This is a genomic window from Curtobacterium sp. ME12 (genome assembly GCF_903970855.1).
GTDB classification, from domain to species: domain Bacteria; phylum Actinomycetota; class Actinomycetes; order Actinomycetales; family Microbacteriaceae; genus Curtobacterium; species Curtobacterium poinsettiae_A.
This window is the reverse complement of record NZ_CAJCKD010000026.1, coordinates 1-52773: the sequence shown is the minus strand read 5'-3', so window position 1 is coordinate 52773 and position 52773 is coordinate 1. Positions and strand designations below refer to the sequence as shown.

Genomic DNA, 52773 nt, shown 5'->3' with positions numbered 1-52773 from the left:
TTTTTTTTCAAGCAGAAGCAGGCATACGAGGTCGAGTAATGTGACTGGAGTTCAGAGGTGTGATTTTCCGATCTATGATCGGCGACCACGGCGTCTACGTGTTCCGCGAGAGCCCCGAGTTCGCCGTCGCCGTTGCCCCGACCCCGGCACCGGTGCCCGAGGACCAGCGCCGCATGCTCCTGGAGGGCACCCGGATCACGGTGCCGACCGCCGAGGTCGACGAGTTCCTGGCCGACTGGTCGCCACGGCTGCGCGGAGCCCTCGGCCTGGTCAGCTCCGACGGCTCGGTGGAGCTGCCCGAGCGCACCCCGCCCGAGCTCGTGCTCACCGCGACGTTCGAACCGGCCCGCGCGCCGCGCACCGACGACCGCGTGCACCTGCACTGGCGCTGGCACGTCGACGGCCGGAAGGACCCGGTGTCCCTGCACGGCCCGCTCCCCGACCTCTCCAGGCTCCGTGCGGCCGACGACCCGGCCGGCGGTCCCGTCGCGGACCCGGCCGCGGCGGTGGAACCGACCACGGCGACGACGCAGGCCGACGACCCGACGCGGGCCGGGCCTCCCGTCCGCCCTGCCGGACCGGGTGCCGGACTGGACTGGTTCCAGGACGGCACCATCGACGGAGCTGACGTCGCGGTCTTCGCGAACGAGTTCCTGCCCGAGCTGCCGTCGCTCGGCGTCCGCACCGTCGTGCAGGGCGAGCGGCTCGACTACGAGCGGTTGAGCGGGCGGCCGCACATCCGCGTGACGACGATGCCGTCGGACAAGCACGACTGGTTCGACCTCGGCATCATCGTCAGCGTCAACGGCAAGCAGATCCCGTTCACGCCGCTGCTCACCGCGCTCGCGAGTCGGCAGCGACGGCTCAAGCTCGTCGACAACTCGTACCTGTCGCTGGCCGACCCCGCGTTCGACCGGCTCAAGGAGCTCATCGACGAGGCCCGTGACCTGGACGAGTGGGAGCCCGACCAGCCGATCGCCGTCACGCCCCTGCACGCCGGGCTGTGGTCGGAGTTCGACCTGCTGGCCGACGAGACCTCGCACGACGAACGGTGGCAGGCGATCGCCTCGGGGCTGCTCGGGGCGACTCTCCCGGGGGACGTCCCCGTGCCGGACACCGTGCACGCCGACCTGCGGCCGTACCAGCACGCCGGGTACGCGTGGCTGTCGTTCCTGGTGACGCACGGCATCGGCGGGGTGCTCGCCGACGACATGGGGCTCGGCAAGACGCTGCAGGTGCTCGCGATGGTCGCCGCCCGTCGTGCCGCGGAGCCCGACGCTCCCCCGTTCCTCGTCGTCGCGCCGACCTCGGTCGTCGGCAACTGGGCGGCCGAGGCGGCGAAGTTCGTGCCGTCGCTGCGGGTCGCGACGGTGACCTCGACGTCGCTGAAGGACCCGGGGCTCGTCGCCCGGACCGCCGCTGCGTCGGACGTCGTCGTCACCTCGTACGCGCTGCTCCGGCTCGACGCCCGCGCCTGGACCGATCTGCCGTGGTCGGCGCTGGTGCTCGACGAGGCCCAGTTCGTGAAGAACCCGCAATCCCAGACCCACCGTGTGGCCTCAGAGCTGCAGGCACCGGTGAAGTTCGCGATCACCGGCACGCCGCTCGAGAACGGCCTGACGGACCTGTGGGCACTGTTCCACATCGTCGCGCCCGGGCTGCTGTCCACCTGGACCCGGTTCGGCGACGACTACGTCAAGCCCCTCGCCTCCCCAGACCTGCGCGGCGAGGCCCGGCAGGAGCTCACGGGGCGACTGCGTCGACGGATCCGGCCGCTCATGCTCCGCCGCACGAAGGAAGCCGTCGCGGCCGACCTGCCGCCGAAGCAGGAGCAGGTGGTCCGGGTCACGCTCGACCCCGCGCACCGGGAGCTGTACGAGCGCACGCTCAACCGGGAGCGCCTGAAGGTCCTCGACCTGATCGACGACCTGTCGAAGAACCGGATGATCGTGTTCCGATCGCTGACGCTGCTGCGGATGCTCGCGCTGTCGCCGGCGCTGGTGTCGTCCGGGGTGTCCGGGTCGGCGTCATCGGACTCGCCCCTGTCGCCGGCGACGCCGATCCCCTCCGCCAAGCTCGACCTGCTGCTCGACGAACTCGAACAGCTCGCGGCAGAGGGCCGTCGCGCCCTGGTGTTCAGCCAGTTCACCTCGTTCCTGCGGATGGTGTCCGACGCCCTCGACGCCCGTGGCATCGGCTACGAGTACCTCGACGGCTCCACGCGCAAGCGCCCCGAGGTCATCGAGCGCTTCCGGCAGGGCACCGCCCCGGCATTCCTCATCTCGTTGAAGGCCGGCGGGTTCGGGCTCACCCTGACCGAGGCGGACACCGTGTTCGTGCTCGACCCGTGGTGGAACCCCGCCGCCGAGTCCCAGGCCGTCGACCGCACGCACCGCATCGGGCAGACCCGGTCGGTCAGCGTCCAACGGTTCATCGCCGAGGACACCATCGAGGAGAAGGTCCTCGCCCTCGCCGCGCGCAAGGCCGAGCTGTTCGCCACGATGATCGACGACGACGCCCTGTTCGCCGACGACCTGACCGCCGACGACATCCGCTCCCTGCTGACCTGAGCCACTGCCCCCCCCCGTTCGACCCGCACACCACGTTCCGCCCCGCACCACCGTTCCGCCCGCACCACCTGGAGTCCCACCGCATGACGTCCCGCCGACGCCGCAGCCGCATCACCCTGACCTCCGTCCTCGTCGTCCTGGCTCTCGCCGTCGGTGGCTACGCCCTCGACGCCACCGGGGCCCTCGGCCCGGACGCCGACGCCGCGGGCACGACCGCGGCGGGCGGCCCCACGGCCGTGGAGACGACCACGATCGGACCGCAGCAGGCGTCGTCGGGGGCGAGCCCCGCCTCCAGTCCGACCGTCAGCCGCGGAACCGACGCCGACGCGGTCCGTGCACGCACCCAGCTCGCCGATCTGCCCGTCAAGGGCAAGGCGGCCGGCACCGGCTACGACCGCACCGGCGACTTCGGCAGCGCCTGGCTCGACGTCGACCACAACGGGTGCGACACCCGGAACGACGTCCTCGCCCGCGACCTCGCCGACATCACCCGCGAGGGCCGCTGCAAGGTCCTCACGGGCACCCTCGTCTCGCCGTACACCGGGGCGACTGTCGACTTCGTCCGCGGCAACACGACCTCGACGCTCGTGCAGATCGACCACGTCGTCGCGCTCGAGAACGCCTGGCGCACCGGAGCCCAGCGGCTCACCGAAGCCGAACGGCAGGCGCTGGCGAACGACCCGGTGAACCTGTTCGCCGTCGACGGCCGGTCCAACTCGCAGAAGGGCTCCGGCGACGCGGCGACCTGGCTCCCCGCGAACAAGGCGTTCCGCTGCACCTACATCGAGCACCAGGTCACGGTGAAGGCGAAGTACCGCCTGTGGGTGGCTCCGGCGGAGCGGGACGCGATGGTGCGGGTGCTCGACGCCTGCTGACGCTGGCACCCCCTGGAGGCACGGCTCGGCCCGCCGTGTCCGACGACCGTGACAGCATGGCTGGTGTGCGTAGCGATCAGGCCAACGGATCAGCCTTCGGCCGCGGCGTCGACAAGGCCCCGCCGACCGCGGCCGTCGAACTGCGACGGCGGATGGCGGCTTCGCCCGCGGGCTTCCTGCGCAGCGCGGCGTGGGTCCCCTGGAAGCCGGCGGGCACCCCGGAGGCCGGCAGTGTCGCCCACGTCATGATCCGGGACAAGCCGTTCGTGCCCGTCTTCACCGACCCGGCCGAACTCGCCGCCGGTCTGCCCGAGGCCGAGGGGCGTCCCGTGCCGATGTCCGAGCTCGTGTCCGCGCTGCCCGAGGAGTTCGGCATCGTGGTCGACCCGACGAGTGCTGCCGACGCGAACTTCCTGCACGCGGACGTCCTCGCCCAGATGCGGGCGCAGATGCAGGGCGGCGTCCCGACCGACGACGACTGACCCGGACTGTCTGCGGCTCGAAGCCTTCGTCGTCAGGCAGCCGCCATCGCCGTCGCGGCGACCGCCCACCAGTACCCGAGCAGACCGCCCGCCGGAACGGCCAGCACCGCGAGGACCCGAGCGCGGCGCATGAGGCTCCGACGGGAGCGCGCGTCGGCGATCTCGTGTTCGAGCCGTTCGAAGCGCTGCACGTGGCGGAGGGTGTCGTCGATGACCACGGCATCCACGTGCCAGGTGCCCCGTTCCTCAGCCAGCATCGACAGGAAGCGCACGGCTTCGTCGGAGTGCACGCGGGGAAGCCCGCAGATCCAGCTGCCCACACGCTCGGGCTCGAGGATCACGGCCGCCGGCGGCTTCTTGCCGAACCGGATTTCGGCGGCCTGGACCACCAGGATCGGCTGCACGAGGATCGGACCGCCCGCTGCAGCCGACAGCAGTGCGGTCGCACGCTCTCCCTCGGCCAGCGCGCGGTGCAGGTGCGGCGTCCGCTGGCCGTTCACCATCAGCGTGCGTCCGCCCGCCCAGACCGCGTGACCGGAGTGGTTCTTCGTGTTGATCGAGAAGACACCGGTCGGACCGACGACGACGTGATCGATGTCCGTGCTGCCCTTCCCGACCGGGACAGCGTGCAGGACCGTGCAGTCCGGGCCGAGTGCCTCGAGCTGGGCCGCGACCTGCCGCTCGCCGATCGCTCCCTTGAACCACGAACGGGCTTCCGGCCGGAGCGGGTCGTGCCCCCAGAACCGCTGCCAGGTCGTCAGCGCGGGGCCCTCGGCTTGGATCGCGAGACACTGCTGCATCACGGCGTACCCGGGCTTGCGGGCGCGGAGTGTCAGCGGCGCCGTTCCCTTCGGGCTCGGACGGTCCGCGGTGATCGTGTGTTCCCCCATGCCTCCACCGTTCCAGGACGACGTCTGGTCCGGCCAGCCCTCGTTCTGGCGTCACGGCGCGGCGGGTGGCCCCATGGTTCCGTGCGGTTGACGGTTCTGGTTCATGATCCCCGGGGTTCGCGAACCAGAACCGTCACGCAGCGCTGACTCACCCGGTGTGCTCCGCGACGACCACCCAGGTCACGGAGACCACGATCGCCATGACGGTCGCGGTGCTGACGGCGACCGCCCATCCCTGCGACCTCGTCCGTCGAACCCGTGCGGCCAGGACCGCGCCCCCGACGAAGACAACGACGAGCACGATGCTCTCGACCAGGCTGGGGAGCCACGCGACCCACGGCGAGCACGGACGCGTCGACGTCTCCCAGTCACAGCTGTACTGCGACAGTCCGGCGAACACCCACCCGATGAGCACAGCGGCGATCCCAGCCAGCGCCGTCGCGACGAACAGCGAGACGGTCACGACGAGATCAGCCGTGGATGCCCGAGAGCGCCACGGCGACGGGCGGCTCGCCCAGTCCTCCAGCATGTCCCTTGCCTTCGCGGTCAGGCTCGGACGGCCTGCGGGCGGGGCTCGACGAGCTCGATGAAGCGGGACAGCAGCGAGAGTCCCGCGATCGACGGGGGCAGCCCCGTGGTCAGCGCGGGCGAGTGCACGAGGTACGCCGCCCACTTCGCCCGCGAGATCGCCACGTTCAACCGGTTTGGCATGAGCAGGAAGTCGAGGCCGCGCGGGATGTCCGCCGCACTCGACGCCGCCAGGGACACGATCGACACGACGGCTTCGCGGCCTTGGAACAAGTCCACCGTGCCGACCTGGGTGCCGGTGAAGCCAGCGCGATCGAGCTCCTGCCGGATCAGTGCACCCTGCGCGTTGTACGGCGCGACCACGATGACGTCCTCGTCGGTCAGGGCGCGGGTGTCGGAGCCGTCCGTCCACGTGCGGCCGACGACGTCACCGACGAGCGCGACGACCCGGGCGGCCTCCTCGGTAGAGGACGTCGTGTTGCCCGTGTGGACGACCGGCACGGGGTGCACCCCGGCGTCGATGCCGTCGAGGTACCTGCCGGAGACCATCGAGGCCAGTTGCCCGTCGTAGGACAGGGCCGAGACGGACTCGGTCAGTGCGGGCTCCATGCGGCGGGTGCGAGCGAGGAAGTACCCGAACTCGGGCGGCAGGACGTGCTGGCCGTCGGCGAGCCAGCCGAGCGCTGACTCGTCGACGGGCTCGGGGTGCGAGCCCTGCGACACCTGGGGCAGCTGCTGGGGATCCCCGAGCAGCAGGAGCCGGGTCGCGGCGACGGACGAGGCGATGGTCGGCGCGAGGGAGAACTGTCCGGCCTCGTCGACCACGAGCAGGTCGAGGGACCGGCGCTCGATCGTCGACTCGTTCGCGAACGTCCACGCCGTGCCACCGACGACACCGCCCGTGCCCGAGGCCTCGCACGAGGACAGGAACGCGGCGACCGCGGCACCGTTCTTCACGGGCGTCCACGCGGCGGCGTCGAGCTCGTCCTCGGTCGCACCGGACTTCGGCACCTTCACGACCCGGTCCGCGGGGACGCCGGCCTTGACCACCGAAGCCAGGAAGTTCTCCGACGTCGCGTGGGACTGCCCGACGACCCCGACGCGCCAGCCGTACTCGCGGACGAGCCGGGCGACGACGTTCGAGCCGACGTAGGTCTTGCCCGTGCCGGGAGGCCCCTGGATCGCCAGGTACGAGTGGTCGAGGTCGAGCAGGGTCGACACGACGGCCGACACCGTGTCGTCGCCATGCACCGGGACGATCCGGCCACGAGGAGGCACACGGCGCAGCAGGTCGAGCGCGGGGTCGGGCAGCATCTCGGGCAGCTCGTCGAGGACGGCCTGGCCCCACCACGCGATCGCCTCGGGCTGGGGCTTCGCACGGGGCGGCGCCGACGGGGCGAGCGCCACGGGGAACTCGTGATGCGGCTCGCCACCGACGGGCAGTCCTTCTTTCACGAGCACCTCGACGGCATCGCCGTTGTCTCGGACGTCCACGATGACGGCGCGCGACGACGCGCCCTTCGACCCCGGACCCGGAGACACGACCGATGGCGGAAGTGGGTCGTCGTAGACGAGGTGGGGCGTGCCTCCAGGCCGGAGCCGCGAGCCGGGCGCGAGCGTCCCCGACAACCGGAGTTCCCGCGACTGCGAGCGGGCACGCGGCAGCGTGTCCCAGTCGCGCTCGACGGACGCACGCTCCACGACCAGGACGTCACGCGTGTCGGCCCAGTCGTCGACCGGGTTCCGCAGGCGGTCGAAGTGGTCCTGCCAGAAGGTCTTGGCCTCGCGGCGGTGGTAGTCGATCGCGGCTGCAGCGAGCGCCAACGCGGTCTGGTCGGGAGTGCGGTCGAGGGCGTCGAAGTCCTCGAGTTGCGCGGCCAGGGCGACGTACACCGGGTTCGGCTCGCGCTCGACGGGGATCGGCGGGACCTCGAGCTCGAGCGCCGGGTCGGCCGCGTCGGGGTCGACGGTACGCAGCGAGCGGAGCCAGTCGCGCAGGCGCAGGGTCGAGCGGCAGTCGTAGGCGTTGTAGTCGGCGACCTGGTCGAGCATCCGCTGCCCCTCGACGGCGTCACCGTTCCGGAGTTCCTCGATCGCGTCGACGTAGGCGGTGATGCTGTCCGCGGCGTTCGTGACGTCGCTCTCGCGCAGGTCCGACCCCATGTACAGCGGCTCGAGCTTCTTGATCGAGTAGCTGTGGCTGCCGACGACCAGGGCCTTGCGGACGATCGGGTACAGGTCGACCAGGACGCCGGCGCGCAGCAGGTCGTCGACGGCCTCTTCACCCACCCCGTGCCGGGCGGCGAGCGACAGCAGGTGCGTCCGCTCGTAGGCCGCGTAGTGGTAGATGTGCATGCCGGGGTACTGCTCGCGCCGCGCCTGGATGAACGCGAGGAAGTCGACCAGCGCCTGCCGCTCATCGCGGATGGTGTGCGCCCAGAACGCCGTGAACTCGGCCTGGTCGTCGACCAGGCCGAACAGGTAGTCGAGGCCCCAGTGCACGCCGTCCTCGGTGTGCAGCGGGTCGCCCTCGAAGTCGAAGAACACGTCGCCCGGGTCGGGCGCCGGGATCGCGTCGAGCGCGCGGGCGTCGAGGACCTCGAAGCGCGGCATGACGGGCTGGTCCGGCAGATCGGCGCCCTTCCGTCGGGCGTCTTCCGACTCGATCTGGAGGCTCGCCTGCCGTACCAGCCGATCCTGCGTCGCGCGGGACAAGCCCGGTACTGCCCGGGTGCGGACCGCCAGGTCGTCGATCGTCCGCACCTCGTGCTTGATCAGCTTGGCCCGTTGGTCGAGGCGCATGCCGGCGACGAGGACAAGGTCACGGTGCTCGGCGACCTGCGTCGAGCAGACGGCGCATCGGCCACAGCTCGAGTAGCGCGGGTCGCCCCATCGCAGCGGTTCGTCTGCCGCGATGCGCTCGGCGATGACCCGCTGCAGCTCGGCGCGCTGCGTGCGGTACACCGGCGCGATGTCGGCGAGGTCGTGCGTGGTCGTCGTCCGGTCGCCGAGCACCAGGTGCACCTGCCCACCGGTGGGGATGCCGTGCGCCTGCATCTGCTCGGCGTACGCGGCGAGCTGCAGCAGGGCGCTGATCTTGGCGTGGCGGGCGAGCTTGGTGTCGTACACCTCGTACTCGCCGCGGTCGTTGCGGATGATGAAGTCCGCGAAGCCGATGAAGCCGGGCGCGTCGGCCGAGGGTGCTGCGTGGAACGTCGGCTGGTACAGCACGTCCGCGCCCTCGGCGAAGGCCTGTCGCGCTTCGGCTGCGGCGCGCGCGTAGTCCGGCGGGGCGGGGCGGTCGAACTCAACGACGTCGCGGGTCTGCTTGAGGATCTCGAGGTAGTCGAGCTCGTGCTGGTCCCCCAGCCGAGCCGTGCGCTCGAGCATGTCGTCGTGCGCCTCCGGCAGCGGTTCCCCGCGACCGAGCTTGGCGTCGAGGCGGCGGAGGAACGCCCACTCGCAGGCCGACCACGTGCTCAGGTCACTCGGGCTGAGGATGGGCTGCCCGTCCGACGTGATCTGCACGAAGACAACCGTATGGGCATCCGCCGACGAACGAATCAGTCGTCGAAAGCGAGGTCTCCGGGTCGGGTCGCATCGGCGGCGCCCTTCAGGCCTGTCTCCTGCAGCCGTGCATGCAGTTCATCGCGCAGTTCGATGGCGAGGATCCAGTACCGAGGAGGGTCACCTGCACTTCGCTCGAGGTAGCGATTACACGCTTGGATCATGGCGGTCAACGCTCTTTGCGCTTGCTCGTGCCGAACAAGCTTCGAACGGGTCTCCCGGATTCGCTCACGCACCGACAGAACGCTCACGTTCAGCTGCGGAAAATCTTGCCCGTTCTCTGCGTCGGGGATCAGCCGCGGTCCGTCGATCGCGAATGCGCGTCGCTCACCCAGCTCTCGGATCAACTCGTTGATCGCGGCTTTCTCCACCCTGCTGCGCTCTCGTCGGTACGCGACATAGCCCAGGCCAGCGGTGAAAGCCGCCCCGACCACTGCGCCAAGCAGCGCTCCCATCCAGTCGAAATCCATGATTCCCCCTTGCTCGATGGAGCCTCAACTTTATCCCGGTGCCTTCAGAAGGCGAATGGAACGAACCGCGGGCCGTCGTACCCGTCACGCGTGACGTGCGCGGTGAAGTCGGCGAGCGAGCGGACCCAGTGGCCGTGCTCGCCGTACAGGGCCTGGTAAACGACGACCGGCTCCTCGGTCTCGACGTCGCGGGCGACCAGCAGCACCTCGTAGTCGTTGCCCTTGAAGTGGCGGTACCGGCCGGGCGTGACATCGCTGTTCATGCGCATGATCGTACGGTCAGGAAACCCGGCGCCCCGTACTGTGGACCGCGTGAGGGAACTGGACGACACCGTCCGTCGAGCGCGGCGCCGGACCATCGTGATCGCGCCCGTCGGGTTCGTGATCGGTGCACTCGCCGGCGTGCTCCTGACCGCCGGCGATCCAGGGTCCACGCGATTCCTCGCCAGCCTCGGCATGGGCTTGAGCATCGGCGGACTGGGCGGCGCCTTCTCCCTGCTGCCCACGACCCTTCGGCTCGGGCGTGAGATGCAGACCCCAGGGCGGACGTTCAGCCAGCGCGAACGTCGCACGATCCTCCGCGCCGTCTACTCGGGGCGCCCGATCGAACCGCGGAACTCCGATCTCGCGCTCCGAGCCCGCGAGTCGGCCCGAGTCGCGTCCACGACGCTGCCGGTCACCCTCGCTCAAACCCTGTTGCTGTTCGCCGGGATCGCGGGCCCGCAACTCCCGAACCTGCTCCGCGACGATGCTTGGAGCGCCGGCTTCAGCCGCATCTTCGTCGCCGCCATCATCGTGGCGAGCGTCGGCTTCAGCATGTCGTTCCGGCGGAACATCCGAGGCGCCCGCCGGTACCTCGCGGCATCCCGCGAGCCCTGACTCTGACTCTGAACCGCGCCCCACTCGACGCCTCCACCGTCCTGGCCGAGGAAGGACAATGTCCGTTCGGTACGGTGTCCGACGGAGGGGGAACGATGAGCGACAGCATCAACACATGGGGCGGGACCGGTACGAAAGAACACGAGACACCGCTGTTCGTGGTGCGGCGGCCGAGGTTCCCGGGAGTGATCTTCACCGTCCTCGGCGGGGCTGGAGTCGTCATCGGCGTTCCCGGCATCGTCCTGCAGCAGGTGTTCGCACCGGGCGCCGACAGCACCGCCTTCGGCTTCCTCGCCGGCCTCGGCGCGGCGCTGTGGCTGCTCGGACAGGCACTCGCCGCAGGCCGGATCGACGTGTACGACCGGCACTACGACGTGAAGTCCGGATTCGGCCGTCTCCGTCGTCGCGAGGTGGACGACATCCACACGCTGCGGTACGGGTCCCAATCGAACGGCGGACCGACGTTCATCAGCCTCACCGCGTGGAACGACCGGAGGAAGAAGCAGTTCATGGTCTTCACGATCTACCGCGGGTACGAGGAGTTCACCAAGTGGATCGCTGAGCGCCGACCCGAACAGTGGGCGGAGTGCGAGCGGCTCGGCATTCCCGATTAGGCCGGTCCCGCCGCGGCTCGCGACGTGACAGTCTGACGAGCGGCAGGCGAGCGCGAGCACCACCGCAGGATCTTCCTCCACAGGCGACGACCGAGCCGACGGAGTCCACCACCCCCGAGCCACCCGGCCGTCATCGACCGGTGTCTCGGCATGGTCGTGACATGGAGACCTGGGTTGCAGACGACGCGCGTCGACTGCACATGGCACGGTTCGGCCGACGTGACACCGCACCGGAACTCGCCGTGCGGCGCGAGCTGCACCGCCGTGGCCGCCGGTTCTTCGTCGACCGACAGGTGAGTCCCCGCTGCCGCGTCCGTCCGGACCTCGTCTTTCCCCGAGCCCGGATCGCGGTCTTCATCGACGGTTGCTTCTGGCACCTCTGTGAGGAGCACACGCACCTGCCGAAGGCGAATGCCGAGCTGTGGCGACGGAAGCTCCTCGCCAACTGCCAGCGTGACGTCCGCAACCAGGCGATCCTCATCGCGGAGGGCTGGCGCGTCATCCGCTCGTGGGAACACGACGACGCCGTCTCCGTCGCCGACCGCGTCGAACACGAGCTCGATCGCTGGGCTTCCATCGCCCACCAGCACCGCAACAGCCCCTGATGCGCTCGCGTCACATCCGGTCACGTTCGCCGGCTCGTCACCCGCCGGGCGTACCGTCACCGCATGACCGTCGGAACCGCCGTCGCCGTGCTCGTGGGGATCCTCGCACTCGCGACGGTCCTCGGGCTGCTCCTGCGCCGACGCACCGGCCGTGCCGTACCCGCTGGCAGCAGGACCGGCTCGGACGGCCCACGTGCCGACGACCTCGCACCGGAGAGCGACTACGGCTCCGCCGCCACCCTCGTCCAGTTCTCCACCCCGACCTGCGCCCGCTGCCCGGCCACCCGCCGCCACCTCGACGCCCTCGCCGCCCGACACGACGGCGTCGCTCGACTCGAGATCGACCTCGCCGAACGCCCCGATCTCGCGACCCGCTTCAACGTCATGCAGACCCCGACGGTCTTGCTCCTCGACGCCGACCGCTCCGTCCACACGCGGTTCGGCGGGCCACCCCGCCCACCCGAACTCGCCGCAGCCCTCGACACCGTCCTCGCCACAAGCGCCACCGGCCCCCAGGAGTCCCGATGACCACCACGAACGACCCTGCCCGCGGCATCGACCCGCGCTCCCCACGCTTCGGCGCAGCCATCACCACGGTGCTCCTCGCCGCGACGATCGTCCTCACGCTGATCCCCGAGACGTGGGTCGCCGGCATCGTGCTGCTCGCGGTCATCGTCGTGCTGTTCGCCGTCGGAGGCATCGCCGGCATCCGCCGACACCCCTACGGCGCGCTCTTCCGACGGGTCGTCCGCCCGCGCCTCGCCCCGCCCGCCGAACTCGAGGCCCCGGAACCGCCGACCTTCGCCCAGCAGGTCGGCCTCTTCGTGACCGCCGTCGCCCTGCTCCTCGCCCTGCTCGGCGTGCCGTACGCGGCCCCGATCGGAGCCGCGGTCGCCCTGGTCGCCGCGTTCCTCAACGCCGTCTTCGACGTCTGCATCGGCTGCCTGCTCTACGTGTGGCTGGTGCGCGCGGGCGTCTTCCGTCCGCGGCGCGGCGTCGCCTGACGGCGTCCGGCCTGGAGGCCCGCCGCACCTCGACAACACCGCCAGCGTCCGACGGGTGCTCGGCTCCAGAACACGGCTCTGCCCCGCCCCGTAGGGTGAGCGGGTGGGGGAAGACGAACGAATCATCCGGCGCGCGTGGCGTCGTACCGCCCTGGTCGTGTCGATCGCCGCGGTCGCAGGGGCAGTGGCAGGTTGGGCAACCTCGCGGGACGAGGACCCCTGGACCGTCGCCCTGGCGATCTTCACGTGCGTCGCGGTGCTGGTCGGCATGGCCGGGATGCTCTCGTTGCTCCCCGCCAGTGCACGCGCGTCGTCGATCATCACGCAGGCGACCGAGGACCTGACGAGAGACCGTCGCAAGATCATCACGAGAGCCATCCGCTCGGGCGTTCCGCTCGCTGAGGACGCAGGCCCGGAACTGCAACACCGCGCGCTCACCCTCGCCCGCGGGACCACCGTGTTCAACGGACTGATCCTCGTCCAGAACCTCCTGCTGTTCGCAGGAGCCGCCGCTCCCCAGTTCGCCCGGGTCGTCACCGGCGATGGTAACGCGATCATCAGCCGGATCTTCCTCGCGCTCTTCGTCATCGAAGTGGTGTTCGTCGCGCCGTTGCTGGTCGTCCGAGGCCGCCGAGCTCGGCGCTACGCGGACGCCGCCACCGCCGACAACGATCGCCGCACCGACACTCCGGTCTCCGTCGCATGACCACTGCGACGGAGGCACCAGAGACACCCGAGGCGATCGCCCGCCGAGCCTGGCGCCGGACGGCTTGGATCATCCTGGCCGGAGCCGTGGCCGGCGCGATCATCGGGGTTCTGCTCGAGCGCGTGAGCCCAGGACCGGGATGGCCCCTCGTGATCGTCGGGTGCACCGCGGCTGTCGGCGGACTCTCCGGAGCGTTCTCGTTGCTCGCCACCAGCCTTCGCCTCTCTCCGCAGATGCAGGCGCCCCTCGCAGGGCTGTCGCGCTTCGGCCGCAAGACCCTCTCGCAGGCGATCGCCAAGCAAGCCCCGATCGAACCGGCTGACTCCGACCTCGCTCGACGGGCGTTCGACCTCGCTCGTCTCCGCGCCGTCTCCCAACCGATCGCGCTCGGCCAGTTCTTGCTGCTCTACCTCGGCATCGCCGGACCGCAGCTCCCGAACCTCGTCGACGACGACCCCTTCTCTGCCGTCTTCAGTCGAATTCTCTGTAGTGCTCTCCTCGTCGTGGCTGTCGCTCTGTCCCCCGTCGTCCTCCGCCGGATCCGGGCTGCCCGACGCTACGTGCAGGCGGCCACCGAAGCAGCCGCCCGCCAGCGCTGACTCAGTAGGCCTGCCGCACCCGAGACACCGACAGCCGCAGAGCGGGCTCGTACGAGGAGCCGTTGAGCGCCGTGATCGTCCAGTGGTACCGGTCAGGACGGGTCATCACACCCCAGTCGCTCCGGCCGCACTTGTTCACCTTCGACCCCATGCTCTTGTCCGGCAACAGGCCGCGCTCGTCGTAGAGCCGGACGGTGGCGGATCGGAATCCGCTGGCGTTCCCCGAGATCCGGCAGCTCGCGAACGTCGTGGCAGTCCGCACATTGTCCTTGTGCGAGTCCTGCCAGCTCCTCGAGTTCTTGCCGATCGCGACACCGGTCAGCTTCGACGACCAGGAACCCTCGGCGAACGCCGGCGCCCCCGCGATCACCGTGGCGGCCACGACTCCCCCTGCGACGGCTGCCGCGAGACGACGACTGAAATTGAACATTGCGCTTCCCCCTTGAGGTTACAGCCCGGGCTGTCCGGGCCGAGAGCACGCTACTGTACGGTGAAACACCAGTACAAGGTTTCAAGGGGGCGCAGTGGGCATAAAGATCGACGAACTCACCTTCGGGTACCGGCGAGACCACGCGGTGCTCTCGGGGCTGTCGACGGTCTTTCCGACAGGAGCGAGCGTGCTGCTCGGGCCGAACGGCGCCGGCAAGTCGACCCTGCTCGGACTTGTCGCCGACACGCTTCGACCACGCACCGGGACGATCAGCATCGAGGGGCTGGGGGAACCGGGCACACACGGAAACCGACGACAGTACCGCCGCGGCGTCGCATGGCTTCCCCAGTGGAGCGGCGCCTTCCCCGGCCTGACCGCCCGGGAGCACGTCGCGTACTGCGGCTGGCTGAAGGGCCTGTCGCGCGCCGACGCCTGGGATCGCTCGGCGGCTGCCCTGGCCGCCGTCGATCTCGCCACCCGAGCCGACACACGAGCTACCTCGTTGTCGGGCGGCCAGATCCGGCGGCTCGGCGTCGCTGGCGCGCTGGTGTCCGGCGCACAGTGGATCCTGCTCGACGAACCGACGGCCGGACTCGATCCGGCACAGCGCGCGCGGTTCGCTCGGATGATCCAGAACCTGCCGACGGAAGTGTCCGTCGTCGTCTCGACGCACCAGACCGAGGACGTCGCCGCGACCTACGACCACGTGACCGTCCTCGTGGACGGCCGGGTGCCGTTCGCTGGTTCGGTCGGGGCGTTCACCGAGCCGTTCGCAAACCTCTCACCCGCCGAGGCGATCACCGCTTCGTACGCGCGGTTCACGAGCGAGGACGGCTGATGCGCCCGATCATCCCGTGGCGCAGCCGAGCGGCAGTGTGGCTCCTCATTCCCGGGTTGCTCGGCATCGTCGCCTACAGCGCGCAGTTCGCAGATGAGACGACCGTCGCCGGCTACTGGCCCGCCGCGATGGCTGGCTCCGCGATCTACTTGGTCTTCTCGTGCGGCGTCGCGGCCACGGCTGGCGCTTGGGAAGGAAGACGCTTCCGGGCGGCTGCGCCCGTGATCGAGTCCAGCAGCCGATCCAGCGCAGCAGTCGTCGCCGATCACCTGTGGACGCCATTGGCCGCCGGCCTGTTGCTCCAGGTCGTTGCGATCGCGCTCATGAGTCGGGACACGTGGGGCGCTCCCGGCGGCCCATCGCCCCTCGTCGGCGTGGCCTTCGTAGGGATCCTGTTCTTCCACAGCTGCATCGGGTTCGCACTGGGGCGATGGCTCCCGCCGGTGGCGTCCATCCCGTTGAGCCTGCTCGTCTCGTACAGCTGGCTCGGCTTCACCTGGTCCGTGGACTACTTCCCAGTCCGGTACCTCGCCGGCCTCGTGATCGCGGACTGCTGCTCGGTCGAGACCTCGCTCGACGTCCGGGCACCGATCATCGCAACGGCGTTCAGTCTGCTCGCCGGGTGCAGTCTGCTCGTCATCGCGGTCGCTCGCCGCTCGAGTGGTGACCGTGCGCACCGATTCGGCGTCCAGATCGGCGCGAGCTCGCTCGCCGTGGTCACCCTCGTCGCCCTGGCCTCCGGGTCCGGCCTCGGCGCAGCACCGATCCTTGGTCGCCCGCAAGCGCAGGCGACCTGCAGCGGCGCGGCACCGACGATCTGCCTCTTCCCGGAGCAACGCGACACCGGCAACTCGGAATCCGTCATCCGGAAGGCCGTGGAGAACCTCAGTCGCGCTGGCATCACGGTGCCGCCGACCATCCGAGCGAGCAACGCACCGGCGACGGTCGACGTCCTGGACATGATCGTCCAGGTCCGGATGACCGACTCCGACCTGCTGCACAGCATCACCACCTCGATGCTCGGCGACGCCGAGGTGGCGTACTGCGGCACCGAGGAGGACGACACCGAACGCCGCAACGATGCCGCCGTCGCCAACCAGTGGCTCATCGACGTCGCCGCCGAGGGCATCGTGAACGCCGACCACGTGGAACCCGCCCTCGAGCTGGACAATCCCGACGTTCTGCGAGCCCTCCGTCGAGCTCCGGTCCCCGCTCAGGCCGCGTGGGTCACCGCGACGGTCGACCGGCTGACGGATTGCTCGATCGGCCACATCGCGGTGCCGTCCTCGTGATCTGGTGGCTGCGCGTCCACCGCACCCTGCCGTTGCTCGGACTCACGACCGCCCTGACGGTGCTCTCGATCGCGCTCGGCCCGATCGGCATGTTCTTCCCCTCGTTCGGTGGCGGCGCACCGTTCGCGCTGATCCCCGTCGCGGCCGTACTCCCGCTGGTGATCGCCATCGCGACGAGTGCTTCGATCACCCGTGCACCCTTCCCCGCTCCGACACGGCGGACGGACCTGCTCGAGCTGACCACCGTCATCGCGGTGGTCGCGGTGGTGACGGCCACCGCGAGCATCGGCCTCGCGATCGGCGCCGAACCCGAGGCCGCGGTCGCGACCGCCCGGAACACGATCGCGTTCTGCGCACTCGCACTGGTCAGCCGAGCGGTACTCGGCGACCGGTACCAGTCCGTGCCAGGCGTGCTCTACCTGTTCGTCGCAGCGCTGTTCGGCCGCGGGACCCCGGACCGATCAGCCGGATGGGCCGGAGTCGTGTCGACGAACACCGACCCGGCGTCATGGGCGTTCGTCCTCCCCATGGTGATCGCCGCCATCGTCAGTCCGCTGGCACACAGGCTGGGCACAACGACGTAACACGCAATTTACTTTCAGAGCTGGCGCGTGCTTGCGAAAGACGCTTTCATGGCGGGATGACGATCACCGAGCGGCCCGAGCGATCCGAGCGCGCCGACGCCTTCGCCCTCGTCCGCACCCAGTCAGCGAGCATGCCGTCGAGCATGCGCGCCATCGCCGACGCCGTCCTGGACGACCCGGCTACCGCGGCCACCACGAACGCCACCGACCTCGCCAGCCGCGCAGGTGTCTCCCCCGCCACCGTCTCCCGCTTCGCCCAGCACCTCGGCTTCGCGAACTTCGCCGCCCTGCAGCGCAGCATGACCCGGGCCGTCGAACGCGGCATCCACGAGCGCGAGCACACCGAGATCCACGCCGGGGTCGCCGTCGACGACGACGTCGCCACGGTCATCGCGAAGGTCACCGAGGACGTCCGAGCGGTGATGGCCGACACCCGCGCCGCACTCGACCCGAACGCCCTCGAAGCAGCGGCAGCAGCCGTGAGCGATGCCCGCCGAGTCGTCCTGTACGGCGTGGGAGCGAGCGGCATCGTCGCGCGTGACCTGCACCTCAAGCTCGAACGCATCGGCATCGTGAGCTCGATCGCCGACGACCCGCACAACGCTCTGACCCTGGCGAGCGTGATCGGCGAGCACGACGTCCTGGTGCTCGTCAGCCACTCGGGCTCCACCGTCGAGACGCTCGAGGTCGCCCACGCCGCCCGAGCCCAACAGGCCACCATCGTCGCGATCACCGGCCACGCCGCCGCCCCGCTCGCCACCACCGCCGACCTCGTCCTGCTCGGTGTCGCCGGTGCCGAGAGCGCCCTGCGCCCCGCGGCCATGGGCAGCCGCATGAGCCAGCTCGCCATCGTCGACACCCTGTTCATCGTCGTCGCGCAGCGCACCGACGAGCGCTCCCAGCCGCTCCTCGCCCGCAGCCGCGACGCCGTCCGCACCCACCACCGGAACTGAGCACCACCATGACCCACACCCACGACGCCCTCCGCGACGAACTCGCCGCCCTCACCACCGAGGCAACCGACCACTCGCTGGACGACATCGACACGATCTCCACGCTGGAAGCTGCCCAGCGCATGAACGCCGGCGACCGCAGCGTGCCTGCGGCACTGGAGCCGTGCCTCCCGGCCATCGCCCTGGCGGCAGACGCGATCGCCGCAGCGTTCGCGCGTGGTGGCCGACTCGTCTACGTCGGCGCCGGCACGCCGGGCCGGCTCGGCGTCCTCGACGCCAGCGAGTGCCCGCCCACCTTCGGCACCGATCCCTCGCAGGTGGTCGGCGTGATCGCCGGCGGCGACGTCGCCCTGACCACCGCCGTCGAGGGCGCGGAGGACGACGAAGCAGCGGCCGTCCGCGACCTCGACGCGCTCGGCCTGACGGCCGACGACGTGGTCGTCGGGATCAGCGCGTCCGGCAGGACGCCCTACGTGATTGCAGCCATCCTGGAGGCCCGGCGCCGCTGCGCCCTGTCGGTCTCCGTCGCGTGCAACCCCGACTCGGCCGCGGGGCGGGAGGCCGACATCGCCATCGACGTCGTCGTCGGCCCCGAGTTCATCGCCGGGTCGACCCGCCTGAAGGCGGGCACCGCGCAGAAGCTCGTGCTGAACATGCTCACCACGCTCGCGATGGTGCGCAGCCACAAGACGTACGGCAACCGGATGGTCGACGTGCGGGCGACGAACGCGAAGCTCGTCGCGCGGGCGTTCTCGCTCGTGCAGGACGTCACCGGCGCCCCTTCCGCCGACGTCCAGGCGGCGCTTGATGCCTCGGACGGCGAGGTGAAGACCGCCATCGCCGTGATCCTGACCGGCGCCTCGGCTGCTTCGGCCCGTGAGCGCCTCGTCGCTGCCGACGGTTCCCTGCGCGCCGTGCTGTAGACCTCTTCCCCTTTCCCCGCTTTCCTTCCGCTCGATTCCTTCCCCCGAGGAGCACAGCAATGCCCGATGCACAGCAACTCGCCCAGCAGATCCTCGACTCCGTCGGAGGCTCCGCGAACATCGCCGACGTCGAGAACTGCATGACCCGGCTCCGGGTCGAGGTGGTGTCCGAAGAGTCCGTCGCGCTCGACGAGCTCAAGGCCACCGACGGCGTCATGGCCGCCATCGCGGCCGGCTCGAACCTGCAGATCGTGCTCGGCCCGGGTCTCGTCGACCGCGTGGCCGACGGCCTGGAGGCCCTACGCTCGGCCGCCCCTTCGGCTGCGGTTGGCGGGTCTGGTGCGTCGCCGGAGGAGCTCGCTGCTCGCGGTGCGTCCATCAAGGCGACCACGCGGGCTCGTTCCGATGGCCGCACCATGCGCGCGATCCGGAAGATCTCCGCGATCTTCATCCCGCTCATCCCGGCACTGATCGCCTGCGGGCTGATCGCCGGGATCAACGGCATCCTGACGAACCTGGGGTGGGTGCCCGGAGTGACGCCGTTCCTCGGGGTGCTGTCCTCCGGCTTCCTGTCCCTCCTCGCCGTGTTCGTCGGCATGAACGCAGCGAAAGAGTTCGGCGGGACGCCCATCCTCGGTGGTGCAGTCGGCGGCATCATCGTCGCGGCCGGTGTCGCGAACGTCACGGTGTTCGGCGAGACCCTGGCTCCCGGGCAGGGCGGCGTGCTCGGGGCGTTGGCCGGCGGCATCCTCGCCGCCTACGTCGAGCGTTTCATGCGGCGCGTGACTCCGGACGTGATCGCGCTCATCGTCGTGCCGACCGTGACCGTCCTCGTTGCCGGGTCGATCACGCTCGGTGTGCTCATGTCCGTCGCCGGAGTCGTCTCTGTCGCGATCGGGACGGCTGCTACCTGGCTGCTCGCCAACGGTGGGGCCTTCGCCGGCTTCGTGCTCGGAGGCCTCTTCCTGCCGCTCGTCATGACCGGTATGCACCAGGGGCTCATCCCGATCCACGCCACACTGATCGAGCAGACCGGGTGGACCGTGCTGCTGCCCGTGCTGGCGATGGGCGGTGCCGGGCAGATCGGTGCGTGCATCGCGCTGTGGGTGCGGTTCCGTTCGAACGCTTCGCTGGTGCGGACCATCCGGGGCGCGCTGCCGGCCGGGTTCCTCGGCGTCGGTGAGCCCCTGATCTACGGTGTGACCCTCCCCCTCGGGCGGCCGTTCATCACCGCGTGCATCGGAGGGGCGTTCGGCGGCGGTGTCGTTGGACTGTTCGACCAGCTCGGGCACTCGGTCGGGGCGATCGCCATCGGCGCCTCGGACCTGTCCCTGATCCCGCTGCTGAACGGTTCGTCCGGCTACGGCTGGGCGCTGCTCGGGTACGGGTCGGGGCTCGCGGTCGCGTACGTCGTGGGGTTCGTGGCAACGTTGCTGTTCGGGGTCTCCGCGTCAGTGCGGGCTGACCTCGAGGCGCAGTCATCAAAGCCGTCCGGCGACACTGTCGCTCCGGATGCACCGCTCGACGTGCACGTCATGCCGGCCGACTCCCTACGAGCTGGGCGCTGATGTGGTTAGTCGCGAGCGAGCACCTGGCACAGGTGCGCTAGCTGGTCCCACGACGATCCTGCCGCCGCAGCGTGCACCACGTTCGCGTTCACCTCTCTGCACAGGTCAGAAGACTCTGCCGGCGCACGTGGCCCAGCGACCGCGATTGTCTCCGCTGCTGCGCGCGTGGAGGTACTGGTGGTGGCTGACGTCTCCACGAACATCGCCTAGCTGCTCCGCGATCTGGCTTTCAAGTTCCTGCGGTCGATCGGAAGCGTCCGTGCCCATGGCACAGCAACTCCAAAAAGCTCACCTAGACGACCGTGCTGGCATACGACATGACCCAGCTTGCCTCGCGGAATACAGGCGGCAGAGCCTCTACGAACGAGCAAATAACAGGCGCGTGATGCATTGCCCGTCCCCGATGTCGATCCAACCGCTATCGGCGCGATAGAACCCAGATAGCGCTAAGCACCTGTTGCCTGAACCATCAGGGAACCCGAAACACAAAGGCCATCGGGGACGTTCAACGAGACAAAGGCGCGGTGCGGAGCCAAATCCACTCCGATCAAGCCCTCCGCGTCGACGAACATCGTTGTGGATCCAGCACATCGGAAGTTCTTCGATGCACCTACTGCATAGGGCGTACCGGGCGCTCGCATGGGCGGATCGCTCGGCAAACACTTCATAGACAACTGCGAGCACGCAATATGCGCACGCGGGATTACCGACCTAACCGCTCGGATGACGTCTGGTCGAGGATTATCGTAGGCTCCACCGCGCCCGTTTGAAACAAACACCCGTTCCGGCGAAACCGCCAAGCACAGCGCCTCGACACATCTAGCAGTCGCCGACACCGTGCCCATCAATCCCCCGTGATGCGAAAGAACCAAGCACTTAGCTGCGAGGGAAGCACCTGTCGCTACGAGCTGATCGAAACCAACGTCGTCCAGATCCCCCGGTAACAACATTATTGGTTCCCCGGCGACATCGATCCGCAGAACCACACTCATCGAATTCGAGGTGATGCGCCTTCCGGCCGAATCACGTGACCCCGGCCCGTGCAGACGAAGACTGGTCCGTGGTGCGAGTGCACGAATATCGACCGATTCGGAGAATGGGACATCATGTCCAGCACCGAGCTGGCTCTGCAGCATCTGACCAAAGCGCGACTCAGCGTCCTCGATTGCGAAGACGAGCTCATCCCATTGCTTTGACATCTTGAGGGCATCGGGGTTAACGAAGATGTGATTCACACGAATACTGTTATTCAACATAGCCAGCAAGCCCGCGGTATGATCTTTGTCCGCATGCGAAACTACCACTCCGTCAACGACACTGATTCCCTGCTCTTGAAGGTAAGCAAGGATTCCGACGCCAGGACCAGTGTCTATCAAGACGACTCGGTCGTCGTCACGGAGAACAACTGCACTACCATGACCTACATCGAGGACATCTATACGCAACGCTGCGCGAGAGATCATTCGCGAACCTCCCATTCAGTCAAATACAGCGCAAGTCCCGCCTCGGCGCCCAGATTTGCCTGGGCAAATGTCCTGTATCCGGGCCGGACAAGTTTCTGCAACGGGGCCGGGAGGTCGCTCCGCGAAACCCAAATGCGGTCGCTACCCTGCCAGCTGGGCAGCTCAACAAGCATCAGTTCGGGATTCGTGTTATCCGAATCGAGGAAGTGGACTTGGGCCCTCCACGGCTTCCGGTCTTCCACAAAACGGCCGGCAATCTCTTGCAAACCTCTTTCAAAGGCTCGCTCAATCATTTCAGGTTTGAGTTCATCGGGCTGGAGGATAGCGGGGATATACCGCAGATGCGGACGAATATGAATAATCTCCGCGGATTCAAACCGAGTACACAGAATTGCCGGTACTTTGCGTCGCATCCACCTACTTGCAAGCTCGGCGCCATTGAACTGTGCATAACCTGAAGTCTGAAGCTTGAAGTCCGTGATTCCTGCGTCGAACCCTCCAGACCGTTCCAGAAACCCTTCGATGGCACCTAACCGATCTTCCGAAAAGACAACTGGTTGGCGATCCCAGAGCTCCACCTGGATCTCGAATAAATCACGCACATCCGCATCATCGTCGATGACGGCTATCTTGAAGAGTTCATTGACCGTTGTCATCACTTAGTCCCTATTGAGAATCGGGAGCCGTACGGTGAACGCTGCCCCACCCATTGGACCCGATGCGTCGACACTTATTTTCCCTCCGAGGTCCGCAACTGCATCGCGCACGATCGTTAGCCCTAAACCGGTCCCACCGGGTCGCCGCGATTCTCCCGGCAACCAGATGTCTCTGGTGCTAATTCCGACGATACCTGGCCCACTGTCACAGACCTCCAAGTACCAGGACGACTCTTCCCGATAGGTGGAAATTCGAACTCGGCGGTCCTCAGTTGCCGATTGTTCGAATATCGACAAGCTGTTATTGATCAGATTTGCCACTATGGACTCTAACGCGGCTTCGCTCCCTTGGACAAAGGCTTCATCAGCCGCGATAGTAGTCTCAACCGTTACTTTCCTCCCCTCGAGGAACGGTGAGTAAGTATCCAGCACCTCTTGAATGCTCGAATTCAGATCAACTCTCCCGACGCGACGTTTTTCGCCGTCGATCAGCCGAAGAGTGGCCTGCGCAAGGACGCCGATCGATCTCGTCGCCCGCCGTATCGCGGTGATCGACTTCTCGATCACGCCTGAGTACGCGGCTTCTCCCAGCTCACGCTTCGTCTTGACTTCAATCGCATTGGTAGCAATCTCAATCAGTTTGACCGTGTTGCCACTGGCCTCGTGTGCGAACGTTGCAGTTGTTATGCCAGCGGTGCTGAGGGTTCGGTACAACTGGACCTCCTTACGGAGCGCACGGACCTCGCTTTCCCGTGCTGAGTCGTATCGTTTGAAAACCCGCTCGAGTTCTCCCCTTCGCTCCGACGATGGAACACGAGCAATCTCGCGGTTCACCGCGGTTTTTTCGCCCGCGCTTCTCGTCGATGTCTTGACTCGAGTTGCTCGACGGCGCTCTTCAGCTATCGCCAGTCTTCGACGAGCCATCCAATCTAGTGCGTCCCTGCCGAACTCTTTCAGCGTTTCGAAAGCATCGTTCTCCACGAATCCGCTGCGGTCAGTCTTTTCAGTTAATCGCGTCCCTGAGTAATTAAGTTTTACGCGGCCGATAGATGTATTGGTACTAGGGCGCTCTTCGGGATTTCGTGCACGCGCAAGGTTCATGTCCAGCCAATCATTGCCGGGGTTTCCGTATGGGTTCACCCGAAGCCCATTCAGGTATACGTGCACGCCGCCGAATGTGTTAAGCCATTCCCGCACCTCCCCAACACTTGTCGTCCTTGAGACGAAAGTCGCCGCGCTCAGCGAAAACGTCCAAAGCTCGAAGGTCGCGTCCGGAATGTCATAAGTTCTCGTACCCCCGAATTCCGTGCTAATCCCACTGGTCTCAAACAGTACCAGCCCGCGCCAGTCCAGCACTCGGGCTCGCGCAACGCCATCGATAACCTCAGCAATCAAATGGTAATTAGCGTCCTCGAAGTATCGAGCGTCTACGAGCCGCTCAAGGTCTTCAAATTCGGGAGCTCGCAAGCGCGGCTTGAAGGCCGTTTCGCTCTCCACAAATGGGTCTGCGAGAAGAATAAGCGATCGAGCAACTCGCTTCACGTCCATTCGACCGATTCTCCGACGAAGATCAGAAACAACGATTTCGGATCCATGCGCGATGTCGACGTCGGCTTCACCGATTGGGATGATTACCTCATCAACCGTGTCTACCGCATCAAACTCCCGCCAGTCCAAAGTTACGGTCGACGCATTTCTATCGCCCTTTTTTCGTGAGCGCAAAACCGCCGTTTCTCCTAGCCGAAGTGCGGCCAGCCGTCCAAGCCCCTTGTTGCCGGCGGGCGCTCGCCCCTTCCCGGTCCGTGAAGAACTTGTCTTCGAGGAGCTACCGAGGACGAGCCATCCATTCAAAATCTGATCCACACTCATGCCGATGCCGTCATCGGTTACAGAGACGCGGCCTCGACCGGTGGATTGAATTTCGACTACGACATTCTCTGCGTCAGCATCATAGGCATTCTTGACCAATTCTAGTATACCCTGGTCTATGCTCGGGTTCAGCTCTTCGCCGAGGCGACGCAAAATTTCCGGCGCGAACTTGAACGAACCGTTCACGGGCATCTCAAGCGTCGATTCTTTGAAGAGGAGTATTCGCCACAGCCCCTACGGTGAGGTGCCTTAATCTAATCTCCCGATTCAGATGAGCATCAATTTGACGCCCTTCTAGTGCAACTAGGTGCTTCTCGCACGTGGCCAACAGGCCGTCTCGCGGCCGCAAGACAATCAAGTGATTCTCTACTGCAACCATTTGGTTCGACGCAACCAGGGTTGCCTTCATTCTGGGTGCTTGCTCCGGTCTCGATGTCCGACGCACGACGATGAACGGCGCTTGGTGTAATCGACCGGAGAAGCCCCTGACTTCTATCACTTCAGCGAGTCGCCTTTTGCCCCTGATATGCGTCGAGTCCAGGTAGGGATGCTTTGAGCCGACGTCTTCGTGCCGATGTGGCACCACCGATCCGACAGACACCTGGAAAGTGTCCCCGATAACGCGTTCAGGGGCGGCGAGTGTCCTATCGAGATTGCATGCGGCACTCCAACCCACTCCAGGCGCCGTCGGCCTGGGTGAACTTGTGCGTCGGAGTCGCAAAATGAAGATGTGGACATCCGTAAATGCATCAAAAGTGTCCGCTACCTCGATGCTCTCGATGACGCCATGCCTGAGGATCTCCTCGCGCCACCGCCGATACCGACTCCCACTGCGCAAAACGTCGGGCAGTATAGCTAAGAGCATCGCGTTCTCGGACATTTTCCGCAGTGCATGCAGGACAAACACCGCCGCTGAGTTGACCGAGCCGCTCGACCAACCGGTCGAGCGCTCCTCTACCATAGGGTTGAAGGGCGGGTTCATCACCACGTGAGTGGCCGATTTCAAATCGATTGGATCGCGGAGGAAATCGGCGACGACGAAGTTCTCTTCAAGCAGGCCCGGCCCGGCACAGGCAGCCATCATCCGATTGCGTGAGATTGTTATAAAGCTGGGTTCAATGTCGTATCCTCGTACCTGATACTCGGGGCTAGCATTTTTACCAGCTCGACGCAGCTCGCGAACGGCTGGGAGGAGAAGGCTCGCTGCACCACAAGCGGGGTCAATCACCACGGAGGATTCATTGAGCTGTTGAAGTATCGGTTCCCAGAGACTGGTAGCCAGTTCATCCCCCGTGAAGTAGATCCCATTAGTGTGACGCCAGGAAGCGTCGGTTGTGAACCGAAGAGATCGTGCGACCTCGTCCGAGCTGTCGCTGTCAGCAGATCTGTCGTCACTGCGCGCAGCCGTCCGGTCCACGTCTCGGCGGTCCTCCAGGTCAACAGCCAGGCAATCAGTCATCACAGCAGGAGCGTAGCGCGGGATGCCTTCGGTCGGCACGCACCTCCATCCGGAACACATAGGACTGTCGTTCGGCGGGATTGAAGAGTTTGGAACGTCTCGCCATCGAGTGTCTGTTGATCGCTTCGGGTAGTTCTGTCGGGAACTGGCGCCTGAGGATGCAGAACCGTGTCGGTGCCGGCATCTGGTCAGAAGAGGCCCCCGCGACGTGCGCCCCTGGCAGACCTTCCAGCCGATCAGGAGGAGTGCGGCGCTTCTCGCTAAACCCGTGTCGAGCCTCTAGTAGCCGTCAGACAGTCTGATAGCGGGCCTAAGTTGTCTAGCGACCAGCTCAGCACAAACCGCCCCCGCGTCCCGCCCGCCTCCAACCGCTCATGCGCCTCCACAGCCCGCGCAGGCGCCAGTACCTCCGCGACCCGCGGCGTCAACGTCCCACTCTCCACCGCGTGCCGCAGCTGCTCGAGCTTGTCGAACGACCGGTACTCCGAGAACACCATCACCTGCACGAACTCGATCCCCCGGTCCCCGTTGCCCTGCCACCCCCGCACGTCGAAAAAGACTCCCCCGTCCCGAACGGCGTCCACCACCTCGTCGCGCTGCACTGCAGCATCGGCGAGCGCGTCGACCCCGTCCGGCACGAGCTCGCGCACCGCGGCAGCGAACCCATCACCGCGCGGCACGATGTGGTCCGGCCCGAGCGACCGGACGAGTGCTTCGTCCGCCGGAGCAGCATCCGCGATCACGGTCAGCCCGGCGGCCTTCGCCAGCTGCACCACGTAGTTCCCGAGCAGCCCCGCGGCCCCGGTCACGGCGAGCGTCTGCCCCGGCGCGAGCGAGGCGTGCGACAGGATCTGCAACGCCGTCAGCCCGTTCATCGGCACTGTGGAGGCGAGCGGGAGAGACGTCCCACGAGGGATCCGCGTGAACGACCCCACCGGCGCGACGAGCTCCTGCACGTAAGCGCCACCGTGGGCGGTGAGCGGCAGCGCCACCGCCATGACCTCGTCGCCGACCTGCCAGCCGGTGACGTCGGGCCCGACCTCGTCGATGACACCGGCGGCGTCCATCCCGGGCACGTACGGCGGTGAGGCCTGCGAGCTGTCCCGCTGCCCGGCACGCACGCCCGTGTCGGTCGGGTTCACCGCGAACGCCTGCACCCGGATCCGCACGGATCCAGCCCCGGCGTGCGGCTCCGGCACCTCGTGGACGGCGAGGGCCTCGGGCCCTCCGAACGCTTCGACTCCGATGACCTGCATCCTCCCGGTCTACGCGCCGGTTGCTTGACGCAACCTGACGCGACCAGCACACGGCCTGGAGGCCCGGCACCACCCCGCCCCGCGCCTCCCGCCCGTCAGGGGGTGCGGTCCACAGCACGTGGTGCGCCATGCTGGCACCGTGCGTTTCGACGAACTCCTCACCCGGTCCGACGGTCCCGCGATCGCCGAGGAGCTCGCCGCCCTCCGCCGACCCGCACGGTACGTCCTCGAGGGCATCCACCAGGAGTCCCGGCAGCAGTTCTGGCAGTTCCGTGTCGACATCGACGAGCCCGCGCAGACCTGGACGCTCGTCCGTCAGCGCGCCAAGCCGGTCTCCTACCGCGAGGGCGTGCTGTACGACCCCGACGACGGTCCGCACGAGGTGTCGTTCGCCCGGAGCATGGTCTCCGATCCCGTCGTCCGGATGGCCGTGCCCGACCTGATGCTCCGTTGGGGTCGCGGCCCAGAGAGCTTTCACCCGATCCTGGTCCAGCACATCGGCGAGCACTCGATCCTGCTGACGTTCGAGCACCACGAGGACCCGGCGTTCCGCACGACGCTGGTGATCGACGAGCGCGACGGCATCGCCCGCCGTTCGTACGAGCACGGCGAGGCCACGATCGTCACGAGCGTGCGGACCGCCGAGCCGGACGAGGTCCTGCCCCTCGTCCGCTTCGTGCCACCGACGGACTGGATCCGCCCGCAGCACTGAGGTCGTGGCGGTTCCGGTTCGCGATCCCCGACGATCCCGAGCCAGAACCGTCAGACCTCAATCGTCATCAGGGCCGTCACCGGTAGTCGTCCGGGTCACCGAGCACGCAGCGCGAGTCCACATTGACGTGCGCGCGGATCTTCGTGGCTGCGATCGACGCACGAGGCTTGCCGTCGGCGCGTGCGACCACAGCGGAAACGTCACCCGTCGCTGCATCCATCTCGGTCCGCGTCGTTGCGAGCTCGTACCCTTGCTTTCTCCAGTGTTCACTGGCCTGTTCGACGAGCACCCGCGGGTCATCCGGTCTGTCCACCTCAACGTAGTAGCTGAACTGCACCGCCCTCTGCCCGTCGACCTGGCAGTCGTTCGCGACCGGCTTCGGGACTTCCTGCGGCCATGTGTCGGGAGCGAGTTCCAGGACCGACCGGAGTTCCGTCACGGCCTGCGAGCGCGCTTCGTCCATGGTCATGGTCTCGCTCGGCTCTGCCATCCCGCACCCCGAGAGCACGAGGGCAATCGTGCCGGCCAGAGCGGCAGCGGTCATCGGCTTGTCCACTCGCCTCGTCATCACAGCCGACCCCGTTGCGTGCCGAGTCGTCTGGACCACACCAATCCGTCCTCGTAGTCGTCCGGCGAACCCTCGGCGCACTGGGAGTCGACGTAGAGGCTGATACCGCGCTCACTGAATTGGAACGAACCCCAAGGCTTCCCGTCCGCACGCGCGGTCGCCGAGTACGCGACGCCGTACTTCCCGAAGTCCTCTTGCGAGGGTTGCACGTCCAACCCCTTCGAGCTCCAGAACTCCTCGAACGACGTGGAGAGTTCCTTGGGATCGGTCGTCTGGTCGATCGTCACGAGGTACTGGAACCGGACTCCGTCGCCCCCGTCGGCACATCGCGTGGCGACCGGGTCTGGGACCTCGGGCCAAGCCAGCGGTTCGTGGTCCATCGTCTCTCGCAAGAACGCCACGGCGTTCTGCTTCGCCTCGTCTGGTTGCATCTCGTCTTCCCCGTTCGAACCACAGGCCGTCGCCGTCGCGAGGAGCCCGACCACGGCGACGAACCCGAGGAGCGACTTCGACAGGCTGTTCACGGCATGGTCACTTTCGCTGTTCCCAACATCGTCTTCGTGCCGCTGTCGAGGTATCCGACGTTCCGAGACTCCCTGCCATCCCGCACCCCGCCAGCGCGAGGACGATCGTGCCGGCCAGAGCGGCAGCGGTCATCGGCTTGCCCACTCGCCTCGTCATCGCAGCCGCCCCCACCTCGACACCGCCACTCGTCGTGATCCTGCACCGACCCCGTTGCTTCGCGGTCGCCTTCGCGTCGTTGTCGACCGACACCGGGACCAAGTAGGCGAAGCGGACGCCGTCATCGCACTGCTCAGCGGTCGGTTCCGGGGTGTCGGGCCATGACACGTCCACGGCCTTCTCGGTCTTGCGGAGCAGTTGCAAGGCTTCAGCCTTCGCGTCGCTTCGCCACGGCTGTTATTCATCGTCCGGAGAGCCAGCAACACACTGGGAGTTGACGTAGACGAGTGCATTTCCGTTCGTGATCTCGAAGGCTGCGCCCGCCTTCCCGTCAGCCTTCGCCGTGGCTGCGTACACGGTCCCGTACTTCGACCCGAAGTCCTGCTTGCTCCGCTCGACCTGGAGTCCTTTCGAGCGCCAGAACTCGGCCAGGGAGTCAGCGAGTTCGGTCTGCTTCGAGTTGACCGGAGCATGCACCATGTACTGGTACCGGACACCCTCCGAGCACTTCTTGCTGACGGGGTCCCCGGGCGACGACCAATCGATATCCGTTGACGTCGTGGTCTGGTCGAGCAGCGCCAGGGCGTCCTTCTGCGTTTCTTCCGGGGTCATGGTCTTCCCTTCGGCCGCGCATCCGGCGACCACGATCGTGGCGGACAGCAGGGCTGCCAGCACGGCGAGCCTCTTGCGGTTCGGCGCATGACGCGCAGTCCTCACGGCGTACATGTGCTCGGCGTGGGTCGCAGCGGCGTTCGGGACCGAGGACGGGATACCTGCTGATCCGAGGGTCACGAAGGAGTGCACCCAAAGGTCGGGTGAGGCCGCGAGCGCCACTGCCGCGGTGGTCGATCCGCACGGGTGCGCAACGACGTCGAGCTGGGCGTCCGGACGAGCCGCCCCCGCCTCGAAACCGTCACTCGTCGTAATCGTGCACCGACCCCGTCGCGCACGGAGAGGTCACCTGCACCGCGACCGACGTCGAACTGATCTGGTACGCCGCTCCTGCCGCACCATCCCGGTCGGCAGTCGCCGAGTAGAGCGTGCCCCTCGCACCGAAATCCGTCTCGGACGGCGATACTCGAAGACCTTCCGACTCCCAGAGCTGCCGGAGTGACTTCGCGGTCGCCTTCGCGTCGTTGTCGACCGACACCGGGACCAAGTAGGCGAAGCGGACACCGTCATCGCACTGCTCGGCGGTCGGTTCCGGGGTGTCGGGCCACGACACGTCCACGGCCTTCTCGGTCTTGCGGAGCAGTTGCAAGGCTTCAGCCTTCGCGTCGTCAGGGGTGTGCATTGATTGGCTCCCTCCTGCACAGGCCGTGAGGCCCCCGGTCAGCAGACTCACCGTCAACACGACGAGCCCGATGCGTTGCTTCGCCATCACGGCAGGGTCACCTTCGCCACGGCTGCCAGCGTAGGGGTACCGAAGTCGAGGTAGCCGTGATCGTGCGAATCGTTCGGCGCCGTGAGGTCATGGATGTTCACGCCGTTCTCTCCGAATGTCTTGATCCTCGTCGCGCCCTCGAAGCCGTCAGTTGGGTCGAGTCGCATGCTGTACTTCCGGCCGATGAACGCGATGTCGCCCTTTTCGACTCCCTGCGCCGCGTACATGTGCTCGACGTTGGTCGCCGCTGCGTTCGGGATGGAAGTCGGAATGCCCGCTGAACCGAGCGTGACGAGCGAGTGCACGCCCAGGTCGGGGTTCTCGTGGAGCGCGATCGACGCCATCGTCGAACCGTAGGAATGTGCCACGACATCGAGCTGAGCGCCTGGCCGCGTCGCACGGAATCCACCGAGGTCGGCGGCCAGCTTGGGCGCTCCTCGTTCAGCGTACGAATCGCCGAAGACACCGAGGTTCCCGGTGGTGGCGGCATTCGGCGGAGCTTCGTACCCCAACCATGTGATCATGGCCGTGTTCGCTCCGCGATCCATCTGACGCTGCGAGAACATGATGTTCGAGGAAGCACGCATGTACTGCGTCGTGTCCGCCAGCGACGACCCCATCCCCGGGACAACGAAGCTGACGCCGTCGGCGGTGTCGAGATCGCCGAGGGAGAACGCGCCGAGGGGTGGTTCCCCATCGTGGAACGACACCATCTGCCGGGGGACCGAGTCATCGACTGCGAGTTGGGTGCGGGCTCCGGCCGTGAAGTTCTCGAGCCGGTCGCGACGAGTTTCGGCGGCGTTCAGCTTCTGCTGCGCCGCGAGCTGCGCGGTCCGACCGATCGCCGTCTTGAGGTCCTTCTTCGCGGCCTTCACCGCTTCCTTCGCTTGCTCGTACGCCCGCTGCGCACTCAGCCGGTTCGCCTGATCACGTGCCCAGTACGGCACACCGTTCAGGTTGCCGATCACCGCGGGCAACGCCGTGATCAGCGCGTCCTGCGCCGCCGAATGCTCCCCCGCGGTGCCGCGTCCACCGAGCCCGTCCCACCACGCCTGCACGACCTCGGGCGGCATCCCGGCGATCCTGTCGGCGACGGCCTTGTCCTGCGCCGCGAGTACTTCCGGCGGCATCCCGGCCACCGCCCGCAGGAAGTCGGCGTCGCTCATCGCGGCGAGCGTCCCCGCGTACCCGACGGCGACCCCGAGCACCTCACTGTCAATGAGGCCCGCCGCTGCCGCACGGTCCGCAGCAGCCCGCCGCTCCACGAGGGCGTCCCACTCCGCGTCGAGTCGCTTCGCCGCGGCGGCGAGGTCGTCAGCGTCGGTCTGCAGACGATCGACTCGACGGTCGTCGGCTTCAGTGGCATCGCTGCCCGCGGCCGACGACCGAGCGCTGCCCATCGAGACGGCGTTGGCGACCGAGTCGACGGCGTTGGTCAGCTGAGCGGCTTGGATGCGTTCGGCCTCGTCCTGGATCTGTCGGACGGCTTCGGCGTAGGTGTCGAGCACGTCGATCGCTGCGTCGAGTCGACTGATGATGCGCTGCGCGGCGGGCGCGATCGTCCCGACGGTGGTGGTGAAGCGGTCCTTCGATGCACCGTTCCACCCGTCGGCGTCGTGTTGCGCGCTGGCGACGTGATGCGCGCCCGTACGGATGTCGTCCTGGTGATCGGCGAGCGCGCTCGAGAGCCTGGTGATCGCGCCCGGGTCGCCGGCGAGTGGGTCCGCCGCCATCACTTGCCCTCGGCTCTGCCGGCCAGGTCGTCGTCGGCGTCGGCGAAGAGCGACTTCGTGTCCCTCGCGTACTGCCCGAGCGTCCGGCTCGTGTCCGCGAGCCACGAGTCCGACCGCTGCTGCGCGGTCCGGAACGTCGCGAACGCCTGCGCGACGTCGTCCGCACCGAACGCGCCGCCCTCTGACGGCACCGAGGCACCCGCGAACGTTGCGGTCGCTTTCTCGAGCGCGCCGTGGACGGCTTCGAGCGTGCTCCACGACACTGTCAGATCGGCCATCGTCTCCCCCGTCTCGCCGTAGCGGCCCGCACCGCTTCCCCGTCGGCAACATATCAGAACAGTTGCGGGACGCAACCGCCGCGAGCGCGGCCTGTGGACGACCAACCCGCACCGCCCCTCCGATGCGGCCCGAGCCGTTGACGGTTCCGGTTCACGATCCCCGACGATCGCGAACCAGAACCGTCATCGGCCGGAAACCGAACCGCTTCCCCCGCCTGCACCATCCCCCGATCGGACGATGCCGAGACCACGGCCTCAGCCGATCCCGCAAAGCGAGCCGGCGGCGAAGCTTGACCCATGCCCGAGTCCCCCGCCATCGAGGTCCAGCACCTCGGCAAGCAGTACGCCACCGGCAAACGCGCCGTGGACGACGTCTCCTTCACGATCGAACGGGGCGAGACCTTCGCGCTCCTCGGCCCGAACGGTGCCGGCAAGTCCACGACGGTCGAGATCCTCGAGGGGTACCGCTCCCGCACCGCCGGCGAGGTCCGCGTCCTCGGTCACGACCCGGCACGGACGAGCCGCAGCCACAACGCACGCATCGGCATCGTCCTGCAGACCAGCGCGGAGTCCCCGAACGTCACCGTCGCCGAGCAGCTGAACCACTTCGCGACGCTCTACCCGAAGCACCGCAGGGTCGAGGAGCTCCTCACCGCGACGGGGCTCGAGACGCAGCGCAACACCCGCATCAGCCGACTGTCGGGAGGCCAGCGCCGCCGTGTCGACGTCGCCCTCGGCATCATCGGCCGCCCGGAGGTCCTGTTCCTCGACGAACCGACGACGGGCTTCGACCCCGAGGCCCGTCGGCAGTTCTGGGACCTCCTGCGCCAGGTGCAGCACGAGGGCACGACGATCCTGCTCACCACGCACTACCTCGACGAAGCCGCCCAGCTCGCCGACCGTGCCGCGGTCATCGCCGACGGGAAGCTCCTCGACCTCGCACCCATCGACGAGATCGGCGGCGCCGAGGCCCGCACGCCCCGGGTCCGCTGGCGTGACGACGACGACGGACACCACGACGAGCGCACCACCGACCCCACAGCGCTCATCCGCAGCAGCACCACGGCCATGCACGACCTCGAAGTCACCCGCCCGTCCCTCGAGGACGTCTACCTCGACATGGTGGGACAGCAGTGAAGACAGCGACCAGCCGCATCTCGTACGAGATCCGCACCTACTTCCGCGCTCCCGACGCGGTCTTCTTCACCTTCCTGTTCCCGATCATCATGCTGGCGCTGTTCTCGGTGGCGTTCTCCGGTGCCGCCGACATCCAGGCCGGCCCCGACGTCAGCGTCGACTACGCCACCTACTACCTGCCCGGTCTGGTCGCGACGGGCATCCTGCTCTCCGGCACGCAGTCCCTCGGCGTCGACATCGCCACCGAGCGCAGCGACGGCACGCTGAAGCGCCTCGGCGGCACACCCCTGCCGGTCCTGTCGTACTTCGTCGGCAAGATCGGCATGGTCCTCGTCACCACGCTCGTCCAGACCGCACTGCTGCTGGCGATCGCGAGCCTGGTGTTCGGCGTCGACCTGCCGACCGACGCGAGCAACTGGGGTGTCTTCGCCGGCGTGATGGTCCTCGGCATCGCCACCAGCTGCGTCCTCGGCATCGCGGTCTCGGCGCTCCCCCGCGAGGGCCGGCGCGCCACCGCCACCATCGTCCCGATCGTGCTGGTGCTGCAGTTCATCTCCGGCGTCTACCTGCCCTTCACGCAGCTCCCCACCTGGTTGCAGGACGTCGCCTCCGTCTTCCCCCTGCGCTGGATGGCGTCCGGCATGCGGTCCGTCTTCCTGCCCGGTGCGTTCGAGTCGGGTGAGCCGGGAGGCGCGTGGCACCTCGGCCTCGGAGCCCTCGTGTTGGCAGCATGGCTGGTCCTGGGCACGGTGGCCTGCCTGCTGACGTTCCGGTGGAACCGCAAGGACGCCTGATGCCCCCTGTGGAGAACCGCTCCGCGGTCCTGCATCGATGGGATGCTGTCGTCATGAACGGCGAGACGTGGATGCGCAACCGGTGGTTGCACGTCTTCTTCGCGGGCACGATGCTCCTCACCGCCGTGATCACCGTGTTCGGGTGGTCGCCGTGGGACACCCGCTGGCCGGCGTACACGGCGGTCGTGGTGCTCGTCGTCGCCTACGCCGTGTTCGGGCACCGCGGCTACGACAGTCCCCGTGCCGCCGCGGCCTTCCTGCCGCTGGTCCTCATCGCCGCCCTGGTGTTGCCCGCCGTCGTGCCGAGCACCGCGTTCGTGCAGTGCATCGCGTTCCCGCTCGTCTGGGTGCAGTCCGAACGGGTCCGCACCGCCGTCGTGCTCTCGATCGCGGTCGGCGTCGCGAGTGGCATCGGCCTGCAGGTCTCCGAGGGCCCGGACGCCCTCGTCAGCACCCTGCTCATCGAGGGCATCAGCGTGATCGGCGCCTGTGCGATGGGCGTGTGGATCTCGAGCGTCGCCGGCCTGTCCGAGGAGCGCCGTCAACTCCTCGACGAACTCCGCGCGACCCAGCAGTCGCTCGCCGATGCCCACCGCAGCGCGGGCGTCGCGAGCGAACGGGAGCGCCTGGCCCGCGAGATCCACGACACCGTCGCGCAGAACCTGGCCGGCATCGTCATGCTCACCGAACGCGCCCGGAAGGACCTGGCGAACGACCGCGGTGCCGCGCTCGACGAACGGCTGGCGGTCCTCGAGGAGTCGGCACGAGCGGCCCTCGAGGACTCCCGCGCCCTCATCGCCGCCGGGGCCGCCGGTGCCACGAGCGGCAGCCTGGCCGGGGCCCTGCACCGCCTGGCCGAGCGCTACACCCGCGAGACCGGCATGCCCGTCGCCGTCGACGCGACCGACGGCCCGCTCGACCGCGACGCCCAGGTCGTGCTGCTCCGGGTCGTCCAGGAGTCCCTCGCGAACATCCGTGCACACGCCGATGCCAGCTCCGTCCGGATCGTCCTGCGGCCCGCGCCCGAACAGGTCGGCATCCGCGTGACCGACGACGGCGTCGGGTTCGACACGAGCGCGCCGACCGTCGGGCACGGCATCCGCGGGCTCCACGAGCGGTTGGCGCTCTCCGGCGGCACCTGCTCGATCACGAGCACCCCGGGCGGCGGTACCGTCGTCGACGCGAGCCTGCCCACCGGACCCGAGCCGAGCCTCCCGGCCACCGATCGTCACCCCGTGGCGGAGGTGACCCGGTGATCCGCGTCGTGGTCGCCGACGACCACCCGATCGTCCGGTCGGGCATCGTGGCCCTGCTGCAGGACGCCGACGACGTCGAGGTCGTCGGCCAGGCCAGCGACGGCCGCGCCGCGGTGACGGTGGCACTGGCCGAACGCCCCGACGTCGTGCTGATGGACCTCCGGATGCCCGTGCTCGACGGCGATGCGGCGACGGCGGAGATCCTCGCCGTCGACCCCGGCGTCCGCGTCCTCATCCTGACCACGTACGAGTCCGACGACCAGATCCTCGCCGCCATCGAGGCCGGCGCCACCGGCTACCTGCTCAAGGCCGCCCCGGAGTCCGAGATCCTCGCCGGCGTCCGGGCGACCGCACGGGGCGAGACGGCGCTCGCACCCTCGGCAGCCGCAGCACTCGTCCGCCGAGCGACAGGCTCGCTCCCCGCCGCGGCCGGCCCGTCGCTGACCCCGCGCGAACTCGACGTCCTGCGCCTCGTCGCCCAGGGCAACAGCAACCCGGCGATCGGCCGCGCGCTGTTCCTCAGCGAGGCCACGGTGAAGACGCACCTCGGCCACGTCTTCGAGAAGCTCGGCGTCAACGACCGCACCCGCGCCGTGACCCGCGCGATGGAGCTCCAGCTCCTGCCGTGACTCCCGGTCCGCCGCTGCCGCGGGCCGAGGCCCGTCCTGCGGCGCTCCTGACGGTTCGGGTTCACGATCCCCGAGGATCCCGAACCAGAACCGTCACCGCGCGGACCCGAACCCGCGTCTCCCGCGCCGTGGACGCGACCACCGACGGAACGGGAGGCACGGTGCCTGCCCGCACCGTGCCTCCCGTCCGCTCCAGCGCGCGCCCTGCCATCACGACGCGCGCCCGCTCAGGCCCCCGCGTCCGCCTCCTGCGACCGGACGCGGAGCACCCGCGCTGTGGGGGTCGACCCGCCGTTCGTGACCTCGAGCGAGCCCGAGGCGGCATCCCACGCCACGGACCACGACCCGAATGCCGTCGGGAACAGCGGCTCGACGACCACCGCCTGCCCGGCGAACGCCGGCAGCGGCAACGACACCGTCGCCGACGCACCGGGCAGCGACCACACCGACAGGTACAGGTCGCCACCCGGCACGGCCAGCCCGAGCGCGACCCACGAGTCCTCCCAGGCCGGCAGCCCGAGCGGCCACACCGGCACCGTGGACTCGACGACCTGCAGGACCTGCCGGTGCGCCGCGATGGCGTGACCGACCACCGCACGCTGCGACGACGACATCTCGTTGAGGTACCCGGACAGGTACATCCGCCCGAGTACCCCGTTCACGAGCGACAGCGCGAACAGCTCCGGGTCCATCGTCGGTGCCGGGTACGCCCAGTTCCCCGCCTGCTCGGGCAGCATCGCGGCGGGAGCGGCGGCGGCGATCGTGGCGGACAGCACCGGGTCCTGCTGGTCCGAGGTCGACTGCATGTGGAGGCGGGACAGCATCGCCCAGTCGGCGCGCATCGCTCCCGAGGCGCAGTTCTCGATCAGCAGTGCCGGGTGCCGCTCCTGCACCGCATCGAGCCAGTCGAGCAGCGCCCGCTGGTGGTCGAGCATCCCGGCGAACGGCCCGGTCATGGTGTTGTTGTCCATCTTGAAGAACGTCACCCCGAGCTCCCCGACGAGCCGGTCGACCACCGAGTCGAGGTGTGCGCGGGCCTCCGGCGAGCGCAGGTCGAGCAGGTGCCGCCCGTGCTCCGCGACCCGGACCCCGTGGTGCTCGACGAACGCGGACGACGGCAGGGTCGAGGCCAGCGGCGAGTGGATGCCGATGACCTCGGGTTCGAGCCAGAGGCCGGCCTGCATGCCGCGCGCACGGATGTGGTCGATGACGTCCCCGAGCCCCGTCGGGAACCGCGACGCCGCTTCCTGCCACGCTCCGACGGTGTCCCACCAGTGCCCCTCGGCGTACCAGCCGGCGTCGATGCAGAACAGGTCCGCTCCGGCGTCGGCGGCCGCGTCGATGAGCGGCAGGAGCTTCTCGGTGGTCGGGTCGCCCATGAGCGTGTTCATGTAGTCGTTGAACACCAGGGGTAGGGCACGGTCGGCCTCCCGCACGTGCCGGAACGCCCGACGCTGCCGGGTGAGCACCCCGAAGGCGTCGTCGATCGACCCAGCGATCCCGACGGACACCGGCACCGAAGTGAACCGCCGATCCGGTCTGACGACGGTGGTCCACTGGTGGTCCTGGTCGGTCGGCCCGCTCAGCAGCAGGTACGCGTGCCGCCGGGTCTCCCCCAGCTCGTACAACCACGGCCCGTTGTGCTCGACCTGCCAGACGAGCGCGTACGGAGCCGGCACAGCGTCCTCCGCCTGCAGCACCCCGATCGGCAGCGCTTCGCCCGTCGACCACGAGCCGCGGTTCTGCACGACGGCGCGGCTGCGGGGCGGGTGGTGCTGGGCCTCCCGGTCGATCGCCGCAAGCCCGATCGACCGCAGCGGATCGGTCCGCCACCGGCTCTCCGCTGCCCAGTCGTTGTCGGCGTGCACGAGGGCGAGCTCGTCGACGGTGGCGTTCGAGTCGGTCAGGAACGCCCCGGTCGCGAACGACGACACGAAGTCGACGACGTGCTCGCCGTGCTCGGCCGACACCTCGGTCCAGGTCTGGAACGCGGGCACGCCGGCGCGCGCCCGGAACACCGACTCGGCCTGGAGGCCCGTGGCCGCGTCCGCCTGCACGATCCGGAACCACAGGTCGGTCCCGTCGTCGTGCTCGTGGTGCGACACGGGTCGCAGTCGCGCCCCGATCGTGGAGTCCACGTGCCGGAACCCGCCGGGGAACCGCCCGTGCCCGACGGTCGTGACCTCGACGAGCGGCTGCGGGTCGTCCGGACCGTGGGCGAGCGCTCCGCCAGCCGACGCTCCGCCGGCCGGCACGAAGGACACGAGCGCCGCGGGCTGGTCCGCACCGACCCGGAACCGTGCCGCGAACCCGTCGGTGACCCAGTCGACGAACGTCGACCCGTCGCTCATCGCGCCCCGACCGGTGCGGGCTCGCTCGACACCCAGTCCCCGACCGTGTGGTCGTAGCAGGTGGTGTTGTCGATCTTCGTCCGGTCGAGCGGCGGCCCCGCGGTGATCCGGCGCTCGGTGCGCTCCGGGTCGGGGGCGGCCTCGGCGAGCAGCCGGGTGTAGTCGTGGTGCGGGTCGAGGATGACGGCGTCCGACGGTCCGCGCTCGACGACCCGGCCGCGGTAGAGCACCAGGATCTCGTCGGAGAAGTGCCGCGCGGTCGCCAGGTCGTGCGTGATGTAGAGCACGGCGAGTTCGTCCTCGCGCTGCAGCCGGCCGAGCAGGTTGAGCACGCTCAGGCGGATCGAGACGTCGAGCATCGACACCGGTTCGTCGGCGATGAGCACCTGGGCGCCCGGGGCGAGTGCGCGGGCGATCGCGACGCGCTGCCGCTGCCCGCCGGAGAGCTCGTGCGGCCGCCGCGATGCGAAGTCCTCGTCGAGGTTCACCCGACCGAGCAGTTCCCGCACCTTGTCGGCGGTCTCGTCGGCGCCGCGGGCCCGGTGGTGCAGCTGCAGCGGCCGGGCGATGTGGTGCTCGATCGAGTGGAACGGGTTGAGCGAGGCGAACGGGTCCTGGAAGACCATCTGCACGTGCCGGCGGTACATGCTGCCCTCGACGGGGGTGCCGTCCTCGAGCCGCACGTCGATCGAGCCGCGCGTCCGGGTCTCGAGCTTGGCGAGCATCCGCGCGATGGTGGACTTGCCCGAGCCTGACTCCCCCACCAGCGCGACGGTCCGGCCGGGCAGCAGCTCGAACGACACGTCGTCGACGGCCCGCAGGGTGGTGCGCTGCAGGCCCTTGCGGGTGTGGAAGTCCTTGCCGAGGTGGCTGACGGTCACACTGGTCATCGGTCCGTCTCCTGTGCTGCCTGGACCACGACGGCCCGGGTGTCGGTCTCGGGTTCGGCGCCGTCCTCGACCCCGGTGCGGATGAACGCGCCGCGGGCTCCGGACAGGCTCGGGAACGACTGCAGCAGCTTCCGCGTGTACGGGTGCTGCGGGTCGTGCTGGATCACGCTGGCGCGGTCGCACTCGACGACCTCGCCGCGGAGCATGATCGCGATCCGGTCGCTGATCTCGAGCAGCAGCGGCAGGTCGTGCGTGATGAACACGACGGCGAACCCGAGCTCGTCGCGCAGTCGGACGATCTCGCGCAGGATCTCCCGCTGCACCACGACGTCGAGCGCGGTGGTCGGCTCGTCCATGATCATGATCTGCGGTTCGAGCAGCATCGCCATCGCGATCATCACGCGCTGCCGCATGCCGCCGGACAGTTCGTGCGGGTACGCCGTGATGCGGGACGGGTCGACGCCGACGCGGCGCAGGGCGTCCTCGGCGATGGCTCGTCGTTCGCGGCGCGGCAGGCCCTTGCGGTGTTCGACCAGGGCGTCGTCGAGCTGGGCGCGGATCGTGGTGACCGGGTTGAGCGCGTTCATCGCCCCCTGGAACACCATCGACAGCCTCGACCACCGCACGGCCCGGAGCTGCTCGTGCGGCAGACCGAGCAGGTCGACGTCGGTGCCGTCGCGGTCGTGGAACGTGATGCTGCCCGACGTGACCTTCGCCGGCGGCCGGTGCAGCCGGGTGATGGCGTACGCCAGGGTCGTCTTGCCGCAGCCCGACTCCCCCGCGAGTCCGAGGATCTCGCCGGGCGCCAGGGTGAGCGAGACGTCCTTGACGGCGTGCACGGGGTGCTCGGTCTCGTAGACCACGTCGAGGTGGTCGATGGTCAGCACGGCCGGCCGGCGGCCGTCGCCCGTGGCATCGGAGGTGACCGGTCGTGCGGTGTCGGTGGCGCTCATCGGGCGACCCCCTTCGTGTCGTGACCGGCGGTGGCGACGCGGGCCGGGCCTCCCGAGCGGGCCGCACGCTTCGCACGACGGTCGCGCCGTCGCTGCGCACGCACGTTCGCGAGTCGCGGGTTGATGACCTCGTCGATCGAGAAGTTCACCAGGGACAGGCCCATGCCGAGCAGGGCGATGAGCAGGCCCGGCGGCACGAACCACCACCAGGCGCCGTTCGCCAGCGCGAAGCCGTTCTGGGCGTAGAAGAGCATCGTGCCGAGCGTCGACGAGTTCGACGCCCCGAGCCCGAGGAACGACAGCCCCGCCTCCCCGAGGATCGCGGCGATCACCGCGAACACGAACTGCGACGCGAGCACCGGCAGCAGGTTCGGCAGGATCTCGACGGCGATGACCCGCCAGGGCCGTTCGCCGGCGACCCGGGCAGCGGACACGTAGTCGCGGTTGCGGATCGACATCGTCTGCGCCCGCAGCACCCGGGCGGACCCGGCCCACGACGTGATCGCCAGGACGACCGCGATGGTCCAGAGCCCGCGGGCCTCACGCGGCACCAGGCCGGAGATGACGATGACGAGCGGCAGGCCGGGGATGACGAGGAACACGTTCGAGAACAGCGAGAACGCCTCGTCCATGATCCCGCCCAGGTAGGCGCCGAGGATGCCGAAGAACGCGGACAGCACCGTGGCGAGGACGCCGACGATGAGCCCGATCTGCAGGCTGCCCCGGGTGGCGAAGGCGAGCTGCGCCAGGACGTCCTGACCGGTCTGGGTGGTGCCGAGGACGTTCGAGCCGCTCGGTCCCTGCAGCCCGGTGTCGCGGATGGTCGTCGGGTCGCCGACGAGCAGCGGTCCGATCACCCCGAACAGCGTGACGCCGGCGACGAGCACGATGCCCGTGACGAGCCAGGGGGTGAGGGTGGGGAGGAACCGACGGATGCCGCCCTTCGACGCGCGCCGGGTGGCGATCGACGTGGTGCTGTCGGCCTCCTCGGTCAGCGCGCCGATGGTGGGCTCGGTCTCCTGCTGGATGTTGGTCATGGTCGTCTCCTCCCCTAGCTCCGGGCCCGCGTGCGCGGGTCGATCAGTCCGTACAGCAGGTCGACGACGAGGTTCGCGCCGAGGACCGCCAGGGTGATGAACAGGAAGATGCCCTGCATGAGCGCGTAGTCGTTGTTCGTCACGGCGGACAGCAGCTTCGACCCGATGCCCGGGTACGAGAACACCTGCTCGGTGACGACGGAGCCGGACACGATGAACCCGAGGGAGATCGCGAACCCGGCGACGGACGGCAGCACGGCGTTCCGAGCGGCGTAGTTCCGCAGGATCTTGCCGTCGGACAGGCCCTTCGCCTGCGCGGTGGTGATGTAGTCCTCGGACAGCGTCGACACCATCATGTTGCGCATGCCGAGCAGCCAGCCGCCGAGCGACGCGAGCACGATCGTCACCGCCGGCAGCACCCCGTACTGCACCGCCGAGACGATGAAGTCCCAGTTGAAGCCGGGGGTCAGGATGACGTCGTAGCCGCCCTGCGCCGGGAACAGGTGGAGCCCGGTGGCGAAGAAGTACACCAGGATCAGCGCGAGCCAGAAGTACGGCACCGCGGCGAGCAGTGTGGTGGCCGGCACGAACGAGTCGAGCCAGGTGCCGGGCCGCCACCCGACGAAGGCCCCGAGGCCGACGCCGATGATGGCGGCCAGGATCGTCGCGATCCCGACCAGCGCGATGGTCCACGGCAGCGAACTGCCGATCACCTCGGTCACGGGTGCCGGGAAGTAGCTGACGGACACCCCGAGGTCACCGCGGAACACGTTGACCAGGTAGTGGCCGTACTGGGAGATGAGCGGCTCCGAGGAATCGCCACCGAGGAGCAGCTCGTACGCCTCCCGGGTCGCCGGGGTCACCTGCCCGCCGCGCTGCTGGAGCTTGGCGAGCAGGATGTCCACCGGGTTGCCGGGCAGGAGCCTGGGGATGATGAAGTTCAGCGTCAGGGCCGCCCACAGTGCGACGACGTAGAAGCCGATCTTGCGCAGGAAGTAGGTCATCGTCGAGTGCCCCTCGGTCGCGATCCCATCGGTGTCAGCCCTTCGCCGGCTTGAGCGCCTTGAAGATCTCGGCGTTGTCCGGGCTCGCCCAGACCGCCGGGAACGCGTACAGGTCGTCCTTCGTCGGCCAGCCGGTGAACTTCGCCGCGTGGAACTCACTCGTCGTGCCGCCGGTCATCACGGGGATGTACGGCAGGTCCTCGACGATGTGCTCCTGGATCGTGTCGAGCTCGGGCTGGGTCGCCGCGGTGTCCTCGGGGTTGATCGTGGCGAGCTTCGCGATGGCCTTGTCCACGTCGGGGTTGCTGTACCGCGAGATGTTCATCGGGGCTGCTTCGCCGACCTTCGCGGTGTTCGCCGTCGTGAAGTAGTTGTTGTACAGGTAGTACGGGTTCGCCGTCGGGCCCTGGCCGAGCGAGTCGATCGCGAGTTCGAAGTTGCCCTTGGTCTTCTTGTCGGTCCACTCGTTCCACGACGACTGCTGCGCCTTGAGCTCGATGCCCGCGGCCTTGAGCTGCTGCGTCATCGTGTCGATCGCGGTGATGTAGTCGGTCCACCCGGTGACGACCTCGACCGTCAGGGACAGCTTCTTGCCGTCCTTGGCGTAGATGCCGTCCGAGCCCTTCTTCCAACCGGCGTCCTCGAGGGTCGAGGCGGCCGCGTCGGTGTCGGCGGTCTCCGGCATCACGGCCGGTTCGATGTCCTTCGAGATGGTGTCCTTCTGCGTCGTGGTGAGCGCGAAGGTCGGCGAGATCTCGCTCGCCGTGTTCTCGAACGCCAGCGAGTTGAGCTGCTTGCGGTTGATGGCGTCGGCGATCGCGTGGCGGACGGCCGGGTCGGTCTGCGGGCCGGCGCAGCCCAGGTCGGTGTTCGCGCAGGTCAGCAGGGCCATCTGGTTCTGGCCGACGGTGATGCCGTCGTAGCCGTTGTAGTTGGCGGGGATGTCGTCCATGTTCGGCACCGGGCCGGTCTGCCAGTCGATCGACCCCTGCTTCAGTGCGTCGGCGCCGGCGGTGTTGCCGGAGAGCGACAGGTAGCGGATGGTCTTCACGGCCGGGGCGCCGTCCCAGTACTTCTTGTTCGCCTCGAGGGTGAACGCCTGCGCCTTGAAGGTGCCGAGCGTGTACGGGCCGGTGCCGACGGGCTCGCGCACGACGTCGGTGGTCGGGTCGATGTCCTTCCACAGGTGCTCGGGCACGATCCAGGTCTTGCCGAGCAGGTTCGGGCCGAGCACGAACGACGGCTTGTCGAACGAGACGACCACCTTGTCGTCGCCGTCGGCCTTCGCGGTGCCGTCGTAGCCGATCGAGTTCAGGGCCTTCTGCTTCTTGAGCATGTCGAGCGTGAACACGACGTCCTTCGAGGTGAAGGGCTCGCCGTCGCTCCAGGTGGCTCCGTCGCGCAGCGTGATGGTGAGCTGCGTGCCGTCGTCATTCCACTCGTAGGACTTGCCGAGCAGCGGCTTCGGGTCCTCCGTGTTGACGTTGGTGATGAAGAAGAGCGACTCGTAGATCGTGCCGACACCGCCGATGTTGGACGGCGACCACGGGTTGAAGTTGATCTGGTAGTCGCCGGACTGGCCGGTGTACGCCACCAGGGTCGAGGCAGCGGCGTCGTTCGTGCTGGCGGTGCCGCTGGAGCTGCAGCCGCTGAGCGCGAGGCCGGCTGCGAGGAGAACGGCGCCGCCGATGGCGAGCCGTGAACGGGTTGGGTTGAACATCGTTGTCCTCTCGGTCTGCGTCGTCGCAGGGTCCACGTTGTGAGCGTGATTGTTACACGCGTAAACTAAGGCGGTCAAGGGGTCGGGTCACGGCCCCGTAACGATGAGGAGACGCAATGGAGCGGACCACCCTGGACGGCACGTGGACCCTCGAGGCGGTGACCGGGCCCGAGGAGTCGGCGGAGCACCGCGAACCGATCGCGGCGCAGGTCCCCGGCTGCGTGCACACCGACCTGCTGCGGGCCGGCCGGATCCCCGACCCGTTCGACGGCGACGGCGAGGCCGCCACCCAGTGGATCGGCGACACCGTCTGGCGCTACCGCCGCACCTTCGAGTGGACCGCGCCGGACGAGACCCGCCACGACCTCGTCGCCGACGGACTCGACACCCTCGCCACGATCGAGCTCAACGGCATCGTCGTCGCGACCACCGCCAACCAGCACCGCTCGTACCGGTTCCCCGTCGGGCACCTGCTCCGATCGGGCACGAACGAGCTCGTCGTCACGTTCGACGCGCCCGTCCCCGCCGCCGAGCGTCTGTCCGCACTGCACGGCGGCGAGCTGCCCCACGTCAACCACCACCCCTACAACGCGCTCCGCAAGAACGCGTCGAACTTCGGGTGGGACTGGGGCGTCGACGTCGCCACGAGCGGCATCTGGAAGTCGATCGGCATCGAGTCCTGGAGCGGCGTCCGCATCGCGTCCGTCCGTCCGCTCGTCGACCTCGACGACACGACCGGTGTGCTGACGGCCCACGTCGACGTCGAGCACGCCGGCTCCACCGGTTCCTTCTCGCAGGCGATCGGCAGCGCGCCCGTCGCGTCCGCGGACGGTTCCGCGGGCACCGGCCTGGAGGCCCGGATCACCCTGACCGCGCACCCCGCGTCCGCAGGGCATGCGGCTTCCGACACCGCCGGCCGGGTGGTCTGCGCACGCCCCGTCGTCGACGGTGCCGCGACCGTGCGCCTCGAGGTCCCCGACGTCGCCGTCTGGTGGCCCCGCGGCGAGGGTGACCAGCCGCTGTACGACGTCCGGGTCGAGGTCGGCGACGACGTGTGGGCCGGCCGTGTGGGCTTCCGCACGGTCACGCTCGACACCGCCGCCGACGCCGGCGGGGCGCCGTTCCTGCTCCGCGTCAACGGCCGTCCGGTCATGGTGCGCGGGGCGAACTGGATCCCCGACCACGCCTACCTGACCGAGATGACACCCGAGCGGTACGCGGACCGGATCCAGGACGCGATCGACGCGAACGTGAACCTGCTCCGCATCTGGGGCGGCGGGATCTACGAGTCCGACGACCTGTACGACCGGTGCGACGAGCTCGGCGTCCTGGTGTGGCAGGACTTCCTGTTCGCCTGTGCCGCCTACGCCGAGGAGCCCTGGCTCGCCGACGAGGTCGAGCCCGAGGTCCGCGAGGCCGTCATCCGCCTCAGCCCGCACCCGTCGCTCGTGGTGTGGAACGGCAACAACGAGAACCTCGTCGCCTACGCCGAGTGGGGCTGGCGGCCGTCGCTCGTCGGCCGGACCTGGGGCAACGGCTACTACCGTTCCCTGCTGCCGTCGGTCGTCGCCGAGCTCGACCCGACCCGGCCGTACACGCCGGGCAGCCCGTTCTCGTTCGACGAGTACCTGACGCCGAACGACCAGCGGAACGGCAGCGTGCACATCTGGGACGTCTGGAACCGGCTCGACTACCGCGCCTACGCCGACTGGGAGCCGCGGTTCGTCGCCGAGTTCGGGTTCCAGGGCCCGCCGGCGTGGTCGACCCTGACCGCGGTGGTGCACGACGAGCCCCTCGACCAGGACGGCCACGAGATGCTCGTGCACCAGAAGGCAGACCAGGGCAACCGGAAGCTCGCCGACGGCATGCGCGGGCACCTGCCCGAGCCGACCTCCATCGAGGACTGGCATTTCGCCGCGCAGCTCAACCAGGCGCACGCGATCCGCTTCGGCATGGAGTGGTTCCGCTCCCGCACGCCCGACAACACCGGCATGGTCGTCTGGCAGCTCAACGACGACTGGCCCGTGGTGTCCTGGGCCCTCGTCGACCACGCCGGCATCCGGAAGCCCGTCTGGTACGCCGTCCGGCAGGCCTACCAGCCCGTGCTGCTCACCGTGCAGCCGTCGTCCGGCGGCCAGGGTGGCGACGGCGACGGAGGTCTCGACGTCGTCCTCGTCAACGCGCCCGGGGCCTCGGTCGCCGACGAGGTCACGGTCTCCCGCGTCGCCTTCGACGGCACCGTGCTCGAGTCGTCGTCGTTCATGCTCACGGCCGCCCCCGCCGATGCTGACCGGGTGCAGCTGCCGTCGTCGCTCGCGGTGCCGGGCGACGCCGGATCCGAGGTCCTCGTCGTCACGGGAGTCGGCACCCGCACCGTGCACGACTTCGCCGAGGTCGTCGACCAGGCGCTCGAGCCCTCGCCCCTGTCCGCGGTCGTGTCGGCGACGGACGACGGCGCGACGGTCACCGTGACGGCGACGGCGTACGCGCGCGACGTCTCGCTGTTCCCCGACCGCGTCGATGCAGCCGCCCGCGTCGACGACGGCCTGGTGTCCCTGCTCCCCGGCGAGTCGGTGACCTTCACGGTGACGGGTGCGCCGGGCATCGCTGCACAGGAGCTCGTCCACCCGCTCGTCCTCCGCCACGCGGGTTCGCTCCTGCCCTGACCCGGGTGCCGCGCGGGACCCCGACGTTCCCTCGGGCCGATGACGGTTCCGGTTCACGATCCCCCGGGTTCGCGAACCGGAACCGTCACCCCCGCACGCTCTCCGCGGCCCCCATCCCGCGAGCGGGCGAAACACCCGGGTCGCGCGCCACCACCACCCCCGCATTTCGCCCGCTCGCCCCGCCCGCACCTCGCTGGCCACCTGCGCTCAGGCCGAGCGGGCGGAACACCCCGGTCACGCGCCACCACCACGACGCCATTTCGCCCGCTCGCCCCGGCGAGCAGCGGACCGCGCACGGCCGGCCGCACTCAGTCGATCGCGCGGAGCTCCAGCACGATCGCGGTCGCGGGTGCGAGCAGTGGCAGCCGGGCGCCGACGTCCTCGAACACGGCGCCGGTCAGTTCCAGGTGTCCGCGCACGAGCCACTCCGGCGGCACCATGTCGAGCCCGCGCGGGACAGCGAGCCCGGACACCGGGGCGAGCCGGTAGCGCCGCGACCGGTCGAGTCCGCGCACCCGGAGCGGCACCGGCAACGACCTCGGCCCGGTCTCCGTCCGCGCCACCCGCACCAGCGCCCGCGATCGGTCCGCGGCCACCACCGATGTGGCCACCGTCCCCGGGTCCCCGAGGTCCAGGTGCCGCAGCCGCCCGGAGTGCAGCAGCCCGCGCTCCCGTCGGTACAGCGCCGTCCACGCCCGGAGCCGGTCGAGCTCCTCAGCCGACAGCTTCGTGATGTCGGTCTCGATGCCGGCCGAGCCGAACAGCGACACCGCCATCCGGAAGTCCAGGTCGAGGTGCCGGCCCGTGGTGTGCGAGATCTCCGGCCCGACGTGCGAGCCGATCAGCTCCAGCGGGAGCAGCGCCTCGGTCCACCGCTGGATCGGCAGTCGCTCGAAGGCGTCGTTCGAGTCCGACGGCCACACCCGGTCGGTGCGCTCGAGCACGCCGAGGTCGATCCGGGCACCACCGCTCGCGCAGGCCTCGATCTCCAGCCACGGGTGCCGCGCGCGCAGCTCGTCCATCAGCGCGTAGACGCCGCGGGTGTGCGCGTCGATGCCGGCGCGTCCCGCGTGCACCGCGTGCACGATGTCCCGGTTCTGGTCCCACTTCACGAAGTCGACGTGGTGCGCACCGATCACCCGGGACATGCTCTCGAGCACGTGGTGCCGGGCGAGCGGGTTCGCCATGTCGAGCACGTACTGGTTCCGCCACGTCCGCACGTCGTCCTCGGGGCGCTGCAGCATCCACTCCGGGTGCGCCGCGGCCAGCTCGGACACGGGGCTGACCATCTCGGGCTCGAACCACAGGCCGAACTCCATGCCGAGCGCACGCACCCGGTCGACGAGCGGTGCCAGCCCGTCCGGCCACACCGCCGGGTCGACGCGCCAGTCCCCGAGCGAGGTCGAGTCCGACCGCCGACCGAGGAACCACCCGTCGTCGAGCACGAACCGCTCGACGCCGATGTCCGCCGCCGTCTCCGCCAGTGCCACCAGGGGTTCGAGCTCCTGTCGGTAGTAGACGGCCTCCCACGTGTTGAGCACCACGGGCCGGGGTCGTCGCGGGTGCCCCGGGCGGCTGCGCAACGAGTCGTGCAGGCGGTCGGACAGCCCGTCGATCCCGGTGTCGCTCCACACGAACGCGGCGTCGGGAGCGGCGAACGAGTCCCCCTCGCCGAGCACGACCTCGCCCGCACGCAGCAGTTCTCCGGCGCCGAGCAACGGCCGTGCCTCGGCGAGCTGGTCGTACCGGTACACGGAGTCCGCGCTCCAGGCCAGGTGCACCGCCCAGAGCTCGCCCTCGGCGTCCGAGAACCCGGGTGTCCCGAGCACGAGCAACGTCGGCGAATCGTGGCCGGTCCGCCCGCGACGGCTCTCCCGTGCGTGGCTCCCGGCCGTCGCGGTGCGGCGCTGCGGGGTGCGCTCACGGGTCCACCGTCCGCCCAGGTCGAGCACCTCGGTGATCCGCTCCCCCACGGGCAGCGTCGCCTCGAGTGCCTGCACGTGCACGGGCTCGGCGTGCGTGTTCGTCACCGTGTGCCGCACCCGCAGCACCCCCGCGGTGTCGAGCGCGAACTCACTCCGGAGCGCCAACGAGTCGGACTCGGCGGTCACGACGATCCGCTCGTCGTCACCGATCACCACCACCTCACGCCACCGCGGCACGAGCGGCATCCCGTCCACGTGCCCGGCGATCCCCGGCCGACCCTCCCACCCGTCGCGCTCGGTCGGCAGCACCGTGAGCGGCCACCGCGCGTCCAGCGCACTCGGTCCGAGCGGCCGACCGAGTGCGAGCAGCAGATCGGCCGTATCGTCCGGTGCGACGGGCCCGACGTCCCGACCCCAGTGCAGCACCTCGGGCAGCCCGTCCGCCGCGGACGCCAGCACCAGCGACACCCCGGCAGACCGCAGCACGTGCACCGCTCGATCGCGCGCAGCGACGGCTGTCGGCTCGGGCTCCACGACGGTCACGAGACCCGCTCCTCGCGCAGCACGCGGACGCGTCCGGCCGGCACGACGGTGTCCGGCCCGTGGCCGGACCCGTCGAGCAGGTCCGTCCCGGACGCGACGACCGTGACGTCGTCAGCGCGGTGGTTGACGAGGAACAGGAAGGCGGAGCCGTCGTCGCCGACGCGACGCACCGCCTCCAGGCCGGGAGGCCCGGTGACCGTCCGCAGGATCCCCCGCTCCGCGATCACCCCGTCCACGAGCCGTTGGATGCTGTCGTCCGCGAGCATCGCGGACACGTACCAGGCGCCGCCGCCGACGGCGCGGCGCGTGACGGCGGGCCGGCCCGCGAGCGGACCGTCGGTGTACCGGAGCACGGACTCGGCGTCCTCGAGCACGACCGCCTCGGCCCAGTCGCTCACCACCTCGCCGTCGTCCAGTGCCCAGCGTTCGTCGCGCTGCAGCGGGGTGAACTCCTCGCTCCAGGCGCCGAGCACCTCGCGGAACGCTCCCGGGTACCCGCCGGTGCGGATGCGTGCGGTCTCGTCGGCGACGCCGGACAGGTAGGTGACGATCAGGGTGGCGCCGCGGTCCACCACGGCGGAGAGCCGGGCGGAGGTCGCGTCGTCGACGATGAGCATCGTCGGCACGACGACCACGTCGTAGCCGTCCAGGTCGGCGTCGGCGGGGACCACGTCGGTGAGCACCTGCCGGTCGTGGAACGCACGGTGCCAGGCGCGGAGCTCCCGGCCGTAGCGCAGGCCCCGGTGCGGCTTGAGCCCCGACTGCACTGCCCAGCCGGAGGCCTCGTCCACGACGATCGCGACCCGGGCCGGCTCCACGCGGGTGCCCTGCACGGGGGCGAGGTCCTGCAGCGCACGGCCGAGGGCGAGCACCTCGCGCCAGATGCGTGTGCGGGTGCCGGCGTGCGGGAGCATCGCGGAGTGGAACTGCTCCGCGCCCGCGGTGGAGGCCCGCCACTGGAAGAACAGCGCCCCGTCGGACCCGTGGGCGACGTGCGCCAGGGCGTTCCGGACGAGTTCGGCCGGTTCCTTGGCCCGGTTGCGCTGCTGCCAGCTCGGCCCACCGGTCGAGTGCTCCATCAGCAGCCAGGGACGGCGGTCCGCCGACATCCCGCGCATCCGGTCACCGGCCAGCGCGAGGTCCTGCTCGCGGCGGGCGTCGTCGACGAGCGTGTAGTGGTCGTTCGCGACGATCGCCACGTGCTTCGCCCACCCGGCGTAGTCGACGACCTGCGACCCGGCACCCACCATGAAGTTCGTCGTGACCGGCACGTCCGAGTGCCGCTCGATCACGGCCTTCTCGGCGTCGAACTGACGGAGCAGGGCGTCGGACGAGTACCGCTCGAAGTCCAGCGCGAGCCCGGGGTTCGGGGCCCCGCCCACACCCCGTGGCGGCGAGACCTCGTCGAACGAGGTGTACGTGTGTCCCCAGAAGGACGTGCCCCAGGCAGTGTTCGCGGACTCGACGTCGCCGTACTTGGCGACGAGCCAGTGCCGGAAGTCCGCTGCCGACGCCTCGCAGTAGCACCGGCCGTTGCCGCCACCGAGCTCGTTGCTGACGTGCCAGAGCCGCACCGCGGGGTGCCGGCCGTACCGCTCGGCCAGCGCGTCGACCATGCGGAGCGCGTGCTCCCGGAACAGCGCGGAGGCCGGGCACCACCCGAGTCGTCCGCCTGGTCGTTCCCGCCGCTCGGTCGCGTCCAGGGGCAGGATCTCGGGGTGTGCGGTCAGCAGCCAGTTCGGCGGGGCAGCGGTCGGCGTCGCGAGGTCCACCGCGATGCCGTGCTCGTGCAGCAGCGCGAGGACGTCGTCCAGCCACCCCCACGTGAAGTCCCCCGGCGACCGCTCGAGCAGTGCCCACGAGAACACCCCGACGGTGACCAGGTTCACCCCGGCCTCGCGCATCAGTCGGACGTCCTCGAGCCAGGTCTGCCGGGGCCACTGTTCGGGGCTGTAGTCGCCGCCGAACGACAGGCCGTCGGTCGGCCACGGGACGGTGGGGGCAGCGGTCACGGCATCTCCTTCGATGGTGTGGACCGCTCAAGCCTCCCGTCTGCAGTAGCGTTTGTCAACGTGTGTAACTAAGGCGTCGACACCTCTGCTGTTCCGGCGATGGACTACTCCCCCAGCAGCCGGCGGATGGCGAGCACCGCTCCGGCGCGTGCCCACTCCGAGAACTCGAACGGCTGCACCTCCACCGTGACCGGCTCGGTGTACGGCGCCAGTGCTGCTCGCATCGACTCGTCGACGGTCGCCCGCGCCAGGTCGTACACGGGCAGCCCGTCGCCCGTCAGCACGATCGCCGAGGGGTCCGCGATGTGCACCGCCGTGGCGAGCAGGACCCCGAGTGCGCGGCCGGCATCCTCGAACGCAGCGAGCGCTCCCTCGTCACCGTCCCGGGCGAGTTCGACCACCTGGTCGTAGGTCTTCCCCTCGTGGCCGGCGTTCCGCACGATCACCGGACTCGGCAGGTAGCTCGACGCGCACCCGGCGTGACCGAGGCCACAGTCCGGACCGCCGCCGAGAACCGGCAGGTGCCCGATGCGCCCCAGTCGCCCGTGCTCCCCGGTGGAGACCTGCCCGTTCGCGATGAGCCCGAGACCGAGACCCTCACCGACCGTCACGAGCACCATCGACCCACGACCGGCACCAGCACCGAACCAGTGCTCCTTCGCCGTCAGCGCATGGACGTCGTTCGCCGTGAACGTGGCGATGCCGGTCCGTTCCTCGAGCATCCGGGCGAAGGGCACCTCGTGCCACCCGAGGAACACCGACGCCGCGACGACGGACTCCCCCGCGCGGACGATCACGTCACCGGGCAGCGAGACACCGATCGCGCAGATGGCCGGATGCGCATCCCGGAGTCGCTCGAGCACGGCCGTGATCTGCTCCGCCAGCGAATCGGCGGCGGTGTCGTCGATCACTTCCTCGTGCAGCGCGAGGACCCGTCCGCCCAGGTCCGTGACCGCGGCGTACAGGCGATCCTTCGTGAGCTTGACGCCGAGGAACTCCCACTGCCCGCTGCTCACCTGCAGGAGCTCCGACGGGCGGCCGGTGGCGCCTCGCACGTCGGTCCCCACCTCGACCACGAGCCGCTGTGACACGAGGACGCGCATGGCCCGGGTGAGGCTCGCGCGCGAGAGCCCGAGTGACCGGGCGATCTCCGCACGGGAGAGCACCCCGTGGATGAGGATCTCCCGCAGCGCCAGGCGGGAGCCGTCGGGCAGGGCCGGCCAGGCTTCGGTCATCGTTCCTCCGTCGTCGGCTGATCCTACGGCCTGACCAGACCCCTTCGACAAGGACCCCGAACGGGCCGTAGAACGCAGAAAACCCCTGACCAGTACTGGTCAGGGGTTCCCTGGTTCTTCACGTTAAGTCCGGCGGCGTCCTACTCTCCCACAAGGTCCCCCTTGCAGTACCATCGGCGCTGAGA

General features: G+C 69.0%; 49 protein-coding genes. 23 read left to right on the top strand and 26 right to left on the bottom strand.

Annotated elements, in window-relative coordinates:
• Positions 1 to 74: 74 nt before the first annotated feature.
• From H7A73_RS12960 to H7A73_RS12950, 3 genes are all read left to right on the top strand, one after another.
• Complete coding sequence (locus H7A73_RS12960; RefSeq protein ID WP_182066334.1) at positions 75 to 2570, top strand: DEAD/DEAH box helicase; 2496 nt, start codon at positions 75 to 77, stop codon at positions 2568 to 2570.
• An 83-nt stretch (positions 2571 to 2653) separates the two neighbouring features.
• Positions 2654 to 3445 carry an HNH endonuclease family protein gene (locus tag H7A73_RS12955; RefSeq protein WP_259362883.1) on the top strand — a complete coding sequence of 264 codons (792 nt, stop codon included), beginning with the start codon at positions 2654 to 2656 and terminating at the stop codon, positions 3443 to 3445.
• A gap of 56 nt (positions 3446 to 3501) precedes the next feature.
• Entirely contained in the window at positions 3502 to 3927 is a 426-nt protein-coding gene (locus tag H7A73_RS12950; RefSeq protein WP_182066333.1) for an SseB family protein, read from the top strand.
• Positions 3928 to 3959: 32 nt separating this feature from the next.
• Here H7A73_RS12950 and H7A73_RS12945 read toward each other — a convergent pair whose 3' ends face one another.
• The 5 genes from H7A73_RS12945 to H7A73_RS12925 all read right to left on the bottom strand — a co-directional run bounded on the left by H7A73_RS12945 (position 3960) and on the right by H7A73_RS12925 (position 9645).
• Entirely contained in the window at positions 3960 to 4817 is an 858-nt protein-coding gene (locus H7A73_RS12945) for a nuclease-related domain-containing protein (protein WP_182066332.1), read from the bottom strand.
• 148 nt (positions 4818 to 4965) lie between these two features.
• Positions 4966 to 5346, bottom strand: a complete 381-nt coding sequence (locus tag H7A73_RS12940; protein WP_182066331.1) for a hypothetical protein — start codon at positions 5344 to 5346, stop codon at positions 4966 to 4968.
• 17 nt (positions 5347 to 5363) lie between these two features.
• Entirely contained in the window at positions 5364 to 8873 is a 3510-nt protein-coding gene (locus H7A73_RS12935) for a TM0106 family RecB-like putative nuclease (RefSeq protein WP_182066330.1), read from the bottom strand.
• Between the two features lie 35 nt (positions 8874 to 8908).
• A complete protein-coding gene (locus H7A73_RS12930; RefSeq protein ID WP_182066329.1) occupies positions 8909 to 9382 on the bottom strand; it encodes a hypothetical protein in 474 nt (157 codons plus the stop codon).
• Positions 9383 to 9426: 44 nt separating this feature from the next.
• Entirely contained in the window at positions 9427 to 9645 is a 219-nt protein-coding gene (locus H7A73_RS12925; protein WP_182066328.1) for a DUF1653 domain-containing protein, read from the bottom strand.
• A gap of 49 nt (positions 9646 to 9694) precedes the next feature.
• Between H7A73_RS12925 and H7A73_RS12920 the strand changes: the two genes are divergently transcribed.
• From H7A73_RS12920 to H7A73_RS12890, 7 genes are all read left to right on the top strand, one after another.
• Positions 9695 to 10261 carry a hypothetical protein gene (locus tag H7A73_RS12920; protein WP_182066327.1) on the top strand — a complete coding sequence of 189 codons (567 nt, stop codon included), beginning with the start codon at positions 9695 to 9697 and terminating at the stop codon, positions 10259 to 10261.
• A gap of 95 nt (positions 10262 to 10356) precedes the next feature.
• Positions 10357 to 10875 (top strand): hypothetical protein, encoded by a 519-nt coding sequence (locus H7A73_RS12915; RefSeq protein WP_182066326.1) that lies wholly within the window; start codon positions 10357 to 10359, stop codon positions 10873 to 10875.
• A gap of 161 nt (positions 10876 to 11036) precedes the next feature.
• Entirely contained in the window at positions 11037 to 11480 is a 444-nt protein-coding gene (gene vsr, locus H7A73_RS12910) for a DNA mismatch endonuclease Vsr (RefSeq protein ID WP_182066325.1), read from the top strand.
• A gap of 63 nt (positions 11481 to 11543) precedes the next feature.
• Positions 11544 to 12008: a TlpA family protein disulfide reductase gene (locus H7A73_RS12905; RefSeq protein WP_182066324.1), complete on the top strand. Its 465-nt coding sequence runs from the start codon at positions 11544 to 11546 to the stop codon at positions 12006 to 12008.
• Complete coding sequence (locus H7A73_RS12900; protein WP_182066323.1) at positions 12005 to 12484, top strand: DUF4395 domain-containing protein; 480 nt, start codon at positions 12005 to 12007, stop codon at positions 12482 to 12484. Before H7A73_RS12905 ends, H7A73_RS12900 begins: the two co-directional genes overlap by 4 nt.
• Before the next feature lie 103 nt (positions 12485 to 12587).
• Positions 12588 to 13190, top strand: a complete 603-nt coding sequence (locus H7A73_RS12895; RefSeq protein ID WP_182066322.1) for a hypothetical protein — start codon at positions 12588 to 12590, stop codon at positions 13188 to 13190.
• The gene (locus H7A73_RS12890; RefSeq protein WP_182066321.1) at positions 13187 to 13789 is read left to right on the top strand and encodes a hypothetical protein; all 603 of its coding nucleotides are present in this window, start codon (positions 13187 to 13189) and stop codon (positions 13787 to 13789) included. Before H7A73_RS12895 ends, H7A73_RS12890 begins: the two co-directional genes overlap by 4 nt.
• 1 nt (position 13790) lies before the next feature.
• On the opposite strand, the gene H7A73_RS12885 is transcribed toward H7A73_RS12890, so the two are convergent.
• Complete coding sequence (locus tag H7A73_RS12885; protein WP_182066320.1) at positions 13791 to 14219, bottom strand: hypothetical protein; 429 nt, start codon at positions 14217 to 14219, stop codon at positions 13791 to 13793.
• A gap of 94 nt (positions 14220 to 14313) precedes the next feature.
• Between H7A73_RS12885 and H7A73_RS12880 the strand changes: the two genes are divergently transcribed.
• From H7A73_RS12880 to H7A73_RS12855, 6 genes are read left to right on the top strand one after another with little or no spacing between them, the layout of a single operon-like run.
• Positions 14314 to 15057 (top strand): ATP-binding cassette domain-containing protein, encoded by a 744-nt coding sequence (locus tag H7A73_RS12880; RefSeq protein WP_220456616.1) that lies wholly within the window; start codon positions 14314 to 14316, stop codon positions 15055 to 15057.
• On the top strand, positions 15057 to 16349 hold the full coding sequence (locus tag H7A73_RS12875; RefSeq protein WP_182066319.1) for a hypothetical protein: 1293 nt from the start codon (positions 15057 to 15059) through the stop codon (positions 16347 to 16349). Before H7A73_RS12880 ends, H7A73_RS12875 begins: the two co-directional genes overlap by 1 nt.
• Positions 16346 to 16933 (top strand): hypothetical protein, encoded by a 588-nt coding sequence (locus tag H7A73_RS12870; protein WP_182066318.1) that lies wholly within the window; start codon positions 16346 to 16348, stop codon positions 16931 to 16933. Before H7A73_RS12875 ends, H7A73_RS12870 begins: the two co-directional genes overlap by 4 nt.
• A 56-nt stretch (positions 16934 to 16989) precedes the next feature.
• Positions 16990 to 17886, top strand: a complete 897-nt coding sequence (locus H7A73_RS12865; protein WP_182066317.1) for a MurR/RpiR family transcriptional regulator — start codon at positions 16990 to 16992, stop codon at positions 17884 to 17886.
• 8 nt (positions 17887 to 17894) lie between these two features.
• Positions 17895 to 18809, top strand: coding sequence for an N-acetylmuramic acid 6-phosphate etherase (gene murQ, locus H7A73_RS12860; protein ID WP_182066316.1), 915 nt, complete (start codon positions 17895 to 17897; stop codon positions 18807 to 18809).
• A 59-nt stretch (positions 18810 to 18868) separates the two neighbouring features.
• The gene (locus H7A73_RS12855; RefSeq protein ID WP_182066315.1) at positions 18869 to 20377 is read left to right on the top strand and encodes a PTS transporter subunit EIIC; all 1509 of its coding nucleotides are present in this window, start codon (positions 18869 to 18871) and stop codon (positions 20375 to 20377) included.
• A gap of 446 nt (positions 20378 to 20823) precedes the next feature.
• On the opposite strand, the gene H7A73_RS12850 is transcribed toward H7A73_RS12855, so the two are convergent.
• The 5 genes from H7A73_RS12850 to H7A73_RS12830 form a co-directional block, all read right to left on the bottom strand.
• Positions 20824 to 21840 carry a ComEC/Rec2 family competence protein gene (locus tag H7A73_RS12850; protein ID WP_182066314.1) on the bottom strand — a complete coding sequence of 339 codons (1017 nt, stop codon included), beginning with the start codon at positions 21838 to 21840 and terminating at the stop codon, positions 20824 to 20826.
• Positions 21837 to 22496 carry a hypothetical protein gene (locus tag H7A73_RS12845; RefSeq protein ID WP_182066313.1) on the bottom strand — a complete coding sequence of 220 codons (660 nt, stop codon included), beginning with the start codon at positions 22494 to 22496 and terminating at the stop codon, positions 21837 to 21839. The genes H7A73_RS12850 and H7A73_RS12845 overlap by 4 nt, the downstream gene beginning before the upstream one ends.
• Positions 22497 to 22499: 3 nt before the next feature.
• Positions 22500 to 24551 carry a sensor histidine kinase gene (locus H7A73_RS12840; protein ID WP_182066312.1) on the bottom strand — a complete coding sequence of 684 codons (2052 nt, stop codon included), beginning with the start codon at positions 24549 to 24551 and terminating at the stop codon, positions 22500 to 22502.
• A 7-nt stretch (positions 24552 to 24558) separates the two neighbouring features.
• Complete coding sequence (locus H7A73_RS12835) at positions 24559 to 25863, bottom strand: N-6 DNA methylase (RefSeq protein WP_182066311.1); 1305 nt, start codon at positions 25861 to 25863, stop codon at positions 24559 to 24561.
• Positions 25864 to 26084: 221 nt separating this feature from the next.
• Positions 26085 to 27080: an NADP-dependent oxidoreductase gene (locus H7A73_RS12830; RefSeq protein ID WP_259362881.1), complete on the bottom strand. Its 996-nt coding sequence runs from the start codon at positions 27078 to 27080 to the stop codon at positions 26085 to 26087.
• A gap of 139 nt (positions 27081 to 27219) precedes the next feature.
• Here H7A73_RS12830 and H7A73_RS12825 point away from each other — a divergent pair, with 139 nt between their 5' ends.
• Positions 27220 to 27792, top strand: a complete 573-nt coding sequence (locus H7A73_RS12825) for a hypothetical protein (RefSeq protein ID WP_182066310.1) — start codon at positions 27220 to 27222, stop codon at positions 27790 to 27792.
• A 76-nt stretch (positions 27793 to 27868) separates the two neighbouring features.
• Here the strand turns inward: H7A73_RS12825 and H7A73_RS12820 are convergent, their stop codons facing one another.
• Positions 27869 to 28348, bottom strand: coding sequence for a hypothetical protein (locus tag H7A73_RS12820; protein WP_182066309.1), 480 nt, complete (start codon positions 28346 to 28348; stop codon positions 27869 to 27871).
• Positions 28349 to 28359: 11 nt separating this feature from the next.
• On the bottom strand, positions 28360 to 28845 hold the full coding sequence (locus tag H7A73_RS12815; RefSeq protein WP_182066308.1) for a hypothetical protein: 486 nt from the start codon (positions 28843 to 28845) through the stop codon (positions 28360 to 28362).
• 176 nt (positions 28846 to 29021) lie between these two features.
• Between H7A73_RS12815 and H7A73_RS18115 the strand changes: the two genes are divergently transcribed.
• Positions 29022 to 29147 carry a hypothetical protein gene (locus H7A73_RS18115; RefSeq protein ID WP_259362879.1) on the top strand — a complete coding sequence of 42 codons (126 nt, stop codon included), beginning with the start codon at positions 29022 to 29024 and terminating at the stop codon, positions 29145 to 29147.
• A gap of 131 nt (positions 29148 to 29278) precedes the next feature.
• On the opposite strand, the gene H7A73_RS12805 is transcribed toward H7A73_RS18115, so the two are convergent.
• The 4 genes from H7A73_RS12805 to H7A73_RS12790 all read right to left on the bottom strand — a co-directional run bounded on the left by H7A73_RS12805 (position 29279) and on the right by H7A73_RS12790 (position 32436).
• Positions 29279 to 29716, bottom strand: a complete 438-nt coding sequence (locus H7A73_RS12805) for a hypothetical protein (RefSeq protein ID WP_182066306.1) — start codon at positions 29714 to 29716, stop codon at positions 29279 to 29281.
• A gap of 238 nt (positions 29717 to 29954) precedes the next feature.
• Complete coding sequence (locus H7A73_RS12800; RefSeq protein ID WP_182066305.1) at positions 29955 to 30335, bottom strand: hypothetical protein; 381 nt, start codon at positions 30333 to 30335, stop codon at positions 29955 to 29957.
• A gap of 86 nt (positions 30336 to 30421) precedes the next feature.
• On the bottom strand, positions 30422 to 32158 hold the full coding sequence (locus tag H7A73_RS12795) for an alpha/beta hydrolase (protein ID WP_182066304.1): 1737 nt from the start codon (positions 32156 to 32158) through the stop codon (positions 30422 to 30424).
• Positions 32158 to 32436, bottom strand: a complete 279-nt coding sequence (locus H7A73_RS12790; RefSeq protein ID WP_182066303.1) for a hypothetical protein — start codon at positions 32434 to 32436, stop codon at positions 32158 to 32160. Before H7A73_RS12790 ends, H7A73_RS12795 begins: the two co-directional genes overlap by 1 nt.
• Before the next feature lie 297 nt (positions 32437 to 32733).
• Here H7A73_RS12790 and H7A73_RS12785 point away from each other — a divergent pair, with 297 nt between their 5' ends.
• Genes H7A73_RS12785 through H7A73_RS12770 form a run of 4 tightly spaced genes read left to right on the top strand, consistent with a single transcriptional unit; the run spans position 32734 to position 36252 of the window.
• The gene (locus H7A73_RS12785; protein WP_182066302.1) at positions 32734 to 33573 is read left to right on the top strand and encodes an ABC transporter ATP-binding protein; all 840 of its coding nucleotides are present in this window, start codon (positions 32734 to 32736) and stop codon (positions 33571 to 33573) included.
• Complete coding sequence (locus H7A73_RS12780) at positions 33570 to 34367, top strand: ABC transporter permease (protein WP_111023905.1); 798 nt, start codon at positions 33570 to 33572, stop codon at positions 34365 to 34367. Before H7A73_RS12785 ends, H7A73_RS12780 begins: the two co-directional genes overlap by 4 nt.
• A 53-nt stretch (positions 34368 to 34420) precedes the next feature.
• Positions 34421 to 35623 carry a sensor histidine kinase gene (locus tag H7A73_RS12775; protein ID WP_182066301.1) on the top strand — a complete coding sequence of 401 codons (1203 nt, stop codon included), beginning with the start codon at positions 34421 to 34423 and terminating at the stop codon, positions 35621 to 35623.
• On the top strand, positions 35620 to 36252 hold the full coding sequence (locus tag H7A73_RS12770; RefSeq protein ID WP_182066300.1) for a response regulator transcription factor: 633 nt from the start codon (positions 35620 to 35622) through the stop codon (positions 36250 to 36252). The genes H7A73_RS12775 and H7A73_RS12770 overlap by 4 nt, the downstream gene beginning before the upstream one ends.
• Before the next feature lie 227 nt (positions 36253 to 36479).
• Here H7A73_RS12770 and H7A73_RS12765 read toward each other — a convergent pair whose 3' ends face one another.
• From H7A73_RS12765 to H7A73_RS12740, 6 genes are read right to left on the bottom strand one after another with little or no spacing between them, the layout of a single operon-like run.
• Entirely contained in the window at positions 36480 to 38603 is a 2124-nt protein-coding gene (locus tag H7A73_RS12765) for a glycoside hydrolase family 36 protein (RefSeq protein WP_182066299.1), read from the bottom strand.
• Positions 38600 to 39493 carry an ABC transporter ATP-binding protein gene (locus H7A73_RS12760; RefSeq protein ID WP_182066298.1) on the bottom strand — a complete coding sequence of 298 codons (894 nt, stop codon included), beginning with the start codon at positions 39491 to 39493 and terminating at the stop codon, positions 38600 to 38602. The genes H7A73_RS12765 and H7A73_RS12760 overlap by 4 nt, the downstream gene beginning before the upstream one ends.
• Positions 39490 to 40446: an ABC transporter ATP-binding protein gene (locus tag H7A73_RS12755; RefSeq protein ID WP_182066297.1), complete on the bottom strand. Its 957-nt coding sequence runs from the start codon at positions 40444 to 40446 to the stop codon at positions 39490 to 39492. Before H7A73_RS12755 ends, H7A73_RS12760 begins: the two co-directional genes overlap by 4 nt.
• Positions 40443 to 41483 (bottom strand): ABC transporter permease, encoded by a 1041-nt coding sequence (locus H7A73_RS12750; RefSeq protein WP_182066296.1) that lies wholly within the window; start codon positions 41481 to 41483, stop codon positions 40443 to 40445. Before H7A73_RS12750 ends, H7A73_RS12755 begins: the two co-directional genes overlap by 4 nt.
• 14 nt (positions 41484 to 41497) lie before the next feature.
• Positions 41498 to 42487 carry an ABC transporter permease gene (locus H7A73_RS12745; protein WP_182066295.1) on the bottom strand — a complete coding sequence of 330 codons (990 nt, stop codon included), beginning with the start codon at positions 42485 to 42487 and terminating at the stop codon, positions 41498 to 41500.
• A gap of 34 nt (positions 42488 to 42521) precedes the next feature.
• Positions 42522 to 44207: an ABC transporter substrate-binding protein gene (locus tag H7A73_RS12740; RefSeq protein WP_182066294.1), complete on the bottom strand. Its 1686-nt coding sequence runs from the start codon at positions 44205 to 44207 to the stop codon at positions 42522 to 42524.
• Positions 44208 to 44323: 116 nt separating this feature from the next.
• On the opposite strand from H7A73_RS12740, the gene H7A73_RS12735 reads away from it, so the two are divergent.
• A complete protein-coding gene (locus tag H7A73_RS12735) occupies positions 44324 to 46873 on the top strand; it encodes a glycoside hydrolase family 2 protein (protein ID WP_182066293.1) in 2550 nt (849 codons plus the stop codon).
• A gap of 308 nt (positions 46874 to 47181) precedes the next feature.
• Here H7A73_RS12735 and H7A73_RS12730 read toward each other — a convergent pair whose 3' ends face one another.
• The 3 genes from H7A73_RS12730 to H7A73_RS12720 all read right to left on the bottom strand — a co-directional run bounded on the left by H7A73_RS12730 (position 47182) and on the right by H7A73_RS12720 (position 52588).
• On the bottom strand, positions 47182 to 49341 hold the full coding sequence (locus H7A73_RS12730; RefSeq protein WP_259362878.1) for an alpha-galactosidase: 2160 nt from the start codon (positions 49339 to 49341) through the stop codon (positions 47182 to 47184).
• Positions 49338 to 51353: a beta-galactosidase gene (locus tag H7A73_RS12725; RefSeq protein ID WP_182066292.1), complete on the bottom strand. Its 2016-nt coding sequence runs from the start codon at positions 51351 to 51353 to the stop codon at positions 49338 to 49340. Before H7A73_RS12725 ends, H7A73_RS12730 begins: the two co-directional genes overlap by 4 nt.
• A gap of 104 nt (positions 51354 to 51457) precedes the next feature.
• Positions 51458 to 52588 (bottom strand): ROK family transcriptional regulator, encoded by a 1131-nt coding sequence (locus tag H7A73_RS12720; protein WP_182066291.1) that lies wholly within the window; start codon positions 52586 to 52588, stop codon positions 51458 to 51460.
• Between the last annotated feature and the right edge of the window lie 185 nt (positions 52589 to 52773).

Excerpts from the sequence above, each read along its gene's own strand:
- H7A73_RS12900 (WP_182066323.1), top strand. The coding sequence starts at position 12,005 with ATGACCACCACGAACGACCCTGCCCGCGGCATCGACCCGCGCTCCCCA.
- murQ (WP_182066316.1), top strand. The coding sequence starts at position 17,895 with ATGACCCACACCCACGACGCCCTCCGCGACGAACTCGCCGCCCTCACC.
- H7A73_RS12800 (WP_182066305.1), bottom strand. The coding sequence starts at position 30,335 with ATGCACACCCCTGACGACGCGAAGGCTGAAGCCTTGCAACTGCTCCGC.
- H7A73_RS12765 (WP_182066299.1), bottom strand. The coding sequence starts at position 38,603 with ATGAGCGACGGGTCGACGTTCGTCGACTGGGTCACCGACGGGTTCGCG.
- H7A73_RS12785 (WP_182066302.1), top strand. The coding sequence starts at position 32,734 with ATGCCCGAGTCCCCCGCCATCGAGGTCCAGCACCTCGGCAAGCAGTAC.
- H7A73_RS12845 (WP_182066313.1), bottom strand. The coding sequence starts at position 22,496 with ATGACAACGGTCAATGAACTCTTCAAGATAGCCGTCATCGACGATGAT.
- H7A73_RS12760 (WP_182066298.1), bottom strand. The coding sequence starts at position 39,493 with ATGACCAGTGTGACCGTCAGCCACCTCGGCAAGGACTTCCACACCCGC.
- H7A73_RS12885 (WP_182066320.1), bottom strand. The coding sequence starts at position 14,219 with ATGTTCAATTTCAGTCGTCGTCTCGCGGCAGCCGTCGCAGGGGGAGTC.
- H7A73_RS12955 (WP_259362883.1), top strand. The coding sequence starts at position 2,654 with ATGACGTCCCGCCGACGCCGCAGCCGCATCACCCTGACCTCCGTCCTC.
- H7A73_RS12960 (WP_182066334.1), top strand. The coding sequence starts at position 75 with ATGATCGGCGACCACGGCGTCTACGTGTTCCGCGAGAGCCCCGAGTTC.
- vsr (WP_182066325.1), top strand. The coding sequence starts at position 11,037 with ATGGAGACCTGGGTTGCAGACGACGCGCGTCGACTGCACATGGCACGG.
- H7A73_RS12745 (WP_182066295.1), bottom strand. The coding sequence starts at position 42,487 with ATGACCTACTTCCTGCGCAAGATCGGCTTCTACGTCGTCGCACTGTGG.
- H7A73_RS12735 (WP_182066293.1), top strand. The coding sequence starts at position 44,324 with ATGGAGCGGACCACCCTGGACGGCACGTGGACCCTCGAGGCGGTGACC.
- H7A73_RS12740 (WP_182066294.1), bottom strand. The coding sequence starts at position 44,207 with ATGTTCAACCCAACCCGTTCACGGCTCGCCATCGGCGGCGCCGTTCTC.
- H7A73_RS12830 (WP_259362881.1), bottom strand. The coding sequence starts at position 27,080 with ATGCAGGTCATCGGAGTCGAAGCGTTCGGAGGGCCCGAGGCCCTCGCC.
- H7A73_RS12790 (WP_182066303.1), bottom strand. The coding sequence starts at position 32,436 with ATGGCCGATCTGACAGTGTCGTGGAGCACGCTCGAAGCCGTCCACGGC.
- H7A73_RS12775 (WP_182066301.1), top strand. The coding sequence starts at position 34,421 with ATGAACGGCGAGACGTGGATGCGCAACCGGTGGTTGCACGTCTTCTTC.
- H7A73_RS12865 (WP_182066317.1), top strand. The coding sequence starts at position 16,990 with ATGACGATCACCGAGCGGCCCGAGCGATCCGAGCGCGCCGACGCCTTC.
- H7A73_RS12915 (WP_182066326.1), top strand. The coding sequence starts at position 10,357 with ATGAGCGACAGCATCAACACATGGGGCGGGACCGGTACGAAAGAACAC.
- H7A73_RS12925 (WP_182066328.1), bottom strand. The coding sequence starts at position 9,645 with ATGAACAGCGATGTCACGCCCGGCCGGTACCGCCACTTCAAGGGCAAC.
- H7A73_RS12940 (WP_182066331.1), bottom strand. The coding sequence starts at position 5,346 with ATGCTGGAGGACTGGGCGAGCCGCCCGTCGCCGTGGCGCTCTCGGGCA.
- H7A73_RS12950 (WP_182066333.1), top strand. The coding sequence starts at position 3,502 with ATGGCTGGTGTGCGTAGCGATCAGGCCAACGGATCAGCCTTCGGCCGC.
- H7A73_RS12945 (WP_182066332.1), bottom strand. The coding sequence starts at position 4,817 with ATGGGGGAACACACGATCACCGCGGACCGTCCGAGCCCGAAGGGAACG.
- H7A73_RS12795 (WP_182066304.1), bottom strand. The coding sequence starts at position 32,158 with ATGGCGGCGGACCCACTCGCCGGCGACCCGGGCGCGATCACCAGGCTC.
- H7A73_RS12755 (WP_182066297.1), bottom strand. The coding sequence starts at position 40,446 with ATGAGCGCCACCGACACCGCACGACCGGTCACCTCCGATGCCACGGGC.
- H7A73_RS12930 (WP_182066329.1), bottom strand. The coding sequence starts at position 9,382 with ATGGATTTCGACTGGATGGGAGCGCTGCTTGGCGCAGTGGTCGGGGCG.
- H7A73_RS12720 (WP_182066291.1), bottom strand. The coding sequence starts at position 52,588 with ATGACCGAAGCCTGGCCGGCCCTGCCCGACGGCTCCCGCCTGGCGCTG.
- H7A73_RS12890 (WP_182066321.1), top strand. The coding sequence starts at position 13,187 with ATGACCACTGCGACGGAGGCACCAGAGACACCCGAGGCGATCGCCCGC.
- H7A73_RS12850 (WP_182066314.1), bottom strand. The coding sequence starts at position 21,840 with ATGATCTCTCGCGCAGCGTTGCGTATAGATGTCCTCGATGTAGGTCAT.
- H7A73_RS12905 (WP_182066324.1), top strand. The coding sequence starts at position 11,544 with ATGACCGTCGGAACCGCCGTCGCCGTGCTCGTGGGGATCCTCGCACTC.
- H7A73_RS12875 (WP_182066319.1), top strand. The coding sequence starts at position 15,057 with ATGCGCCCGATCATCCCGTGGCGCAGCCGAGCGGCAGTGTGGCTCCTC.
- H7A73_RS12855 (WP_182066315.1), top strand. The coding sequence starts at position 18,869 with ATGCCCGATGCACAGCAACTCGCCCAGCAGATCCTCGACTCCGTCGGA.
- H7A73_RS12750 (WP_182066296.1), bottom strand. The coding sequence starts at position 41,483 with ATGACCAACATCCAGCAGGAGACCGAGCCCACCATCGGCGCGCTGACC.